The following is a 57,168-nucleotide window of genomic DNA, read 5'->3' as shown; positions in this document are numbered from 1 at the left end:
CAAGAGCAGTGGGTAGATCCACCATTGTGCTGCCGCGTCGATGATGAAGACGCTGAGCGCGTCCATGAAAGTCTGCACGAGGTGTTCCTGTCCGCTGGATGTCTAAGTCCAACGATGCCATGCCGCATTTGGTGCCGCTATCGGGTAAATCCCTGACCGGGCCCCCATCGGTCAACGCCGCAGACCCTGCAGTGCGCCGGAGCTTCCCCCAAGCTCCGGCCGCACACATCATCGTAGCCGGGCGCCGGTAGGACCGGGAAGAGGTTTATCCAGCGAATCTATAAAACACTATCCCCAGTTGTTTCCAGCTGGGGGCCGGGGCAGACCGGTCTCGCCCGTCCTCCTAGATGCGGATGTAGGCCGCGCCGTCGAACTGACAGGTGGCAAGGTAGGCCACAGCGGCAGGCACGACCTTCACGCCGGACGCCCGAGGTGCAGGACGAGATGGTTTGTGACGCGGCGCCTTAGGCAATCCGGTCAATGATCAGCCGGCGGTCCGGCCGGCTTCCCTCGGGAGCAATAACGACGGCGTCGCGCAGCGCCTCCTTGGCCCGGTCGAACCTTTCGGGGGTATCGGTCAGCAGCGTCATCAGCGGTTCGCCTGCGCGGACCGTGGCTCCGGGCTTGGCATGCATCCGCACGCCGGCGCCGGCCTGCACGGCGTCCTCCTTACGGGCACGTCCTGCCCCCAGCCGCCACGCGGCCACGCCCACCGCCAGGGCGTCCAACTGGACCAGCACGCCGTCTGCCGGCGCGTAGACAACCTCGGCTTCCCGGGCCACCGGCAAGGAGGCGTCGGGGTCCCCGCCCTGGGCACGGATCATGGACTTCCAGACATCCATCGCCCGGCCGTCCCGCAGCGCTGCCGCCGGGTCGGCGTCGGCCACGCCGGCTGCCTGCAGCATCTCTTCGGCCAGCTTTAGCGTCAGCTCCACCACGTCCTCGGGGCCGCCACCGGCGAGCACTTCCACCGATTCTTCGACTTCGATGGCATTGCCCGCGGTGAGCCCCAGCGGGGTGCTCATGTCCGTGAGCAGTGCCACCGTGTTCACACCGGCGTCCTTGCCCAGGGCCACCATGGTTTCGGCCAGTTCGCGGGCGTCGCACTCATCCTTCATAAAGGCACCGCTGCCGACCTTCACATCCAGCACCAGCGAGCCGGTGCCTTCGGCGATCTTCTTGCTCATGATCGAGGAGGCAATCAGCGGGATCGCTTCCACCGTGCCGGTCACGTCCCGCAGCGCATAGAGCTTCTTGTCCGCGGGGGCAAGGCCGGAGCCGGCCGCGCAGATCACCGCGCCGACGTCTGCCAGCTGTTTCATCATCTCCTCATTGGTGAGCAGCGCCCGCCAACCCGGGATCGATTCAAGCTTGTCCAGGGTGCCGCCGGTGTGGCCCAGCCCGCGCCCGGAGAGCTGCGGCACGGCGACGCCGAAAACGGCCACCAGGGGCGCCAGCGGAAGGGTGATCTTGTCCCCCACCCCACCGGTCGAGTGCTTATCCGCTGTCGCTTTGCCGAGGGAAGCGAAGTCCATTCGCTCGCCGGAGGCGATCATCGCCGTCGTCCAGTGCGCAATCTCTTCCCGGTCCATGCCGTTGAGAAGGATGGCCATATTCAGCGCGGACATTTGCTCGTCGGCGATGGCCCCGCGAGTGTAGGCATCGATAGTCCAGGCGATCTGCTCCGGGCTCAGCGTTCCCTTGTCGCGCTTGGTCCGGATGATGTCCACCGCATCGAAAGTTTGGGTCATACCCTGTTCCTCACTTGATCCGTTCCGGCTTATCAGGCCAGATGCTGCGGGCCGAAGGCGTCCGGCAGCACGTCGTCCATGGTCTTGACTCCGGCCGGCGTCATCAGCAGCATGCCGGGCGCCCGAAACTCGTACAACAGCTGCCGGCACCGGCCGCACGGCATCAGCGCTTTGCCGTCCCGGTCCACGCAGCTGAAGGCCACCAATTTTCCGCCGCCGGTCATGTTCAGCTGGCTGACCAGCGAACACTCGGCGCACAGGGTCAGCCCGTAGGAAGCGTTTTCCACGTTGCAGCCGGAGACTATCCGCCCGTCGTCGGTCAGCGCTGCCGCGCCGACCGGGAACCCCGAATACGGCACGTAGGCCCGCCGCATGGCGTCCGCCGCGGACCGCTGGAGTGCGTCCCAGTCAATGTCATTGGGGTGATCCGTCGTCGGTTCCATCGCTCAACCCTTGATATACGGCACGCCGCTGGCGGCCGGCGGTCGGGCACGGCCCACCAGCCCGGCGACCGCGAAGATGGTCACCACGTAGGGCAGCATGGCCAGGAACTGGTTCGGCACCGTGGACCCGAGAGCACTGAGCACGTACTGCAGATTGGTGGCGAACCCGAACAGCAGGGCGGCGAAGAACGCCCAGATCGGGTTCCAGCGTCCGAAGATCAACGCCGCGAGTGCGATGTAGCCCTGCCCGGCTGTCATGTCCCGGCCGAAACTGGATACAAGGACCAGGGTAAAGAAGGCACCGCCGAATCCGGCCACGACGCCGGCCAGCAAGACGTTCATGAACCGCATCCGGTTGACCTTCACGCCCAGCGTGTCTGCGGCCTTGGGGTGCTCGCCGACGGCGCGCGTCCGCAGGCCCCACTTGGTGTGGAACAGTCCGACGTAGATGACGGCCACCGCGATGTACATCAGGTAGCCGACCACCGACTGCTCGAACAGGATGGGGCCGATAACCGGAATGTCGGATAAGACCGGGATGCTGATGACCTGCAGGCGCGGCGGCGAGTTCCAAGCGGCCGGATCGGCGGACAGCACAGTCGAGAACAGGAACCCGGTCAGGCCGGAGACCAGCACGTTCAGCACCACGCCGACAATCACCTGGTTGACGATGTACTTGATGCTGAACAGCGCCAGCACCGCCGAAACCATGACGCCGCCAACGGCCGCTGCAGCCAGTCCGACGTAGGCGTTACCGGACAGCGAGCCGGCAACCGCGGCGGAGAAGGCACCGAAGAGCAGCTGCCCTTCAATGGCAATGTTGACCACGCCGGATCGTTCGCACAGCACTCCGGAGAGGGATCCGAAGATCAGGGGCACGGCCAACGTGACGGAACCGGCCAGCAGCCCGTAAAGGGCCACGTTCGGTGTGCGGGCGCTGCCCACCACCCAGGTCAGGAAACCGACAATGAAGAGTACGGCAAACACGGCCACCAGCCAGCCGGGAACCCTCCGGCCGGCCCGGACCAGGCGGAACGACCAGATGGCGGCGGCCAGCATCAGGACGGCGGTGGCCCAGCCGGTGACAACCGCCGAGAGGACAATATTGGGCAACACCACGGCGTCGCTGGGATCCGAGAGCCGGAAGGTGACGGAGTTGTCCGGCGCGCCGATGGCGAAGACCAGGAGTGCCATGACGGCCAGCACGGCCAGGATGACCGGGGTCTTCCAGTTCCGCACGGTATCCGCGGTGGCTGATCCTTGTTGCGGTTCGGTGGCAGTAGCCGTGCTCATGCTGCACCTCCGGTGCTTGCGGTCTTTCGGGGTTTTGCCGTCAGCTGGCCCGGCTCCGGCAACCGGAAGATGGCCCGGACCAGCGGCGGAGCTGCGATGAACAGAACGATCAGGGACTGGACCACCAGCACAATGTCGATCGCGGTGCCGGTGTCTGTCTGCATGGTGACGCCGCCGGCGCGGAAGGCGCCGAACAGCACGCCGGCCGCAAACGTTCCCCACGGCGTCGAACGCCCCAGCAATGCCACGGTGATGGCATCGAAACCGAAGCTGGCCGCCACGCCCGCGGTCAACACCTGTTCGGTGCCCGCCACCTGTGCGGTGCCGGCCAGCCCGGCAAGGGCACCGGCGAGCACCATGACCACGACGTAGCCCTTGGTGACGCTGATGCCGGCCGTCCGGGCGGCGTGCGGATTAGAGCCCACGGCCCGCAACTCGAAGCCGACGGTCGAGCGGTTGAGCAGCCACCAAGCAAAGAACGTAGCGAGGAGGGCGACGATGAAGCCCCAGTGCAGCCGGAAGGTGTCGCCGAAGAGCGGCGGATACATGGCTGTCTCGTCCAGCTGGGGGCTGATCGGATTAGTGGAGCCCGGCCGCTGGAATGCCGGAATGGTCAGCAGGTAGAGCACCAAGTTGATGGCCACATAGTTGAGCATGATCGACACGATCACCTCATGGGCACCCGTCTTGGCCTTCAACAAGCCAACGAGGCCGCCCCAGAGTGCGCCGCCCACGATGCCGGCCAGAATGACCAACAGCAAATGCACGCCCACCGGCAGGTGCCAGCTGAATCCGACCCAAGCGGCCAGGGTAGCGCCGATGATGATCTGGCCCTGCGCGCCAATGTTGAACAGTCCCGCGCGGAAGGCCAGCGCTACGCCCAGGCCGGCGCAGATCAGCGGTGTGGCCACGGTCAGCGTCTGCGTCAGCGGATAGATCATCCGGGAAAAGGTGGAGCCGTCGGCGTTGAAGACCGACCCTTGGAAGAGGGCGATGTAGGCCTCCGATGCGGCCGTCCAGGCCGCGCCCAGCATGTCCTGCGGCCTGGCAAAGAAGTAGCTGGAAGTCCTGGCCACTTCTTCGTTGGTTAGCGCGATCAGGATGCCGCCGGCAATCAGGGCCAGCACGACGGCGAGGACCGACACCAGGGCATTGCCCGTGACGATCCGCTGCATCACGCTCTGCTGCTCGCGCAACGCCGGCTGCAGGCTCTCCCCCGTGACCGGAACCGCAGGCGGCGCCTGAGTGCCATCGCCGAGCTCAGCGGCTGCTACGAGCCGCTGCTCGTCGCCGTCGACCGCTGCCTTGCCACCGCGCTCGTGCCGCTTCCTGGTCTGCCTGCCGGTCTCGTCCGCGCTCATTTCTCGCCTCCTTCGACGTCTGTCTGCTGTGCTTCGGCCTGCGGCTGCCGGGCTTGCTGTGCCTGCGCTTCTTCTGCCTTCATCCCGGCCATCATCAGGCCCAGTTCGCCGCGCGAAGTGCCCGCCGGGACGATCCCCATCAGCCGTCCCTGGTAGAGCACGGCGATCCTGTCGGCCAACTCCAGCACTTCGTCCAACTCGGTGGACACGATCAGCACCGGCGTGCCGACGTCGCGCTCGGCGACGATCCGCTTGTGCAGGAACTCAATCGAGCCAACATCGACACCACGGGTTGGTTGCGAGGCGATGAAGAGCTTCAAGGGCCTCGACAGTTCCCGTGCCATCACCACCTTCTGCTGGTTTCCGCCGGACAGCGTGCCCGCTGCGGCTTCCGCTGACTGTGTGCGGACGTCGAACTCGGCGATGTATTGGTCGGCGTTTTTGGCAATCAAGGCCGGCTTCATGGCCAGGCCGCGGGCAAAGGGCGGCCGGTCATAACGGTTAAGAATGAGGTTTTCCGCGACGGAGAAGGTACCGACCAGGCCTTCGACGCTGCGGTCCTCCGGCACGAAGCCAACCCCGGCTCCGATGATGTCCTTGACCCGTTTCCCGACGAGTTCGCGGCCCTCAAGCCGGATGGAGCCCGACACGTGGTCTTGCAGGCCCAGGATGGCCTCGGTCAGTTCGGTCTGCCCGTTGCCCTGAACACCGGCCACCGCCATGATCTCGCCGCGGGCAATACCAAAGCTGATGCCGTCCACCACGCGCTGGCCGGTGGGCGAAAGCACCGTGAGGTCGGAGACCGTGAACGTTTCTTCTCCCGGCTGCGCCGCTTCCTTGTTCAGCGTCAGGCTGACTGCACGGCCCACCATCATCTCCGCCAATTCCGTGGTGGAGGCCGACGCCGGGGCGTCGCCGACCACCTTGCCGCGGCGGATCACCGTAATGATGTCGGAAACAGCTTTGACCTCGCGCAGCTTATGCGAGATGAAGACGATCGCTTTGCCGTCTGCCTTGAGCTGGCCCATGATGCCCAGCAGTTCATCGGTTTCCTTGGGCGTAAGGACAGCGGTCGGCTCATCCAGGATCAGCACTTCGGCGTCACGGAGCAAGGCCTTGATGATTTCCACACGCTGCTGCACGCCGACGGGCAGGTCCTCGATCACGGCGTCTGGGTCCACTTGGAAACCGTACTGATCCGAAATTTCCCTGATGCGGGCCCGGGTGTCGTCGAGATTGAGCATTCCGCCGGCCTTCGTGGCCTCGTTGCCCAGTGCCACGTTTTCGGCGACCGTGAAGACCGGGACCAGCATGAAGTGCTGGTGCACCATGCCGATGCCGGCCGCCATGGCATCGCCGGGGCCCGCGAAGGTCACCGGCTTGTCGTCCACCAGGATCTGGCCTTCGGTCGGCTCGTAGAGTCCGTAGAGGACGTTCATCAGCGTCGACTTCCCGGCGCCGTTTTCGCCTAGCAGGCTGTGGACCTGTCCCGGCTGGACCACAAGGTCAATGTGGTCGTTGGCGACCAGGGAACCGAATCGTTTGGTGATTCCTTTGAGCTCGAGCTTCAAACCCCAACCCACCTGTTCTTTGTCCGTAGGTACGACGGTCCTCATCCGGCATGGTTTCGAGCGCTGGCCGCCCTTAAGCTGTGCCTAGCCTAAACCGATTGGGCCGCTGACAGCACGAACCGCCGCTCTCGGCACCGATGTCTGGTACGGAGAGCGGCGGTCCGCTTCATGCTTACTGCTGCGGGCTGGCCTTCGATTCGACCTTGATCTCGCCGGAGATGATCGACTCCTTGATGGTCTCCAGTTCCGACTTGGTTTCATCGGAAACAGCAGCGTCAAGATCGTGGAACGGAGCCAATGCCACGCCGCCGTTCTCCAACGTGCCAACGTACGGGGTGCTGTCGAAGTTGCCCTCGGTGTCGGTCTTGATGACGTCCTCGACGGCGTTGCCCATCAGCTTCATCACGGACGTGAGGATGAATTCCTCTGCCTTGCCGGCGGTCTCGTAGCCGTCCGAGTCGACCCAGACCACTTTGGCATCTTTGCCATCCGCGTTGGCCTCGATCACGGCGTCCAGGGTGCCGAGGCCAACCGGCCCGGCCACCGGCATGATGATGTCGGCGCCCTCGTTGATGAAGTTCAGGGTGTTGGTCTTGCCCTTGCCCTGATCCTCAAAGTTGCCCACGAAGGTACCGTTCTGGGACTTCTTGTCCCAGCCCAGCAGTTCTACGTTGGCGTCCTTCTGCTTGTTGTAGTAGTCCACGCCGTCGGCGAACCCGTCCATGAAGATGGTGACGGTGGGAATGTTCATACCGCCGTAGGTGGCCACCTTGCCGGTTTCGCTGGTTGCCGCCGCAGCGTAGCCCGCCAGGAAGGCGGCCTGTGCCGTGTCGTAGATGATCGGCTTGACGTTGTCGGTAAACTCCGGGTCGCTGTAGTCGACGATGGCGAAGTTGGTCTCCGGGTTAGCCTTCGCAGCTTCCTTGGTCACGTCGCCCAGCAGGAAGCCGACCGTGAGGACGAGGTTGCAGTCGGCCTGCACCATGGCATCCACGTTCGGGCCGAAGTCGGTCTCAGCCTGGGATTCCGCCTCACTGATTTTGATGCCCAGGTCTTCCTCAGCCATCTTCAGGCCTTCATAGCTGGACTGGTTGAACGAACGGTCGTCGAATCCACCCGAGTCGGAGACGATGCAGCCCCGATAGTCGGTGGCTTCGGCTGCGGGGCTGCCGCCGCCGCCCTGCTCGGCCGGCGGAGCGCCGCAGCCGGTCAGGACCAGGGCGGATGCGCCGAGCACTGCGGCGGAGAGGCCGGTGCCGCGCTTAATCTTGCGCAGTGAAGTCTTCAATTATCCTCCATAAAAGAATGTCTGCCCACGCCAACAGTTCAATGGTCGCTTCACAAGAAGTGCGGCGCATGCCTTGTACTCCGCGTGGCACAGCACCTGGCCTGCAGGTGCACAGTTGATGAACCTACAGTAGTGGGCCGGCGGGCTACGGGCGACGAAATAGGGACGGGCTCGCCGTGATTGTTCAAAAGTTGTTACTTTTGGGTAGCTCCCGCGATGAGATCCCGGTGGCGGCGTGCAGCCAGAGTTGCCGCCTTAGCCATCACCCGGACGCCTACGCCGATGGCATGCTCGTCCGGACGGTAGTCGCCGCGGTGCAGATCAAAGGTTTCGCCCCCGGGTGTCCGGGTGCCAAGCCGCATCATGGCGCCGGGCACTTCCTGCGTCATCCAGGCAAAGTCCTCGCCGCCCATCGACTGCGGAGTCAGGGTCACCGCGTCCTCACCCAGCTCGCTCCGGGCCGCGGCTTCGATCAGCGTTGTCTCCCGCTCGGTGTTGATGACCGGAGGCACCCCACGGATGTGCTCCAGCTTGACGTCCACGCCGAACGGGGCCGCCACCTGGTTCACCACCTCGTCCACCAGCTCACCGGCGGCTTGCCATGCTTCGCCGTCGAGGCAGCGCATGGTTCCGGCCATGTAGCCCACCGACGGAATGGCGTTCGGGGCCGCCCCTGCCTGGATCTGGCCCCAGACCAGGGAGACCGCGCTGCGAACGTCGATCCGCCGGTTGATGACGGCCGGAACGCTGACAGCAATCTCGGCCAGCGCGAACACCAAGTCCTCGGTCAAGTGGGGGCGCGAGGTATGCCCACCTCGGCCGTTGAGCTGAATCCGGATGGTGTCGGAAGCGGAGGTAATGGCGCCAATCCGAGTGCCGACCAGTCCGACGTCGATCCGGGGGTCGCAGTGCAGCGCCAGAATGCGGGGCAGCCCGTTCAGGACGCCCTGCTCAATCACGGCCAGCGCCCCGCCGGGCATCGTTTCCTCGGCAGGCTGGAAAATCACCCGGACGCGGGCCGGCAGCTCGCCTTCCATGTCAAGTTTGCGCAGGACCAGCGCCACACCCAGCATCACCGTGGTGTGGATATCGTGTCCGCAGGCATGGCTGATGCCGGTATGGACCGAGGCGTAGTCCAGGCCCGTTTCCTCCAGGATCGGCAGCGCATCAATGTCCGCGCGCAGGCCGATGGCCAGCGGGCCTTCGCCTACATCCACAAAGAGCCCGGTGCCGTCCAGCAGTTGCGGTTCCAGCCCTGCGGCCGTCAATCGCGCCGCGAGCTTCTCCGTGGTGAGGAATTCCTTGTGCGACAGCTCAGGATGCTGGTGCAGGTCTCGCCGGAAGTGCCTCAGTTCATCCAGCAGTGGCGATGCCCAGACGCCGATATTGAGATTGGCCGTCGGAGTTTCTGAAATCTTCTGCACACATGCACTCTAGCGACTTGCGCGCCCGCCCACTGAGGCCGCGCACCGGACACTGACGTTTCCGCGTAACTTTCGCCGGCTGCCGCGCCCCGTTCCGCTACAGGACGTCCGTGTCGCCGCTGGCTCTGAGGTGTTCCACAGCTGACTTCACCTTCTGCGCGTGTTCCTTGGTAGTGACCAGCAGCGCATCCGGGGTATCGACCACCACGACGTCGTCGATACCGATCAACGCAATCACCCGCTTGGTATCGGAAACCACGACGCCGGTGGCGGACTCCGCGAAGACCCTCGCCCCATCGCCGAGCACCGTCAGCCCGGACGTTTCACTGGCGGTGTTCAGCCGCCCGATGGCGGCGAAGTCGCCCACATCGTCCCAGGAGAAAGATCCGGGGATCATCGCCACATCACCCGCGGCCGCCGCAGGCTCGGCCACCGCGTAGTCGATGGCCGTCTTGGGCAGGCCGGGCCAGACCCGGCGCATGACCGCGCCGCGCTCCGGGGTGTCCCAGGCCTCGGCGATCTCCGTCAACCCGGCAAAGAGTTCAGGTTCGTTGGTTTCCAGATGCTTGAGCAGCAGGTCCACCGGGGCCACGAACATGCCCGCGTTCCACGAATACTCCCCCGTTGCCAGGTAGCCGAGTGCCACCTGCTCGTCGGGCTTCTCCACGAACTCGGCCACTGCATGCGCGTTCGGAGCCCCGGGCACGTGCAGTGCCCCGGCGGAACGAATGTAACCGAACCCGGTGGCCGGGTGGGTCGGGGTGATCCCGATCGTGACGATGTAGCCTTCGGCCGCGGTATGCACTGCCTCGCGCACCGCCTGCTGGAAATCTTCCACGGGAGTGATCACCTGGTCGGCGGCGAACGAGCCCATGATAATCCGCGGATCGCGGCGGTGCAGGATCGCCGCGGCCAGGCCGATGGCAGCCGCCGAGTCCTTCGGATCCGGCTCCAGCACCAGGTTGGCATCTTCCAGCTCCGGCAACTGCGCACAGACCGCCTGACGGTGCAGCTTGCCGGTGACCACCAGCGTCCGCCCTTGGCACAAAGGCTCCAAGCGTGCATAGGTAGCGCGGATCAGGGTGGACCCGGAACCGGTCAGATCATGCAGGAATTTCGGAGCGGCCGCCCGCGACAGCGGCCACAAACGCGTCCCGGTACCGCCCGCCGGGATCACCGCATAGAAACGATCCAGCACGGCATCATCGGCCGCGCCCCGGCCTGCTAATTGAGTCTTCACCCTCTCCACGGTAATCCCCCGGAATGGTAGACGCCTCCATCCCGGGGCTGATTTTGGGCACCGTGGGCAGTTGAGGGGGCACCGGCCAGACCAGAAAAACCTAATTAGGGCATGGTTAAGTTGCGTATACCGCCGCAAATCCGCGGAAAACCGCGATGACGCCACTATTTGGCCGCCTGGTGTTAAAAAGGTCACACCGGTCGGTTCCTAAATTGAATAAGCCATCAGCGAAGCCTAGATTAGTCTTGAGCTAAGAGCGCTCTCGCACCGGCGTCAACTCTTGCGTGGAAGCCACGCTGCGCCTCTGCGATGCAGGGAGGGTAATTCAGTGTCGAAGACACCAGCAGGGACCTTATACCGCGGCCGTGAAGGCATGTGGTCTTGGGTAGGACACCGCATCACGGGCGTCTCAATCTTTTTCTTTCTCTTGGTACACGTACTCGACACCGCGTTGGTCCGGGTTTCGCCCGGCGCCTATGACGCTGTCATGGCCACGTACAAGAACCCGATCATGGCCGTCTTGGAAGCCGGGCTCGTGGCAGCCATCGTCTTCCATGCCTTCAACGGGCTCCGGATCATCCTCATTGACTTCTGGAAGAAGGGCCCGAAGAACCAGGCCAAGCTTCTGTGGGGCGTCGTCGGCCTCGCGGTCATCGTCATGATCCCGTTCCTCATCCGCCACCTCACGCTCGCTTTCACGTTCGCCTTCAACGGGGGTCAGTAACTCATGTCGGTCAACTCTGAAATTCAGACCCCCCGCAGCGCCCGCATTGCTCCCGAGTACTCCCGCAACAAGGGGCGCAAGGGCAACTTTGAGATGTACGCCTGGCTGTTCATGCGGCTCTCCGGCCTCATCTTGGTCGTGCTCGTCTTCGGCCACTTGTTCGTCAACTTGATGCTCGGCGACGGCGTCCACGCCATTAACTTCGGCTTCGTCGCCGGCAAATGGGCCGACCCGTTCTGGCAGGTCTGGGACCTGGCCATGCTGTGGCTGGCAATGCTGCACGGCACCAATGGCGTCCGCACCATCATCGAGGACTACGCGGAGAAGGACAGCACCCGCTTCTGGTTCAAGATGGTCCTGTACGTGGCCTCTGCCGTCATCATCGTGCTCGGCACCCTGGTGATCTTCACCTTTGATCCGTGCCCGGCCAACGCCAGCGCCGAGCTGCTGCCGTCCTTCTGCCCGGCACCGTAACCGGGCCCGCGTAGAACGCGGTTCCGCTGCCTCGCCGCGGGTTTGAAGCGGCGACAAACTTCAGTTCAACAGAAAGAGCATCCAGTATGCAGGTCCATAAGTACGACGTCGTCATTGTCGGTGCAGGTGGCGCCGGAATGCGCGCGGCCATCGAATCAGGCCAGCGCGCGCACACGGCAGTACTGACCAAGCTGTACCCCACGCGTTCCCACACCGGCGCGGCCCAGGGCGGCATGTGTGCCGCACTGGCCAACGTCGAAGAGGACAACTGGGAGTGGCACACCTTTGACACCGTCAAGGGCGGCGACTATTTGGTGGACCAGGACGCAGCCGAAGTCATGGCGAAGGAAGCCATCGACGCCGTGCTGGACCTGGAAAAGATGGGCCTGCCGTTCAACCGCACGCCCGAAGGCAAGATCGACCAGCGCCGCTTCGGCGGGCACACCCGCGACCACGGCAAGGCGCCCGTGCGCCGCGCCTGCTACGCCGCGGACCGTACCGGCCACATGATCCTGCAGACCTTGTACCAAAACTGCGTCAAGCACAACGTCGAGTTCTACAACGAGTACTACGTGCTGGACCTGCTGATGGTGGAGGAAGACGCCGTCCGCGAAGACGGCACGCCGTACAAGCAGAAGCGCGCCGCCGGCGTCGTCAGCTACGATCTGGCCTCCGGCGAGATCCACGTCTTCCAGGCAAAGTCGATCATCTTCGCCTCCGGTGGCGTGGGCAAGGTCTTCAAGACCACGTCCAACGCGCACACCCTCACCGGTGACGGCATGGGCATCGCCTTCCGCCGCGGCCTGCCGCTGGAGGACATGGAGTTCGTCCAGTTCCACCCGACCGGCTTGGCCGGTCTGGGCATCCTGCTCTCAGAGGCCGCACGCGGCGAAGGCGGGATCCTCCGCAACGCGGATGGCGAACGCTTCATGGAGCGCTACGCCCCCACCATCAAGGACCTGGCACCCCGCGACATCGTGGCCCGTTCCATGGCCCTTGAGGTCCGCGAAGGCCGCGGCTGCGGTCCGAACAAGGACTACGTGCTGCTGGACCTGACCCACCTGGAGCCGGCACACATCGACGCCAAGCTGCCGGACATCACCGAGTTTGCCCGCACCTACCTCGGCGTCGAGCCCTACACCGAGCCGGTACCGGTATTCCCCACGGCGCACTACGCCATGGGCGGCATTCCGACCAATATCAAGGGCGAGGTCCTCCAGGACAACGACACCGTGGTGCCCGGCCTGTACGCCGCCGGCGAGGTTGCCTGCGTCTCCGTGCACGGCTCCAACCGCTTGGGCACCAACTCGCTGCTGGACATCAACGTCTTTGGCAAGCGCTCCGGCATCAACGCCGCCGAGTACGCCAAGACCGCAGACTTCGTCGAGCTGCCGGAGAACGCCGAAGCGTACACGGTCAACATGCTCGAGACGGTTCGCACCGCCAACGGCACGGAGCGGGTGGCCCAGATCCGCAAGGAACTGCAGGACACCATGGACGCCAACGTCCAGGTGTTCCGCGACGAGAGGTCGCTGACCGAGGCGCTGAACGTGATCGCCTCGCTGCGGGAGCGCTACAAGAACATCAGCGTCCAGGACAAGGGCAAGCGCTTCAACCTGGACCTGCTGGAGGCCGTGGAACTCGGCTTCCTGCTGGATATGGCTCAGGTGATGGCCGTGGCGGCACTGCATCGCACGGAGTCCCGCGGGGGCCACTTCCGCGAGGACTTCCCGGAGCGCGACGACGAGAACTTCATGTTGCACTCCATGTCCTACCTGGATCCCGAAGCCGTCACCGATCAGACGGCCGGCATCCGCATGGATACCAAACCCGTGGTATTCACGCGCTACGAACCGATGGTGAGGAAGTACTAATGACCACCCCGACCGAAATTCCTGAAGGACCGTCAAAGGTCGAGCTGGCTCCCGGTGTCGGCGGCGGCGGCGAAATTCCCAGCTTCGACATCACCCTGAAGGTTCGCCGCTACGATCCCGAGGTTTCCGAGGAAGCCCGCTGGGACGAATTCAAGCTCACCATGTACGGCACTGACCGCGTCCTCGATGCCCTGCACAAGGTCAAGTGGGAGCATGACGGTTCGGTTTCCTTCCGTCGCTCCTGCGCGCACGGCGTCTGCGGTTCCGATGCGATGCGTATCAACGGCCGTAACCGCCTGGCCTGCAAGACCCTGCTGAAGGACCTGGATACGTCCAAGCCGATCTTGGTGGAGCCGATCAAGGGCCTGCCGGTGGAGAAGGACCTGATCGTGGACATGGAGCCGTTCTTCCAGTCCTACCGCGAGATCATGCCCTTCCTGATCAACGGCGGCCATGAGCCGACCCGCGAGCGGCTGCAGTCGCAGGAGGACCGCGAGCGGTTCGACGACACCACCAAGTGCATCCTCTGCGCGGCCTGCACCTCCTCCTGCCCGGTGTTCTGGACCGACGGCCAGTACTTCGGTCCGGCCGCGATCGTAAACGCACACCGTTTCATCTTCGACTCGCGCGATGATGCCGGTGACATGCGCTTGGAGATCCTCAACGACAAGGAAGGCGTGTGGCGCTGCCGCACCACCTTCAACTGCACCGAGGCATGCCCCCGCGGCATCCAGGTGACCAAGGCCATCGCCGAGGTCAAGCAGGCCGTTCTGAGCCGCTCCATCTAGCGTCCTACAGCAGTCCGACCGGGGTTCCCCGGGACTGCCGCCAGGTGGCGCCGACTCCGCCAAGGAGTCGGCGCCACCTGCGTTTAAGGCTCCGTGAGTCTAAGCCCGGAGCCGTCGGCGCAGGCCTTCTGAGTGGACCGCTGTCAGACGACTGCGGCGCTGTCGTTTCGACGGGTCCCTTTCCCGGGCTTCCGCCGGCGAAGGCGCCACGCCCGCCGCCGCAACGACCGGTTGCCCCGGCCGCCTGACAGCGCATGCCTGGCCACCGCGTCCGCCTTACCGATGGCGCCCCAGGCAGTGGCTACCATGTAGACCTGGCTGAGCAGGTAAAACCACACGAACAGGCCAAGGATGACGGCGGAAGAGGCCAGCAGCGGGTTGTTGCCTACATGACCCAAGAGGGTCGAGGAGAAGTACCTGAGCACGGTGCTACCTGCGCCGGCGATCAACGCGCACTGCAACATGATGAGGCGCGGCATCCGGATGCCTGACGCAACGCGGAACAGGACCACTGCCACCGCCATGTCCAGCAGCAGCATGATCACGATGCCGACGATGCGTGTCAGCGGCACTACGGCACCGCCGTCGAATTGAAGCCAGTCCAGGATCAGGTCCAGGGCCGTATTGGCAATGGCGGCGATGGCCGTCGTCATGATCAAGGCCACAGCCAGGATCAACAGCGTCCCTATGTCCTTGAGCTTGACCAAGAGGATGTTTCTCTTCAGCGGCGGCAGATCGAAGATGCCGCGCATTCCGGTGCGCAGCCCGGCGATCCAACCCAGCGAGGTCCAGATCAACACCGCCGTGGAAATGACCAAGCTGACGCCGAATGACCCGCCCTGCGAGAACAGCTGCTCCGGTGTGACCAGGCCCTCGCCCGGGTTGCCGGTGGTGTTGATCAGTCCCGGCGTGGTTTCGTTCACCACCCGAATAATCGCCAGCTGCAAATCTCGGTTTCCGGAGACCACGAGGCCCAGAATGGAGAACCCTGCAACCAGCATCGCCGCCACGGAGAAGAACAATCTGTAGGCGCAGCCAGCCGCCAACAACGGCCCATGCCTCAGCGCATAGAGATTGAAGACCCGCATCAGGCGCCAGGAGTTGAGCTGCGCCAGCCGGTACTGGGCGCTGGCCAGCAGGCCCTTCCAGCTGCCGCCTTCGCGCTTGGCCCGGCCCGCGTCCCGCCGCAGCCTTAACGCGGCAAGGACCATTTGCTGCCGCTGCAGCGGATCCGGCCTTACTTCAGCCTTCTCCTCCGGATTCGGCGCCAAAGGTCAACTCTTCCCGTAGTTTCCACACGCCCGTCGCATCGTGCTCGTAGAGGCCCATGCTACTGACGAGGAAGGCCGCGTCATAACCGGCGAGCTTGCTCTCGGCCGAATCCATGCTCGCTTCGCTGACATCGTGGGCCACCGTCACATGCGGGTGGAAGTCGAACTCGAGGTCGTGTTCCAGCGGCCCCGACTGCAGTTTCCGGTGCAGTTCGACGCAGTCCTCGAATCCGTCTCGGATGCCCAGGTAGACCACGGGCGAGACTGGACGGAAGCTGCCCGTTCCGCACAGGGCCAGTGTGAAGGGAGCCTGCTTGCGGGCAACCGAGCGGACGTGGTCGGTGGCCTCGTCCCAGTCGTGCACCGGGGTGGTGGTGATCAGCGTGATGTGCGGCGGTATCACGGCGGCCAGCGGGTCCCCGAAGGACGCGCGCCAGCCGCGCAGCTCGCTGGCCATGGGCTCGGGGATCCCGATGACCACTCCGACGCAACCGACCGCAGGCCGGGCACCCGGGTCAGTACCGCCGTCGTGGTCCACGCGGGCGATGCTGTCCTGGTCCTGCTGGCTCATAGCTAGCGTCCGCCTCCGGCGGGCAGGAAACCTACTTTGCTGTACACATCAGCGAGTGTAGCCGACGCAATTGAACGGGCTTTCTGGGCCCCGCGGGCCAGCAGCCGGTCAAGTTCGGCCGGGTCGTCCAGCAGCTCCTGTGCCCGGGTCTGCACCGGGGCAAGCGTCTCGACGACGACGTCGGCCAGATCCACCTTCAGGTGCCCGTACATCTTGCCCTGGTACTCCTGTTCCAGCTGCGCTATGCTCTTGCCGGTAAGCGTGGAGTAGATGGTCAGCAGGTTGGAGATGCCCGGCTTGGCCTCGCGGTCGAAGCGGATCTCGGTGCCGTCGTCCGTGACGGCCGACTTGATCTTCTTGGCAGCCTGCTTGGGGTTGTCCAGGATGTTGATCAAGCCTGCGGGCGATTCCGCCGACTTGGACATCTTTGCGGTGGGGTGCTGCAGATCGTAGATCTTCGCTCCCTCCTTGGGGATGACAGCTTCCGGCACCACGAACGTCTCGCCGAAACGGTGGTTGAACCGCTGGGCCAGGTTTCGCGCCAGTTCCAGGTGCTGGCGCTGGTCCTCCCCCACCGGCACACCGTAGGGGCGGTAGAGCAGGATGTCCGCGGCCATCAGCACCGGGTAGGCGAACAGGCCCACGGTGGCGGCGTCGGTACCGTTCTTCTGGGTCTTGTCCTTGAACTGCGTCATCCGGGATGCCTCGCCGAAACCGGTCACACAGTTGAGCACCCAGGCCAGCTCGGCGTGCTCGGGAACATGCGACTGCACGAACAGCGCCGTCCGCTCAATGTCGATGCCGCCGGCGATGTACTGCGCGCAGGTGACCCGGGTGCGCTGGGCCAGGTCCTTCGGATCGTAGTCCACCGTGATGGCGTGCAGGTCGGGGATGAAGAAGAAGGTTTCGTACTCGTCCTGCAGCTTGACCCAGTTGACCAGGGCGCCCAGGTAGTTGCCCAGATGCAGCGAGTCGGCCGACGGTTGCATGCCGGAGAGCAGCCTGGGGCGCGTAGCCTGCGGCGGCATCGCCTGCCCCTTGTCCGCCATGGCGGTGTGGGTCGGTTCTGTGGTTCCTGTGCTCATCGGGATGCTTTCTAGAACTGGTAGTCAACGACCAGCGGTGCATGGTCGCTGAAGCGGGCGTCGTAGGTGGCGGCACGGTCGACCACGGCCGCGGTTGCCAGGTTGGCCAGCGAAGGGGTGGCTACCTGGTAGTCGATCCGCCAGCCGGAATCGTTGTCGAAGGCCTGGCCGCGCCAGGACCACCAGGTGTAGGGACCGCTGACGGGGCCGGCCAGCGAGCGGTGCACGTCGCGCCAGCCGATCTCCTCACCGAAGAACCGGTCAAAGTAAGCCCGTTCCTCGGGTAGGAATCCGGCCCGTTTGACGTTGCCCTTCCAGTTCTTGATGTCCAGTTCGGTGTGTCCCACGTTCAGGTCGCCGACCACCAGGGCGTAGTCCCGCTCGGCCTTCAGTTGCGGCAGCCGGTGGGTCATGGTGTCCAGGAAGCGGTACTTGTCCACCTGCTTGGGGGTATCCACCTCGCCCGAATGGACGTAGGCGCTGACCACGGTCAGGGTCTTGTCGCCGTCGATGCCCTCGACGGCGAAGTCGGCCTCCACCCAGCGGCCGGAGGACAGGAAGTATTCGTCGCCAATATGGCTGCGGGTAGCCGTCGGCGCAACGCGGGAGGCGATGGCGACGCCGGCGCGGCCCTTGGCCTCCGCTTCGGCATGCAAGATGTGCCAGTCGCTGCCCAGCAATTCATGCACGACGGCGTCAGGCGCCCGCACTTCCTGCAGGCACAGGATGTCCACGTCCCGGGCGGCCAGCCAATCGGCCATGCCGCGCTTGTAGGCGGCGCGGATGCCGTTGACGTTGACGCTGGCGATCCGCAGCGTCTTGCCTGCTTGAATCAGTCCGGCCGCTGCGTCGCGGGAGGTGGTCGGTGCGGTGGAAACGGTTGCCAAAGTCACCCGACTACCTTACCCATCCCTTCCGTTCAGCTGACAACCGTGCCGCTGACCGTGCCGCCGTCCTCTTCCTTGTGGATCATGCCGCGGCCGTTGTGGGCGGTGATCTCCACCGTTTCCAGCGCGCGGTCCACCATGCCTTCGTCCTTGCCGCGGTAGTCTCGGATTACTTTGGCCTGGACCTGGATGATCTTGAAGCTGTGGTCCAGCTTTTCGTCCCGCACAGCGTTGGCGCGCGAAATTTGTTCATCGATGACGGCGGTTCCCCCACCGGGAGCGGGGTTCACGCGCCCGGCGTAGTCGGCCTGCACGCTGGCCAGTTTCTCCTTGGCCTTGCGGGTGGCGCCGCGGACGCTGAAGACGACGAAAGCGGCCAGGACCAGCCAGGCCAGCGAGACGGCCACGACGATCCAGCCGATGACGTCGTTTTCGTTGGCGGCGAAGACGACTGCCACCAGGAAGACCAGCACCAGCACGGCCAGGCTGATGTTGCCGGCTTTGAGCGGCATCTGCCGGGCGGCGGACGAAACGGAAGAAGACTCGGGGCCAAGAGATCGCATGGGCCTATTCTCTCAAATCCGCGCGCCCGCGTGCGCCGACTCCGCCCACAGCTTGACGCGCCGTCCGGCACGTGCCGGACGGGGGCCCGCTCCCGCGTCCATCTCAGTTCAGGAAGAGCTTGCGCAGCCGGCCGGTGCTCAGGATCAGCCCCAGCACAATCATGACCAGGAAGTACAGCAGATGGACCAGGAGGGCGGCGGTGAAAACGCCGGCACTGAGCTGGCGCAGCATTTCCACTCCGTGCCAGAGCGGCAGGGCCTGGATCAGCCACTGGATCGGCTCGGGGTAGACGCTCAACGGGTAAAAAGTCGCGGAGAACAGGAACATCGGCAGCATGATGAAGTTGATCCAGTCCATTTGCTGGAAGGTCTTCATATAGCTGGTGATCGCCATGCCGAAGGACGCGAAGCCGAAGGCCACCACCACGGCGGCGGGAATCATCAACGGCGCCCACGGGGAGGTGATCAGGCCCATCGCGCCCATCACCGCGGTGAACCCCGTGGCGTAGAGCGCACCGCGCATCAGCGCCAGCAGGATCTCGCCCAGCGCCACATCCAGCGGCCCCAGCGACGTGTACAGCATGCCCTCATAAAGCTTGGCGAAATGCAGCTTGAAGAAGACGTTCCAGGTGGAGTCGTACACCGCGCCGTTCATCGCCGAGACAGCCAGCAGCGCCGGGGCGATGTAGTTCGCGTAGCCGATTTCCGTCCCGCCGGGGCCGGTGACGGTGCCGATCAGCGAGCCCAGGCCAATACCCATGGCCACCAGGTAGAGGACCGGCTCCACGAATCCGCTGACCATGATTGCCCAGTTAGTGCCCCAGGTGGCCTTCACGCCGCGGGAGAAGACGGCGCGAACATTGCCGGCGTAGAGCGAACCGAGCGGACGGCGGGACGGTTCCAGCCGCAGCTGCTGCGAAGCGATGTGCTGGCTCATTTGCCCAACCTCCTGATGTAGACGCGGCGCGCGAAGATCCAGCCCACCACGCAGAGGACGGCCAGGTAGGCCACGTGCAGAACCGTCAGCCAGACGGGTTCCGTGTAGCCGTAGCTGAGCACCCGGCCCAGCTCGGTGGAATGCCACAACGGGGAGATCCAGCCGATCCATCGGACCAGCAGCGGCATAGCCTCCAGCGGAAAGAAGGTGCCGGAGAACAGGAACAGCGGCATCACGATGAACCGCTGCACCAGGGCGAACTGGCCGCGGTCCTCTTCGATGCTGGCCGAGTATGCCATCAGCGGGAGCCCGAAGGACATGCCAGCCAGCGCCGCGGTAAAGATCATCACCCAGCCGGTCGGTTCAACCACCGCGCCGAACAAGATCAGGCACAGAAAGTAGAGCCCGGTGGTCAGCAGCAACCGGGCCAGCACGCCCATGGAGTGCCCGTTGACCAGTTGCTGGCTCTGCAGCGGAGAGGCGTTCGGGCCGTAGTAGGTCTTGCGCCATTTGAAGCCGGACATGACCGAGTAGGTGTTCTCTTCGCTGGCCACCATGATCGCGGCGGTGGCCAGCAGCGCCGGAGCCACGAACACCAAATAGGGCACCGTCTGGCCATTGCCGGCGTCCAGCGACACGTTGGTGTTGGCGTCCACGAGCGTGGCCAGCCCCACGCCCATCGCGAAGAGGTAGACCAGCGGCGTGCCGACGGCGGTCATCAGCACCGTCCAGCCGTAGCCGCGCAGCTGCCGCAGCCAGTGCTCCATGTAGTAGAACGACCCGAAGTTGCGGGCCCGTTCAGCCGACTGCAGCGGGGACAGCGGCGAGCGCAGGCCGGTCACGGGTCGCGTGAGCGCGTCGACCTCGCGCAGGGTCAGCTGCGCCGGGACCCGGGCTTCCACGGAACCAGCGGCGGCAGCGGCATCGGGTTCGGGCGCCTGGGTTTTGCCGGCAGCAGCAGACTCGGCCGAGGCCTGCGAGGCGGCTTCCGGCTCCTGCCCGCCGGGTACGTGCGAAGGCTGTTGCTCAGTCAATGAGGCTCCTGCCGGTCAGCCGGAGGAAAACATCCTCCAGGCTGGAGCGCCGCACCAGCGAGGTGATCGGGCGAAGCCCGCGGTTCGACACCTGCTCAAGCGCCGCCTCGCCGTCGTCGGCATAGATGAGGACCCGGTCGGGCAGCGTTTCAAGCCGCTCCCCGATGCCTCCCAGCTCCGGCGCCACGGTGGTATTCCGATCGGAACCGAACCGTAGTTCCAGGACCTCGCGGGTGGAATGCTCGCGGATCAGCGACGACGGCGAACCTTCCGCCATGATCTTGCCCTTGTCCACCACGATCAGGCGGTCGCACAGCTGTTCCGCCTCATCCATGTAGTGGGTGGTCAGGATCAGCGTGACCCCCGCTTCCTTCAGCCGGAAGAGCCGGTCCCAGAGAATGTGGCGGGCCTGCGGATCGAGGCCCGTAGTGGGCTCGTCGAGCAGCAGCACCTTCGGATCGTTCATCAGCGAACGGGCGATGGTCAGGCGCCGCTTCATGCCGCCGGAGAGTGCGTCCACCTTTGCCTTGGCTTTGTCCGTCAGCTGCGCGAATTCCAGCAGCTCGTCGGCCTTGGGCCGCAAGTAGGAATAGGGCAGCCCGAAGTAGCGGCCGTAGACGATCAGGTTGTCGCGGACCTTCAGTTCCTCGTCCAGGTTGTCCTGCTGCGGGACCACGCCCAGATGTGCCCGCACTTCCGGCCCGTGCTGGTCCGGATCGAGGCCCATGATGCTCAGCTCGCCGGAGGTCCGCTGTGACACGCCGCCGATCATCCGCATGGTGGTGGACTTGCCCGCACCGTTCGGACCGAGCAGCCCGAAGGACTCCCCCGCCTGGACGTCGAATGAGATTCCGTCGACGGCGTTGAAATCGCCGTAGGTCTTCACCACATTACGGGCGGTAATGACGGCGGCGGGCGCCTGCTGCGGCAGCCGGTGTGAAAGGGATGTTTGAGGCACTGCTATAGCCTAGATCACATCACCGATTGAGGAAAGCCAATCGGGGTCATGTCTGCTCAGCTCCACAGGGCGACATGCACCTTGGAGCCGCGCCGGGCCAGAGCGCGGCCACGGCGGCTGAGACCGCCGGCTCGCTGACCTTCAATTCCTCGTCAGCGGCCCGCAGCGAACCCAGCCGGGCCACCGAGGCAAAGGCCTTGAGTTGGTTCGAAGTCATGGACATCGCAGGTCAAAATCTTTCGCTTACGAGGATCTTGACACCCCCCGGGGCAAGGAGCAACATGTGCCTCAAGGGGGCCCCTCAACAGTGAGGGTGACGCGTCTTCGAGGGGTAACCCATGCAGATTCCTGCTCCATTCGACTATGTGCGCGCCAGCGACGTGGATCATGCGCTGGCCCTGCTGGAACGCCACGGGCCGGAGTCCCGGCTGGTGGCCGGCGGGCACAGCCTGCTGCCGATGATGAAACTCCGGCTGGCGCGGCCGGAGTGGCTGATCGACATCAATGGCCTGGCCGAACTCGACTTCATGGTGCGCGAAGGGAACGTGTTCAGGGTAGGCGCCCTGACCCGCCACACCACGCTCCTGGAGTCGCCCGAGGTCGCGCGCTTCTTCCCGATCGTGACCGATGCCGAGCACGTGATTGCCGATCCGGTGGTGCGCAACCGCGGCACGATCGGCGGCTCGCTCTGTCAGGCGGACCCGGCCGAAGATCTCTCCACCGTCTGCGATGTACTCGGCGCCGAGGCCGTGATCCGAGGTCCGGCCGGCGAGCGCGTCGTTTCCATGGATGAGTTCCACCGCGGCCCGTATGAGACCGCCGTCGGGCAGAACGAAATCCTTACCGAGCTGCGTTTCCCCGTCCGCGCCAGGTCAAGCAGCGCCTACGAAAAGGTCGAGCGCCGGGTCGGCGACTGGGCTACCGCATCGGCCGGCGCCGCCGTATCGCTGGCAGCCGACGGCACCATCGAAGCGTCATCGGTGGGGCTCACCGCGGTGGGTTTGGACGGCACGGTTGCCGGGATCGGCGATCTGTTGAGCGGTCGACGGCCGGATGAAGACCTCTTCGCCGAGGCAGGCCGGATTGCCGCCGCCGCGTGCGAGCCGGTCGGCGACCAGCGCGGCGGGGTCGATTACAAACGGCATCTGGCTGACGAACTGACGCGCCGGGTGCTTCGCCGCGCCTGCGCACGCGCATCGGAAGAACAGGAAGGCTGAACCATGCAGATCAGCATGAGCGTCAACGGCGACGAAGTGACCCGCGACATCGAACCGCGCGTTCTTCTGGTCCATTTCATCCGCGAAGAACTCGGCCTGACCGGAACCCATTGGGGCTGCGACACCAGCAACTGCGGCACCTGCGTGGTGTTGATGGACGGGCAGCCGGTGAAGTCCTGCACCGTGCTGGCGGCGATGGCGGACGGGCATGAGATCCGTACCGTCGAAGGACTGGCCGGCGACGGCGGTCTGGATCCCGTCCAGCAAGGATTCATGGAGGAACACGGGCTGCAGTGCGGTTTCTGCACCCCCGGAATGATGCTCACCGCCCGGGCCCTGCTGGATAAGAACCCCCATCCGGACGACGGCGAAATCCGGCAGGCGATCTCCGGCCAGATCTGCCGCTGCACCGGCTACGCCACCATCGTCCGCTCGGTCCAATGGGCCGCGAACCACCCGGGCGGCAAAACCACCCCGGTGGACGCTGCTGAATCAAGCCAAACGGAAGAGGTGACGGCATGACCACCATTCAGGAGCGGCTGGCGTCGCCGGGCCCGTCAGACGGCGCCCGCCCGGGAAATCCGGCCGCGGGAGACCAAGACCGGCCGATCGGATTCGGCCGGATCCAGCGGAAGGAAGACCCGCGGTTCGTCCGCGGCAAGGGCCGCTACGTTGACGACATTGTGCTGCCGGGCATGCTGCACGGCGCGATCCTGCGCGCCCCGGTGGCGCACGCCCGGCTGGTCTCGATGGACACGTCCGAGGCGCTTGCACACCCGAAGGTCAAGGCGGTCATTACCGGCAAGGACCTGGCTGCCTTGAACCTCGCCTGGGCGCCGACATTGTCCGCGGATGTGCAGGCCGTGCTGGTGACGGACAAGGTCCGGTTCCAAGGCCAGGAAGTCGCGTTCGTCGTCGCCGAGGACCGCTACGCCGCCCGTGACGCGCTGGAACTGATCGACGTCGAGTATGACATTCTGCCGCCGGTCATCGACGCGCGGAAAGCTCTCGACGCCGATGCCCCGGTCATCCGCGACGATCTCGAGGGCCGCACCGACAACCACATTTTCGATTGGGAAGTCGGCGATGCGGACGAAACCGAGGCAGCGTTCGCCGCGGCCGACGTCGTCGTCGCGCAGGACATGGTTTACCCGCGGGTACATCCGGCGCCGATGGAAACCTGCGGCGCGGTGGCGGATTACGATCCGATCGACGGCGCGTTGACCCTGTACGAGACCACCCAGGCGCCGCATGCGCACCGCACCCTGTATGCGATGGTGGCCGGCATTCCCGAGCACAAGATCCGCGTGGTCTCGCCGGATATCGGCGGCGGGTTCGGCAACAAGGTGGGCATCTATCCGGGTTACGTCCTCGCCGTCGTCGGGTCCATCGTCACCGGCAAACCGGTCAAGTGGGTCGAGGACCGCTCGGAGAACCTGATGTCCACCTCCTTCGCACGGGATTATCTGATGCGCGGTGAAATTGCCGCCACCAAGGACGGCAAGATCCTGGCGCTGCGGACCAATGTGCTGGCCGACCACGGGGCGTTCAACGCCACCGCCCAGCCCACCAAGACCCCGGCCGGCTTCTTCAGCATCTTCACCGGCAGCTACGACCTGCAGGCGGCGTACTGCAAGGTCACCGGCGTCTATACCAACAAGGCCCCGGGCGGCGTCGCCTACGCCTGTTCCTTCCGGGTCACCGAGGCCGCGTACCTGGTGGAACGCATGGTGGACGTGCTGGCGCGCAAACTGGAGATGGATCCGGCCGAACTGCGGCTGAAGAACTTCATCCGGCCGGAGCAGTTCCCCTACGCCAACAAGACCGGCTGGGAGTACGACTCGGGCAATTACGAACCGGCCATGCGGCTGTCGATGAAGATGGCCGGTTACGAGGACCTGCGCCGCGAGCAGGCCGAGAAGCGCGAGCGCGGCGAGCTGATGGGCATCGGGGTCTCCTTCTTCACCGAGACGGTCGGCGCCGGCCCGCGCAAGCACTTCGACATCGTGGGCCTGGGCATGGCCGACGGCGCCGAACTGCGAGTCCACCCCACCGGCAAGGCGGTGGTCCGGCTGTCGGTGCAATCGCAGGGGCAAGGCCACGAGACCACATTTGCGCAGATCGTGGCCGAGGAGCTGGGCATCCCGCCGGAGGACATCGATGTGGTGCACGGCGACACCGACCAGACGCCCTTTGGCCTGGGCACCTACGGCAGCCGCTCCACGCCCGTGAGCGGCGGCGCGGTGGCCTTGGTGGCCCGCAAGGTCCGGGACAAGGCGAAGTTCATCGCAGCCGCGATGCTCGAGACCCGTCCCGAGGACCTGGAATGGGAGAAAGGCCGCTGGTACGTGAAGGGCGACCCCGGCGCGGGCAAGACGATGGCGGAAATCGCCTTGGGTGCCCACGGCACGGTCGCATTGCCCGAAGGGATCGACGGCAACCTTGACGCGGTGGTCACCTATGATCCGCCGAACCTGACTTTTCCGTTCGGCGCCTACATCTGCGTGGTCGACGTGGACCCCGGCACCGGCCATGTGAAAGTCCGCCGGTTCATTGCTGTGGACGACTGCGGGACCCGGATCAACCCGATGATCATTGAGGGCCAGGTCCACGGTGGCCTGACCGACGGCGTCGGGATGGCGCTGATGGAGATCATCGAATTCGACGAGGACGGCAACTGCCTGGGCGGCTCCTTCATGGACTACCTGATCCCCACGGCGATGGAGGTTCCGGATTGGGAGACCGGTTTCACTGTCACACCGTCGCCGCACCATCCGATCGGCGCGAAGGGCATCGGTGAATCCGCCACGGTAGGGTCTCCGCCCGCCATCGTTAACGCCGTCGTCGACGCACTGGCGCCGTTTGGGATCACGCATATGGACATGCCGTGCACCCCCGCCCGCGTCTGGGAGGCCATGCAGGGCCGGCCGAGACCACCGGTATGACATGCCGCCGCGCGATATGGCCCTGGCCGCCAGGGCGGATGAACTGAGCAGGCGGCGGGAACCTTACGTCCGGGCCACCGTGGTCCGCGCCCAGCATCCGACCAGCGCCCGCGCGGGCGACACCGCGCTGGTGTTGGCCGGCGGCACCATCGAAGGGTTCGTGGGCGGGAACTGCGTGGAAGCTTCCGTGCGCGACTATGCCCTGCGGACCTTGGCCTCCGGCGAGCCGCTGCTGCTGCGGGTGATGCCGGACGAGCCGGTCCGGGACCAGGAGGAGGGTGCGGTCACCGTGGCGAATCCCTGCCTCAGCGGCGGCTCGGTGGAAATCTTCCTGCAGCCGCAACTGCCGGCGCCACGGATAGTGGTGGTGGGCGCGGGTCCGATAGCGCAGGCACTGTCCGCACTGGGATCGGTGCTGGGATTCGAGCCGGAACTGGTGGCCGGCAGCGCGGCGGAACCCCGGCCGGATGATGCGGCGCTCATCGTCGCCTCGCACGGCCGGGAGGAGGAAGCGGCCCTCACCGCGGCGCTGCGGGCCTCGGTCCCCTACGTGGCACTGGTGGCCAGCGAACGCCGCGGCAATGAGGTGCTCGCCTCGCTGGACGTGGACGAGGAACTCCGGTCCCGGGTGCACTGCCCGGCCGGACTGGCGCTGGGCGCCCGCACCCCGGAAGAAACGGCCCTGGCCATCCTCGCGGAGCTGGTCTCTGAACGCTCCGCAGCAGCCGCCGCTCCGACGGCGATGGCAGGCGCGGCCCGTCCGGAGGCTGGGGCGGACGGCGTCCGGCCGACTGGCGCGGCGGACGGCGTCGGGCCCGCGGCTGAATCAGGCGCGGCGGAGCCCGCCACCGCCCTGGACCCGGTCTGCGGCATGACGGTTCCGGCCATACACGCCACCCTGCATGTGGAACACGCCGGCAGCACCGTGTACTTCTGCTCCGCCGGCTGCCGCGCCGCGTTCCTCAAGGATCCGGAGCACTATGCCGTCGTCTCCTGAACACCGGATCGCCGGCCTGGTGCTCGCCGCCGGAGGATCCCGCAGGCTCGGCAGGCCCAAGCAGCTGCTGCCATACGGCCACGGCGTGCTCCTCGATGCTGTGCTCGGCACCGCCCGCGAGGCCGGCTTTGACCAGATCGTCCTGGCCCTGGGCGGAGCCGGCGATGCGGTGCGACGCTCCGTGGATACCAGCGGCTGCGATGTGGTGGACAACCCGGCCTACGCAGACGGCTGCTCCTCCTCGATTGCGGCGGCCATTCCGGCGCTGCACCCGCAGACCGAAACAGTGGTGCTGTTGCTCGGCGACCAGCCCGGAGTCACACCGGCCACGGTGCACACGCTGCTCGCCGCGCGGGGCGACGCGCCGCTGGCGGTGTGCCGTTACGACGACGGCGTGGGCCATCCGTTCGTGTTCCACCGCTCGATGTTCCCGCTGCTGGCCCAGCTGCACGGCGACAAGGCGGTGTGGAAGCTGCTGGAGCAACGCGCCGCCGACGTCGTCGAGGTCGCCATCCCGGGTCCGGTCCCGTTGGACGTGGACACCGAGGACGACTACCGGCAGGCCCTGGCAGCACTGCGGAGCACGCCATGACCTCGGCGGCGCGGACGGACGCGCAGGACGGCAGCCAGGCGGACGTCCGGAACCGCATTCCCGACGTGGAATCGCTGATCACGTCGCTGGACGCGGTGGACTACGTAGCCGACACCGGCCTGGCCACCGCACTGTTCCTGGCCCTGCGGCTCCCGCAGCCGATCCTGCTCGAAGGCGAAGCCGGGGTGGGCAAGACCGAAGCCGCCAAGGCGCTGGCCCAGGTGCTGGACACTCCCCTGTACCGGCTGCAGTGCTACGAGGGTATCGACGCCGGCGAGGCCTTGTACGAGTGGAACCACCAGCGCCAACTGCTGGGCATCCGGCTGGCCGAAGTGCAGCACAGCGAACTGGCCGAAACAGACCTCTTCGCCGAGAAATACCTGCTCCGCCGCCCGCTGCTGCAGGCCATCGAGCACCCGGGACCGCGGCCGGCCGTGCTGCTACTGGACGAAATCGACCGCGCGGACGCCGAGTTCGAAGCGTTCACCTTCGAACTGCTCGCCGAAGCGGCCGTCAGCGTCCCCGAGCTAGGGACCATCCGCGCCGTGCATCCGCCGATCATTGTCCTGACCTCCAACCGGACCCGCGACCTGCACGACGCGCTCACCCGCCGCTGCCTCTACCACTGGATCGACTATCCGAACCCTGGGCGGATCGCGGAGATCGTGCGGCGCCGGGTCCCGTCCAGCACCGAATCCATCGCGCTGCAGGCGGCGGCCGCCATCGCCCGGCTGCGGAGCTTGGACATGGTCAAGCCCCCTGGCATCGCCGAGGCCATCGACTGGGTGTCCGCGCTCAGCCTTCTGGGGGCGGACCGGCTGGACGCGGCGAGCGCCGAACGGACCTGGGGTGCGGTGCTCAAGAACCGGGATGACCTTGAGCTCATCGCCGCCCGCGGCGGCGCGTGGTTGGTCGGCAGCCATGACTGAGCGCGGCATGGTCGGCGTGGTGCCGTCTGCGGACACGGCGGCTTTTTGTGCCGGCATAACGACGGCGCTGCGCCGCGCCGGGGTGCCTACCTCGCCGGACCGCGCCGGCCGGCTGGCCGAAGCGCTGCGCCTGCTGCCGCCGGCCGACCGGACCACGCTGTACTGGGCCTGCCGGGTGGTGCTGGTTTCCGACCGCGAGCAGCTGCCGGTTTTCGACGCCGTGTTCGCCGCGGCCTTCGGCGGCGCCGCCGGCGGTCTGGTACCCGATCCGGCTGAACAACGCGGCGATCCGAACCACCCGCCGTGGTCGGGCCAAGGAGCCACCGAGCGGCCCACCGGCGCCAGCAGCCCCTCCGACCACCGCCCGGCGCCCGAGGCTGCCCTGCCGCCGGGCATGTTCCCGGGCCGGGACGGAGCCGGCTCCGGCGAGGGACCGCCGCGCGAGTCGGTGCTGTTGATGTCTTCGGGCCAGGAGCGGCTGCACCACACGTCCTTCGCGGAACTGACCGAGGAGGAGACCGCCGTCGTACGGCAACTGGTCCGCCGGATCGTGTTCTCCACTCCTGTCCGGGACAGCCGGCGGACCCGCCGCTCGGCCCGCAGCAGCTCCCGGCTGGATATCCGCCGCACCGCCCGGACCGCCCGCCGCAACGGCCCCGACGCCACCCGCCTGGTCTTTGCGCAGCGGCGGCCCAAGCCCCGCCGGCTGGTGCTGCTGTGCGATGTCTCCGGCTCCATGGAGTCCTACACGCGGGTCTTCCTCTCGCTGCTGCAGGGCGCGGCGGCCGGAGCCCGGGCGGAAGCCTTCGTCTTTTCCACCCGCCTGACCCGGCTCACCCGGCAGCTGGCCGTCCGCGACCCGGACACCGCGCTGGCCCGTGCCGCCGCCGAGGTCCGGGACTGGGCCGGCGGCACACGCCTAGCCGAAAGCCTGCACCGATTCATCGACGACTACGGCCGCCAGGGCATGGCCCGCGGCGCCGTGGTGGTAGTCATGTCGGACGGCTGGGCCCAAGACGATCCCGCCCAGGTCGCCGCGCAGATGCAGCGGCTGCGGCGGCTGGCGTATCGGATCATCTGGATCAATCCCCGTAAGGTGGCGGTAGATTACCAACCGCTGGCGGGCGGCATGGCGGCCGCCCTGCCTTACTGTGACGCGTTCGTCAGCGGCCACAGCTACACCGCTTTGTCGGAGGTGGCCGCGGCCATCCGCTCCGACCGCCACCAGGGCCCCGGCCCGCGGACCACCAACCAGTTCACCAGGCAAAGGACACGGTAATGCAGCTTGAACGCACGTTCTCCGTCACCGCACCGATCGGGACGGTCTGGGAAACCCTGATGGACTTCGACCGGGTGGCCGGGTGCATTCCGGGAGCGAAGATCCTGGAAAAGACCTCCGAGGACGAGTACCAGGTGGCCATGGTGGTGAAGCTCGGGCCGGTAACCATGCAGTACAAGGGCACGTTGTATGTGGTGGAGCGCGACGCCGCAGGCCGGCGGGCAACACTGCAGGGTAAGGCGCGCGAAACCCGGGGGCAGGGCGCCGCAGAGGCGACGGTGAGCATGCAGCTGTCCGAAGCCGGAGCTGCCACCGAGGCCAGCGTCAACGCCGATCTGACGCTGTCCGGCAAGGCGGCGGCCATGGGCAAAAGCGTGATCGGCAGCGTCACCGACCAGATGCTGGCCGTGTTCACCAAGAACCTGCAGGAGATGATCCTGGAACGGGAGGCCCCGACGCCCGACGCCGGTCCCGGCGCCGCGCCGCCGTCGTCCGCTGCCGGGGCTAAGCCCGGGTCCGCGGTCGAGACGGAGCCGGCCGCACCGCCGTCGTCCTCCTCCCCCGCACCTGCTTCGACGCAGGCGGGACAGCAGGGCGACAGCAGCCTGGACGGGCTCGCCGTGGCCAGGCAAGTGCTCGCCGACCAGCTGCGCAGTCCGGGCAAGGTGCTGGGCCTGGTGCTGGTTGCGGCCGCGCTGGCGCATCTGGCCGGCCGCCGCGCGGGGCGCCGGCAAGCGGTGGCCTTACTGCGCTCCGGAGGCGTGTAACCGTGCGGGACGTCTTGTCAAAGCTGCTGCCCGGCTGGGAGGCAGGAGAAACGGCGGGCCTGGCCACGGTGGTCCGCACCTTCAAGTCCGCGCCGCGTCCGCCGGGCGCGTCCATGGCGGTCACCGCCGGCGGGGAGGCCATCGGCTCGGTGTCGGGCGGCTGTGTGGAAGGCGCGGTGTACGAACTGGCCACCGAGGTGACCGCGAGCGGCCGGCCCGCGCTGGTGCGGTACGGCATTAGCGACGACGAGGCGTTCTCGGTGGGACTGACCTGCGGCGGAATCCTCGACGTCTTCGTGGAGCCGCTCTCCCGTGGCACCTTTCCTGGACTCGACTATGTGGCCGCCGATATCGCCGCTTCCCGTCCGGTGGGCATCGCCACGGTGATCGAGCACCCGGATCCGGCCTGGCTGGGGCGGCATTTGATCGTCCGTCCGGACGGCTTCGACGGCGACCTGGGAACCGAGCGCGTCAACCACGCCGTCGCGGACGACACCTTGGGGCTGCTGGCCGCAGGCCGGAATTCCACGCTGACCTATGGGCCCGACGGGCACCGGCGCGGCGAGGGGATGCGGATCTTTTTCGGCAGCTTCGCGCCACGGCCCCGGATGCTGGTCTTCGGCGCCATCGACTTCGCCGCGGCCCTGGCCCGGATGGGAACCTTCCTGGGGTACCAGGTCACTGTCTGTGATGCCCGGCCGGTCTTCGCCACCCGTGCGCGCTTCCCGGAGGCGGACGAGGTTGTGGTGCAGTGGCCGCACCAGTACCTGACCGAGCAGCTGCAGCAGGACCTGCTGGATGAGCGGACGGTCATTTGCGTGCTGACCCACGACCCAAAGTTCGACGTCCCGCTGCTGGAGGTTGCCCTGCGCGGGAGCAAGACCGCCTATGTGGGGGCGATGGGTTCACGGCGCACACACGACGACCGTCTGCAGCGGCTGCGCGAAGCGGGCCTCACCAGCGAGGAACTGTCCCGCCTGCACAGCCCGGTGGGGCTGGACCTGGGCGCACGTACCCCGGAGGAAACCGCGGTGTCCATCGCGGCCGAAATCATCGCCCGGCAATGGGGCGGCAGCGGCCAACCGCTGGGCGGACTCAGCGACCGGATCCACCACGACGAGGCGCATGAGCCTCAACCGCAAACCGGACCATCTCTGCAGCCCGGTCGGTCAGCCTGATCCCCTCGGGCCAGACGATCTTCACGTCCACCGGGCGGACCGCGGGCTCGATCGGCAGGGCCGTGAAGGGCCTGCCCTCATACGTGGCGTCACCGGCCGGGCGCTGCACCAGCACGGAATAGCCGATGCCGCGCCCCACCAGCGACCGGGTCAGTTCGAAGTCCGTGGTCCGGTACCGGATCTTGGGCACCACGGAAGCGTCCCGGAACACCGCCATGGTGTGATGGCTGCTGGGCGGGGCGTCCAGCAGGATCATCGGCTCGTCGGCAAGCTCCGCTAAGGCCACCGCTTCCTTGCCGGCCAACCGGTGGCCAGCGGGCAACAGGGCGTAGGCCTGCATGGTGTCCAGCTGCACCGATTCGAGCCCGGGCCGCAGGTCCATGTCATACACGATGGCCAGGTCCAGCTCACCGGCCACCAGCTTGTTTTGGACGGCGTCCTGGGTGCCTTCGACGAAATCCAGCTGCACCTTCGGGTGTTCGGCGGCGAAGAATTCAAGCAGCCCGGGCAGAATGGTCGGCGCCAACGTCAGGTAGCAGCCCACCACCAGCGGACCCGCCAGCTCTCCCCCGCCGCTGCTGGTGCTGAGCTCCAGTTCCTCGGCTTCGCGCAGGAAGGCGGCCGCCCGCGCATGCAGCTGCCGGCCCGCCGGGGTCAGGCTGACTCCGTGCGCCTTGCGGCGGACGGTCAACTGCGTGCCGAAGATCCGCTCGAGCTCTTTCACCGCCGCGGCCACCGCGGTCTGCGAGACATGCAGTTCGTCCGCAGCGGCGGCAATAGTGCCGGCGTCGGCCACCGCGAGGAAGTACGCCAGCTGCCGCAGGGTGTACCGAACCATGCAAAAGCTCCCGTCGCTTGTCGCACTACCAAAGATTTTCGGTGGATATTTCCATAAAATATGAACTTTACCGGCGGATATGTCTGCTGTCACACTCAGTCGAGACACACCTCACGCCGCCACGGTGAGAGGTAAGCCGGAATCCGGGATGCAGGTCCCGGCCGCTACACGCCAGGAGACCCAGCATGACCACCGCAGCTACCGAAGCCCACCCGGTTCCCACCGCGGATTGGGTCACCATCCCGGACCTCTACCGGAACCCGTATCCGATCTACCAGAAGATGCGCGCCGAGTCCCCGGTGCATTGGGTGCCCGCCGTCAACCGGTACATGGTCACCAGCTACCAAGCCTGCCATGTGATCGAACAGGACCAGGAGCGCTTTTCCGCCGACGAGACCAACTCGCTGATGAAGCGGGCCATGGGGCACTCGATGCTTCGGAAGGACGATCCGGAACACGACGTGGACCGGAAGTCCTACGGCAACGTGCTGCGGCCCAAGGCGATCAAAGAACATTGGAACGCCATCTTCCAGGCCAATAGCGACAAGTACCTGGCGCAGTTGAAGGCAGCCGGACCTGGCGCCGACTTCATCTGGGACTACGCCGCTCCCTACGCCGCGGAAAACCTGCGCCTGATCATGGGCTTCCACAACGCCAGCCAGGAAGACATGCAGCGCTGGTCGCAGACTATGATCGACGGCACCGGTAACTACGCCGACGACCCCGAGGTCTGGGCCAAGTCGGAACAGTCCTACAACGAAGTCGACGATGCGATCGACGAGATCCTGCCCTACCTGCGCAAGAACCCGGACTCCAGCCTGCTCTCCGGCATGACGTCGATGCCGATCCCGCTCGAAGCCATCCGGGCGAACATGAAGATGACCATCGGCGGCGGGCTGAACGAACCGCGCGACGTCCTGGGCACCACGGTGTGGGCGTTGCTGGACAACCCGGATCAGCTGGCCCAGGTGCTGGCCGACGAGACACTATACGCGCGGGCGTTTGAGGAGTCCGTGCGCTGGGTGGCCCCCATAGGCATGTACCCGCGGGAGGTGCGGCGCGACACCGTACTGGAAGGCGTGCAGCTGCCGGCCGGCGCCCGGCTTGGCATCGTGGTGGGCGCCGCAAACCGCGACCCGGCGGTCTTCGAGGATCCCGAGTCGTTCAACATCAACCGAGAGAAGAAGCCGCATCTGGCCTTCGGTGGCGGCAACCACTTCTGCGCCGGCGCCTGGGTGGCCCGGGCATCGGTGGCGCAGATCGCCATGCCGCAGGTCTTCCGCGAACTGCCGAACCTCCGCCTGGACCCGGACAACGCGCCGGTTGACGCCGGCTGGGTCTTCCGGGGCATGACCAAAATGCCGGTGCTCTGGGGCTGAGCCCTAGGCCTTCCTCCACCACCTCCCCCACTTCCCCGCCTACAGCAAGGACAATTCCCCCATGGCAAAGATCAGCTTCCACCACTCCGACGGCAATGTTGACGTCTTGGACGTCGACCCCGGCACTTCTCTGATGCGGGCCGCCGTCACGAACGGCGTCGACGGCATCGTCGGCGAATGCGGCGGCCAGGCCATGTGCGCCACCTGCCACGTTTACGTCCGGCCCGAATACCTCGACGGGCTGCCGGAAATCGGCGACGACGAAGAAGAAATGCTCGAGTGCACCGCCGGCCCCCGGGACGAGACCCGCAGCCGGCTCGGCTGCCAGATCACGGTTGGCGATGAAATCGAACAGATTGAGGTGGACGTCCCCGACGACCAGATTTGAGCCTTCCGCGACCGTCCTGGCTGCCAACTCGCGGCCCGGACACCACTTCGACGACATCGAAGTCGACCTCCCGACGAACAGAGCTGACCCGGCCGCCGCGGCCGGCTGGCCCGCCCCTTACCGAAAGGCCCTCCATGAACGCGATGACTGATCCTGAAAACGTGGTTGTTGTTGGCAACGGCCAGGCCGGCATCCAGTTGGTGGATTCGCTGCGCAAGGAAGGCTACACCGGCGCGATCACCTTGCTCGGCGAGGAACCGCACCACCCGTACCAGCGCCCGCCGCTGTCCAAGGACTACCTCGCCGCCGGCAAGGACCCGGTCCCGCTCCCCTTGCGCCCGGAAAAGTTCTTCACCACCAACGACGTCGATGCCCGCCTCGGCGTGCACGTCACCTCCATCGACCGGACCGCCAAGACCGTCACCCTCGACGACGGCACCACCGTGGCCTATTCCACACTGGTGCTGGCCACCGGCGCCGCCAACCGCGAACTTACCGTCCCCGGAGCCGGACTGGCCGGCATCCACGGCCTGCGCACCCTCACCGACGCCCAGGCCCTGCACGCCCGCCTCGACACGGTGCGCTCCGTCGTCGTCATCGGTGCCGGGTTCATCGGGCTGGAGTTCGCCGCCGCCGCCCGCGCCCGGGGCCTGGACGTCACCGTGCTCGAGTACGCCGACCGGCCGATGGGCCGCGCCCTGACCCCGGTCATGAGCGGCTTCTTCGCCGACGCCCACCAGCGCCTCGGCGTGACCCTCCGGCTGGGCGAAGGCATCGCTTCCTTCGACGGCGACAACACCGGGCACGTCACCGCCGCGGTGTCCACCACCGGGCTCCGCTACCCCGCTGACCTGGTGCTGGTCGGCGTCGGCGTCACCCCGCGCACCGAACTCGCGGCAGCCGCGGGCCTCGAGGTCGAGAACGGCATCGTGGTCGACGGGTCCCTGCGCACCTCCGACCCTGACATCTACGCCCTCGGCGACTGCGCGTCCTTCCCAACGTCCACGCCGGCACCCGAGCCCGGCTCGAATCCGTGCAGAACGCCACCGATCAGGCCCGCCACGCCGCCCACGCCATCCTCGGCGCAGAACCCGGCGGCGCGCCCGACTCCAAGCCCGGCACCGACTCCAAGCCCGGCGCCGGGTCCGGGGGCGCGTCCGGCGGCTACGCGGACCTGCCCTGGTTCTGGTCCAATCAGGGCCATCTGCGTCTGCAGATCGCCGGCCTGGTAGCCCCCGGCGACCAGACCGTGCTCCGCGGAAACCCGGCGGAGGAGAAGTTCTCCGTGTTCTGCTTCCGCAACGGGGTCTTGGCCGCGGTCGAATCAGTCAACCAGCCTGCCGACCACATGGCCGCCCGCCGCCTGCTCTCCGCCGGCCGCACCCTCACCCCCGTACAAGCGGCCGACCCGGACTTCGACCTCAAGGCCTACTCCAAACAACAACCCGCCACGGTGTAACGCGGAGACGGGCACAGCACGGCTTACCCGGGCCGCGGGAGCGGCACGGCCTAACGCGGACACGGGAGCCCCGCGCGGAAGTGCGTCACTCGGCTGCGCTGCCGCTGAGCGCCCGCACCGCATGGCCCAGCACTGCCTCCGCCCGCGGGCTGAGGACCATGGTGTCGGGCCAAATGGCGCACATCGTGGTTTGGGATACCGGTGGCGACAGCGGGCGGACCGCCACGTTCCTACCTTCAACGGTCACGGCCGGAGCTTCTGGCCGTGACATCAGCAGCGCGTAGCCCAATCCCCGGCCGACCAGCGCCTGCACCAGCACCACCTGCGGCATGGACGACACGATGCGCGGGCGAAGACCTCGATCGGCGAAGACCCGGTAGGTATTGGCGGTGCTGGGGCTCGACTCGTACATGATCAGTGGTTCGTCGGCCAGATCCACCAGATCCACCGTTGGCTTGGCGGCCAGCGGGTGGTCCGTGGGCAGCACCGCCTGCAACTCAGTCCGGTAGATCGTGCGTTGGTGATATCCGGCCGGGAGCTCCATGTCGTAGACCATGGCCAGATCCAGCTGGCCGGCGTCCAGCGCCGGGAGCAGGTTGTCATGGGAACCGACCGTGACGTCCACGCTGATGCCCGGATATTGTTCCGGCAGCTGGTCAAGCACCGAGGGCAGGACCGTGCTGGCAAAGCTCGCGAAACAGCCCAGCCGCACGGGACCCTTGAGCTCGCCGGCGGCGCCGGTCAGGTCATTGATGAGCGCGTCAGCATCGCGCAGCAGCAGCCGGGCACGCTGCGCAAAGAACTGCCCGGAAGGGGTCAGCTGCAGGCCTCGCGCCTTCCGTCGCACGCAGAGCTGTTCGCCGGCAGCCCGCTCCAGCGCCGTGATGGCTTGGGAGAGCGCGGATTCGGAGATGCGCAAGCTCGCTGCCGCGGAGCTCAGCGTCGAATGATCGGGCAGGGCCGCAAAGAGCTCGAGTTGCCGCAGCGTGAAATCCACCATGGTTCTTCAGTCCGATCAAAGATGTTTATCTGTTTTCTGAAGTTTACCTATGGAAGTAAGGCGTGTCACAATGAGTGATAAGTTCAATAGTTGCGCTCGTCACAGATGGCGAATCCCTTCTGCGCCGGCGAAACCTGAAACCGTTCACGGTCGGTTCCGGACACGGAACTGATCGGCGGCGACTGCCACCGGCGTCGTCGTCTCCCCTTCGCACTACCAGCACCATGCCGAGCTCCTCGGTGTGACCGTTCCTGAAGGAAATTATGAGCACTGCAGTATCAGGGCGCTCGACTGCCGCGAACCAGCGTCGCGTCGCCTTTGCCACCATCGTCGGCACCACCATTGAGTGGTACGACTTCTTCATCTACGCCACCGCGGCTGGCCTCGTGTTCGCGGAACTTTTCTTCAAGCCCGCAGGTGACTCCATCGGCCTCCTGCTGGCCTTCGCGTCCGTGGGAATCAGCTTCCTCTTCCGCCCGCTGGGCGCCTTCCTGGCTGGCCACTACGGCGACAAGATTGGCCGCCGCGCCATGCTGGTGCTCACGCTGATCCTGATGGGCGGCGCCACCACCCTGATCGGTTTCCTGCCCACCTACGCGACGGCGGGTGTGCTCGCCCCGATCCTGCTGCTGCTGCTCCGCATCCTGCAGGGTATGTCCGCGGGCGGCGAGTGGGGCGGCGCTGTGCTGATGGCTGTTGAGCATGCACCCCGTAACAAGCGCGGCCTTGCCGGTTCCTACCCGCAGATCGGCGTGCCGCTGGGCATGCTGCTGGCCTCGGGCGTCATGGCCCTGATGACCGGCGTGATCTCCCCCGGCCAGGCGTTCATCGAGTGGGGCTGGCGCGTACCGTTCCTGCTGAGCGTCGTGCTGATCGTTGTCGGCTACGTGGTTCGCAGGACCGTCGAGGAAAGCCCGGTCTTCCAGGAGATTGCCGAGGCCAAGCAGCAGCGTAGCGTTCCCGTGGTCGAGCTCTTCAAGAAGCACTGGCTGCTGGTCATCCTGGCCGCCATGGTCTTCGCGGGTAATAACGCGGCAGGCTACATGACCACCGGCGGCTACATCACCAACTACGCCACCAACCCGAACGGCCCCATCGGGCTGGACCGCACCCCGGTGCTGCTGGCTATCACGGCCGCAGCCGCCGTGTGGCTGGTCTTCACGCTCGTGGGTGGAATTGTCTCCGACGCGATCGGGCGAAAGAAGACCTACCTGATCGGTTACGGCGCGCTGGCGCTGACGGTGTTCCCGCTGTTCTGGCTGGTCAATACCGGCAGCATCTGGATGCTGCTGCTGGGCTTGGTCCTCTTCAGCGTCGGCCTCGGCCTGACGTACGGCCCGCAGTCGTCCTGGTACAGCGAGATCTTCCCCGCCTCCATCCGGTTCTCCGGGGTGTCCATCTCCTACGCGCTCGGCGCTATCATCGGCGGCGCCTTTGCCCCCACCATCGCCGCCGCGCTGGTGCAGGCCACCGGCACCACCACCTCGGTCTCGGTCTACCTGCTGGTCATGATCGTGATCTCCGTGACCGGCGTGGCGCTCCTCCGCGACCGCAAGGGCATCGACCTGAGCATCAAGAACCAGGCCGAACAGGAAGTCGGAGCCACCATCATGGACAAGCGGCGCGGCGTATCCACCGACGACGCCGTCAAGGCCAGCGTCTAAGCAGACAGACCGCGCTGACCCAGCGCTGCTAGTCAACGAATGAAGCGGGTGCCCTGCCGAAAGCAATTCCGGCAGGGCACCCGCTCTTTTGTCCGCTCTGCTATCCGCGTCTGCAGGACAGGGCGCTGATGTCTCCACGCGCGTAACGCCCGCGCAGCACGCCCTCGGCACCCTGACCGGCGTCGTACTGGTGCTTCCGACACCAGGGCTGAAGGTTAGGCGGCGTCCTCCTGGCGCCAGCCGCGTGCACAAAGCGCCACCGCGATCTTCTCGACAGCCCGTCTGGCGCCGTTGGCCATATGCCGCTTGGAGATCCGCACTTCATCCCAGCCCGCGGCCCGGGCGCGCTCTTCCCGTGCAATGTCGCGGGCGATTTGGTCTGCGTTGCCATGGCTTTCGCCCTCGTACTCAATCGCGATACGGTACGCAGGCAGCGACAGGTCAGGGGAATGCAGAATGTCGCCGTCGTGGTTCCTGATGGGCTTGTTCACCGCTGGTTCCGGCAAGCCGGCCCGGATCATCGCCAAACGCAGCCTTGTCTCCGGCGGCGAATCAGCTCCCACACGCGAGAGTGCCAGCGCCTCGAGGGCATTTCGCAGACCGCTCTTCCCCTTGTGCAGGGACAACAAGGCGTGAAGTTCTTCCTTGGTAGCGAAAGGATCGAGCCGGCCTTCGAATTCAGGCCGAGGTGGGCGGATCAGGTGATCGATGATAACCACCAAATCATCGAGGCCGAGCCTCCCAGCCAGATCCAGCCAGGTGCGGGCCCGGGTGGTAAGGAAAACCCCGTCCACGACGGTGACCTCTCCGGACAGGATGCGCGAACGGTGGCCAATTACCCCGGCCCGCTGCATGCGTCCGCCGCCGCTAGGGCGCGAGATGTGCAGACGCCGGTCAAACGGACGGCGTTCCGGTTCCGGGAAGTTCCATAGAAGGGCCGCAGTGTCATGGGAAGCAGCGCAGCTGCCACTCATCCGGGTCAAGGGCCTGACACGCGCCGCTAAATCGGGGTCTGCCTCCCGGTGCATTCGTACACCACGGCTGACGCGGACCAGCGTCGTGCTGTTGAGCTGCGTCCTGGTCAGCCCCGCTCTGAAAGCGTCCTCGAAGGTGAAGGCTGATTTCTGCAGGTGTGCTGGCAGCCGAGGAGGCCGACCGCGCAGTTTCCCGGCTGACCCACCAGCTCTCCGGCTCTGACCTGCTCCGCTAGCTATCGGTGCCTCTTCTTGGCCATTGCCGTTGGATTCGTAGGACATACCGCATTATCTGAAAAAGATGTCGGAGGCGCAGGAGTTCTCCACAGGTGGCATCCGGTGGAGAGAACATGGGATAACGGGCAGCCTTTTATCCACGTTTCTCTCCACCGGACGGTGAACGGCCCAAAGCGCTGGCTCTGGACGCACCGTGCAGTCATGCAGGAGGGCCGCACCCGCGATTTAAGGCGGGTACGGCCCTCCTCGGCGCTAAGCCTTGCCGGGGGCTTAGCGCGCCTGGCGTTCGGCGGCTTCCACCACGTTGGCCAGCAGCATGGCGCGGGTCATCGGGCCGACGCCGCCGGGATTGGGCGAGAGCCAGCTGGCCACGTTGCGGGCTTCGGGCTCCACATCGCCGGTCACCCGGGCCTTGCCGTCTTCGTCCTCGACCCGGCTCACTCCCACGTCCAGCACCACGGCACCGGGTTTGAGGTCGACCGCCTTGATCATGTGCGGCATCCCTGCGGCGGCAATGACGACGTCGGCCTCCCGCAGTTCCGCGGCCAGATCCAGGGTTCCGGTGTGGGCCAGGACCACCGTTGCGTTGATCGTCTTGCGGGTCAGCAGCAGCCCCAGCGGACGGCCCACGGTGACGCCGCGGCCCACCACCAGCACGCGCTTGCCGGCCAGTTCGATGTCATGGCGCAGCAGCAACTCCACGCAGCCGTGCGGGGTGCAAGGCAGCGGCGAGTCCAGCGGCCCGCCCACGTTAAGCACCAGCCGGCCCAGGTTCGTCGGGTGCAGCCCGTCGGCGTCCTTGGCCGGATCGATCTTCTCCAGGATGCGGTTGGTGTCGATGTGCTTGGGCAGCGGCAACTGCACAATGTAGCCGGTGCAGGCCGGATCCGCGTTCAGCTCGTCGAGGACCGCTTCCAGTTCCTCCTGCGAGATGGTGTCCGGCAGGTCGCGGCGGATGGACTCGATGCCCACCTCGGCGCAGTCCTTGTGCTTGCCGCCCACATACCACTTGCTGCCCGGGTCGTCCCCGACCAGCACGGTGCCCAGGCCGGGCACGACGCCCTTGGCCTTCAGCGCCGAGACCCGCTCGGTGAGTTCGCTCTTGATCTGCGCGGCGGTCGCCTTGCCGTCCAGCACGCGCGACGTCGGCGGGGTTGAGTACAGGTTCATATCACCACTCCTCGTGGCCCGGGTAGAGCGGGAAGTCGTCGGCCAGTTTCTTCACGCGGGCGCGCAGCGCGGCAACGTCTGCCCCGCCCTTGAGCGCGGTGGCGATGATGTCCGCGACCTCGGTGAATTCGGTGGAGCCGAAGCCGCGGGTGGCCAGCGCCGGGGTACCGATGCGCAGGCCGGAGGTGACCATCGGCGGACGAGGATCGAACGGCACGGCATTGCGGTTGACCGTGATGCCGGCCTCGTGCAGCAGGTCTTCGGCCTGTTTGCCGTCCAGGTCGGAGTTGCGCAGGTCCACCAGGACCAGGTGCACGTCGGTGCCGCCGGTCAGCACCGAAACGCCGGCCTCGGCCACATCGGCGGCGGTCAGGCGTTCGGCCAGGATCCGGGCGCCTTCCAGCACGCGTTCCTGGCGCAGCTTGAATTCCTCGCCGGCGGCAATCTTGAAGGCCACGGCCTTGGCCGCCACCACATGCATCAGCGGGCCGCCCTGCTGGCCTGGGAACACCGCGGAGTTGACCTTCTTGGCAAAGGCTTGCTTGCCCAGGATCACGCCGGAACGCGGCCCGGCCAGGGTCTTGTGAACGGTGGAGGTGACGAGGTCCGAATGCGGCACCGGGTTCGGATGCAGCCCGGCCGCGACCAGCCCGGCGAAGTGCGCCATGTCGGTCCAGAAATAGGCTCCGACCTCATCGGCGATGGAGCGGAAGGCTTCGAAGTCCAACTGCCGCGGGTAGGCGGACCAGCCGGCCACGATCACGTTCGGGCGCTCGGCCAGGGCCTGCTCGCGGACCTTGTCCATGTCCACCCGGAAGGTCTGCGGGTCCACCTCGTAGGCGGCCACCTGGTAGAGCTTGCCGGAGAAGTTCAGCTTCATGCCGTGCGTCAGGTGTCCGCCGTGCGCCAGCGACAGGCCCATCATCTTGTCGCCCGGCTGGATGAGGGCGGAGAGGGCGGCAGCGTTGGCCTGGGCGCCGGCGTGCGGCTGGACGTTGGCGAACTCCGCGCCGAAGAGCGACTTGGCCCGCTCAATCGCCAGGTTTTCCGCGACGTCTACGTGCTCACAGCCGCCGTAATAGCGGCGTCCCGGGTAACCCTCGGCGTACTTGTTGGTCAGGACCGAGCCCTGGACTTCCAGCACCGAACGCGGCGCGAAGTTTTCGGAGGCGATCATTTCAAGGGTGTCGCGCTGGCGGCTGAGTTCGGCACCGATCACAGCGGCGATTTCAGGATCAACCTGGGACAACGGCAGATCGGTCACAGAGGGCGTGGAAGTCACGGGGAGAATCTCCTGGGTGGTGGGCTTATCTCACTGCTACAGGCCAGATTACCGGGTGCAGATACCGCACGCATGACGCGTTACCAGCTCCGGACACACTCCGGCCCAAACGTGACCTTACGTCCCAGGCGTGCGATCCGTGGTCTGCATCTGCAGGAGCGGTGATCGATGATCTCCGCGCCTGCTGCCGCTTCCTGGTGGTGTCCCACCTAACGCCAGTTGCGGCGAGCCAATCCTAACAGCCAGTCACCCCGTCGGCCGGTCCGAAAGCGTGACCTTCACCGTGCTGGTGTCGCTGCCGCGGCGGATTTCCACGGTGACCACATCGCCCGGATCGTGCTTCCGCAGGACGGCCAGCAGGTCCTCGGCCGTTTCCAGGTCCTCTCCGTCCACGCTCACGAGCACGTCTCCAGGCCGGATTCCCGCCTTGTCGGCCGGGCCGCCGTTGGTAACATTGAGCGCCACGACGCCGCCGGCCTGCGGCATCCCCAGCTGCTGTGCGATCTCGGGGGTGATGGTGGCAGGGGCCAGCCCCATGAAAGCGTGCTTGGCGACACCGTTTTTGAGCAGCTCCCCCGCAACTTCCTTGGCGGTTGCAGCAGGAATGGCGAAGCCCAGCGACACCGCGCCTGCCTCCGGCGGAATATAGGCCTCGCTGATGCCCACCAACTGGCCCTGCGAATTGACGGCGGCGCCGCCCGAGTTGCCGGGGCTGATCGCGGCGTCGGTCTGGATCAAGTCCACCAGCGCCAGACTGGACGAGGACGAGCCCGGAATGGAACGGTGCAGGCCGGAGATGATGCCGCCGTCGCAGTATTCTCGAAGCCCAGCGGCGAACCGATCACCACGGCCAGTTCGCCGATCCTCGGCAGCGCCGGCGCAAACGTGACGGCCGGGAGCCCGTCGCGCCCGGTCCGCACCAATGCCAGATCGGACACCGTGTCCGTCGCCAGCACCTGCCCGGAGCTGCGCTGTCCATCGGCAAAGGCCACCTCCACCTTGGTGCTGTCGCCGACCACGTGTTCGTTGGTCAGGATCAGGCCGTCTTTGGAATAGACCACGCCGCTGCCCAAGCCACCCTTGGTGAAAATCGTGACCACGGACGGCTGCACGCTCTCCACAATGCCGGGAATGCCACCGGCCGGCTGCGCTCCCCCGGTTTGCCCGGCCGCGCCGCCCTGCGTTTGGGTGGCCCCGCCGCTCGCGGTCGGCCCCGAACTGCCGCCGCCGGTGCAGCCGGCCAAGGCAATGATGACTGCGGCGGCCAGCAGGACCCGCCGGGGGCTGCTGCGCAGCGGGTTGTGACGTTCCAGATGCGTCATGGCACGGCCTTCCGTCATCGCTGCTGCCACCCTAGCGCCAACGGGGTCAGGAGAAAACGGCGCCGCGGTAACAGCCAGCGCCGGAGACAGCCCGACTCCAGCCTCGGCCAGGACGCGCTACGCCCCGGCTCGGCTCGTTGTGCCGCCCGCCCCGCACCCGTCACCTCGGCCAGGACGCGCTACGCCCGGCTCGGCTCGCCGTATTGCTCGCCCGGCGCCCCGGCCCGCCCGGCCCGCGCCGGAATACCCTGCTGCCCGCCGCCGTTGCAGTCCATAGAAGTTGAAGTGTCAACAAAATAAAGGAGCATCGTGGCGGACCAGGCGACAGGCAGCGGTCATCAGCTGCAGACCGTGGTGATCGGCGCCGGCCAGGCTGGCTTGAGCGCCGCCTACCAGTTGGCCCGCCGCGGGCTGGATCCCGAACGCGATTTCGTGGTGCTCGACGCCAATGACGGCCCGGGCGGCGCTTGGCGCCACCGCTGGCCTTCGCTGACCTTCGACGCCGCGCACGGCCTGCACGATCTCCCCGGTCTGCCGCTAGGGGTTCCGGACCCGCATGAGCCGTCCTCCGCCGTCGTCCGCCGTTACTACGGTGCCTACGAGCAGCAGTTCCAGCTGCCCGTGCACCGCCCCGTCCGCGTCACCTCCATTGACGACGACGGTGACCTCCTGCGGGTGCGCAGCGACACCGGCGAGTGGCTGGCACGCACGGTGATCAGCGGCACCGGAACCTGGGACAAGCCGTACTGGCCGCACTACCCCGGGCAGGAAACCTTCCGCGGCCGCCAGCTGCATACCCGGGACTTCTGGTCGGCCGGCGAGTTCCGCGGGCAGCGCGTGCTGGTGGTCGGCGGCGGCACCTCCGCGCTGCAGTTCCTGCTGCAACTGGATGCCGCCGGGGCCGACACCCTCTGGTCCACCCGCCGCGCACCCGACTTCACCGCCACCCCGTTCGACAAGGAGTGGGGCGTTGACGTGGAACGCCGAGTCAACGAACGCACCCGTGCCGGGCTGCCCACCCTCAGCGTGGTTGCCGCCACCGGCCTGCCGCTGACCGAGACCTACCAGCAGGGCATTGAAGCCGGCGTCCTCGTCTCGCGGGGCAAGCTGGCCCGGATCACGGAGCATGGCGTCGAATTCGCCGACGGGTCCACCGAAGACGTCGATGTGATCCTCTGGGCCACCGGTTTCCGGCCGTCGCTGGACCATCTGGTGCCGCTGCGGCTGCGCGAACCCGGCGGCGGCATCATGATGGCCGAGGACGGCGTCTCCGTGGTGAAGGAACCGCGCCTTTTCCTGGTCGGATACGGCGCCTCCGCGTCCACGGTCGGTGCCACCCGCGCCGGCCGCGCCGCCGCCATCTCGGCCACCAAGCGTCTTGCCGCCGAAGCGGAACGACAGCCGGTAGCCTAGGACTCGTGACTGACGCCGCCTCTCCCACCGCCTACACCCTCACGCTTTCCTGCCCGGACCGCCCCGGCATAGTGCATGCCGTTGCCGGCGCCCTGGTACAGGCCGGCGGGAACATCACGGAATCGCAGCAGTATGAGAGCCCGCAGTCGGGGCGCTTCTTCATGCGGGTGGCGGTGGGCACCGACCAGTCCTACACAGAGCTCCACGACCGGCTGCAGCCGGTGGCGCAGGAGTTCGGCATGACCTGGAAGCTGCGCCGCGAGGGCGTCAAGATGCGCACGCTGCTGATGGCATCGAAGTCGGGACACTGCCTGAACCACCTGTTGTTCCTGCAGCGCTCCGGCACACTGCCGATCGAGATCCCCGCCATCGTCTCCAACCACACGGATCTGTCCGATCTGGCTTCGTTCTACGGCATCCCCTTCCACCACATTCCCGTCACGCCGGACACCAAGCCGCAGGCCGAGCAGGCGCTGTTGGACCTGGCCACAGAACACGACGTGGAACTGGTGGTCCTGGCCCGCTATATGCAGGTGCTCAGCAACGAACTCTGCACCGAACTGGCCGGCAAGGCGATTAACATCCACCACTCGTTCCTGCCCAGCTTCAAGGGCGCCAAGCCCTACCATCAGGCCCATGCCCGCGGCGTGAAGCTCATTGGCGCCACCGCGCACTATGTCACCGCGGACCTGGACGAGGGCCCCATCATCGACCAGGAAGTCATCCCGGTCCGCCACTCTCATACCGCCGAGCAGTTCGTGGCGCTGGGCCGCGACGTCGAAGCCCGGGCGCTGGCCCGCGCGGTGCAGTGGCATGCCGAACACCGCGTGCTGCTGGACGGAAACCGCACCGTCGTCTTCAATTAGCCCGTCCCGGGCACCGCTGATCACGACGGCGGTGCTCGGCCCTGTGCCGCGGCCCACCCAGGGCGTACTCTCGACGGATGGGCAACCATGAGCCGGAGCTGAAGGCGTTCTATGACCGCCAGGCTCCCGCCCGCGACCGGCGTGCTCGGGATCCGAAGAGGGACGAGGCCAGGCAGGCGTTCATCGCGTCCCTCGTCGCGGCGCACCGGCACAGCGTGTTGGAGATCGGCTGCGGCACGGGTGCGGACGGGCTGGCGTTCAAGGCCGCGGGCATCCGCTACACCGGCGTCGACCTGTCCGAGGAAAACGTCCGGATTGCCCGTGCCAAGAATTTGGAGGCGGTGGTCGGCTCGGTGCGCGAGTTGCCGTTCGCCAGCGGCACGTTTTCGGCCGGTTGGACCATGAGCACGCTGCTGCATGTTCCCGATCGGGACCTCCCGGATGTCCTGGCCGAGACGATGCGCGTCCTGGCCGCGGGCGCTCCGCTGGCGGTCGGACTCTGGTCCGGCGACGACGAGGAGGTCACCGTTGCGGACGACGAGATCCAGCAGAACCGCTTCTTCAGCCGCCGCCGCGACGAAACCGTGCGTCGGCTCTTCGGCGAGCACGGGCTGGTCTCCGGCTTCACCACCTGGGACCGGCCGGGAACTGGCCGGCACTACCAGTTCTTCATCGTGACCAAGCCCTGACCGGGCAGATACCGGCACGGCGACGGGCCAGATACCAGCACGGCACGTCTGTCACGCACCCGCTGAAGCGCCGCCGACTGGCTAGGCTGGTGCCATGGCCCACATCATCACCATTGCCGGCATGCTGCCGGCCGTCGACCTGTCTGCCTTTGTTGCGCCCACGGCCACGCTCAGCGGGGACGTGGCCCTGGCCGCTGATTCCAGCGCGTTCTATGGCGTGAGCGTCCGCGGTGACACCGCTCCCATCCGGGTCGGCGAACGCAGCAACCTGCAGGACAACGTGGTCCTGCACGCCGACCCCGGTTTCCCCTGCACGGTCGGCGCCGGCGTCAGTGTCGGCCATGCCGCCGTGATCCATGGGTGCACCGTCGAGGACAACTGCCTGATCGGCATGAGCGCCACCATCATGAACGGTGCCGTAGTGGGCGAAGGTTCGCTGGTGGCAGCCGGCGCCGTCGTGCTGGAGGGTACGCAGATTCCGCCGCGCTCCCTCGTGGCCGGCGTCCCTGCCAAGGTCCGCCGCGAGCTGACCGAGGAAGAGTACCAATCCGTCCTCGACAACGCCTCCCGCTACGTGGAGCTCGCTGCCCTGCACCGCGACGCGATCGACGACGCCACCGAGCAGTAGGCGCCCCACGCCGTCCGGTGCCCCGCGGCGGCGCCGGCGTCGCCGGCGTCGCCAGCGTCGCAATCGAGACCACCTTGCGTTAACTTCTTGACTACAAGCTGCAGCTGGCGCACGCTTTTATGTATGTCAGCTGAACCGCCGTCCACTCTTGAGGCCTCGTCGCCCTCCGGTCCGCGAGGCGCCCAGCACCGGCCTGGCTCCCAGGGCGCCCTGCGCCGGCGGAACAGCCAACGAATCCTGCAGGCGTTGATGGCCCGCGGCCCGCTGACCCAGGCGGAGCTGTCCCGGCACACCGGCCTATCCACCGCCACCGTGTCCAACATCGTCAAGGCGATGGCCGAAGACGGCTTGGTCAGCACCGCACCGACCACCAGTTCGGGCCGTCGGGCACTGTCGGTCCGGATCGACGGCCGCGGCGCCGTCGCCGTCGGGGTGGATTTCGGCCGCCGGCACGTGCAGGTTGTGCTGGTGAGCCTGGACCACCGGGTGCTCGCCGCGGATGCCGTCGAATTGCCGCTCGGCCACGACGCCGAGCAGGGCATTGACGCCGCCGCCCGGCTGGTCCAGCGGCTGCTGGATGAAAACTCCGTCTCCCCCGGCGCGGTGCTTGGCGTCGGTGCCGGAATCCCTGGGCCGATCGATCGCCGGACCGGCACCGTGATCCACGGTGCCATCCTGCCTGAATGGGTGGGCATCAACCTACTCGCAAGGCTGCAGGAACGGTTCGGCGCCGACGTTTTCGTGGACAACGACGCCAATCTGGGCGCGCTCGCGCAGGTCAGCTGGGGCCCGTACCAGCACGCCCAGAATCTGCTCTTTCTGAAAATCGGATCGGGTATTGGTGCGGGCCTGGTCCTCAACGGCGAACTGTATTACGGCCACATCGGGGTCACGGGCGAGGTTGGCCACGCCACCGTGGCCGAACACGGCGTGATCTGCCGCTGCGGCAACCGCGGCTGCCTAGAGACTGTCGCGTCTACGTCCACCATGATCGATTTGCTCAGCCACGGCCGCGGCGCCCCGATCGGCACGGAGGATATAGTCCGCATCGCCCTGGACGGCGACCCGGCCGCCCTCCGCGTGATCGAGGATGCCGGTCTGGCGGTGGGGCGTGCACTGGCCAACGTCTGCAACTTGCTCAACCCCGAATTCATCGTGGTCGGTGGCCCGCTCACCGGCCTCGGCAGCATCTTGTTGGACCCGGTGCGGCGCGGGCTGCTGCGTCATGTGGTGCCGATCGTCGGCGAATCGACCGACCTGGCGATGTCCACCCTGGGCAGCCGCGCAGAGGCATTGGGGGCCGCTACGCTGGTGCTGCAGCAGGCCGAGCTGCCCTTCGCCTAAGCGCGCCGCCGACCGACAGTTGGGTAACGCTTTGCGTTCAACTCTTGACGACAAGGTGTGTGACGGAGTTAACTTCCTTCAAGCCACACATCCGTGTGCGGGTCATGCAGACCCCGTGGCCACAGACTGTTGATTGATGGAGGCGTTATGCGACGCATAGCTATGCTCGCCAGCGTTGCGGCTGCAGGTTTGCTCCTGTCCGCTTGCGGCGGTGGAAGCGCGGTTGAGGATGCCAACCCCTCAGAAGCGACGGGTTCGGTGGGAGTCTTCACCTGGTGGGCGGACGGTTCCGAGAAGGTCGGGCTGGATGCACTGGTGGACATCTTCTCCGAGCAGTACCCGGACCTGAAGTTCGACAACCTTGCCGTCGCCGGCGGCGCCGGCAGCCAGGCCAAGAGCGTCCTGGCCGCCAACCTGAAGTCGGGCAATCCGCCGGACTCGTTCCAGGCCCACGCAGGCGCCGAGCTGCAGGACTACATCGCCGCCGACCAGCTCGAAGACCTCACCTCGTTCTACGAGGAAGCCAAGCTGAACGAGGCCTTCCCGAAGGACCTGCTGGACCGCCTCACCGTTGACGGCAAGATCTACTCCGTTCCGTCGAACATCCACCGTGCCAACGTGGTGTGGGCCAACGTCGACGTGCTCAAGAAGGCCGGCCTTGACCCGGACAAGCCGGCGGCCGACCTTGACGCCTGGTTCGCGGACATGGACAAGATCAAGGAGTCCGGAACCACCCCGCTGGCCGTGGCCGGCACCTGGACCCAGGTACAGCTGTTCGAGAACATCCTGCTGGCCACCCTTGGCGCCGAAGGCTACAACGGACTCTGGGACGGCACCACCGATTGGGCCGGCGCAGACGTCACCAAGGCCATCGAGAACTACAAGAAGGCGCTCAGCTACACCAACTCCGACCGTGACACCCTCAGCGACTGGGGTCCGGCCACGCAACTGGTGGAGGACGGCGCAGCGGCCTACAACGTGATGGGCGACTGGGCCGAAGCCAAGTTCTCCCAGGACGGCAAGAAGCCCGGCGAGGATTATGTCTACTTCCCGACCCCCGGGACCGACGGCGTCTTCGACTTCCTGGCGGACTCGTTCACGCTGCCCAAGGGCGCCAAGAACCCCGACGGCTCCAAGGCGTGGCTGACCACCATCTCCAGTGTTGACGGCCAGCAGGCCTTCAACGCGGCGAAGGGCTCCATCCCGGCCCGCACGGACGTGCCGTCCGACAAGTTCGGCGAGTACCAGAAGAGCGCCATCGAGGACTTCTCATCTGACACGATCGTGTCCTCACTGGCCCACGGTGCCGCAGTCCCCGTGGCCTGGCTGAACGAACTGAGCACCGCGGTGAGCAAGTTCGGCGGTCCGCAGGATGTGGCGGCGCTGCAGGAATCCGCGGCGTCCATCGCCGAGAAGTTCCAGCAGTAACCAGGACACCCCCGGACGGGCGGGCGCGGCAGAACCCCCGCGCCCGCCCTTCCACGTCCCACCCGGTGTGCCGGCGGCGGCACAAGGAGAATTTCATGTTCAAGAAAGTCAAGACCTGGGGCCCGGCGCTGGCCCTGATCTCCCCCACCCTCGTCCTGCTGGCCGTCTTCGTCTATGCACTGATTGCGGAAAACGTCCGCATCTCGATGACCAATCAGCACACCGCCCGGCCGTCGTCGGACTTCGTCGGCCTGGAGAACTACTTCCGGCTGTTCGGGGACGCAGATTTCCAGCACGCGCTGCGCAACCTGCTCCTGCTCACCGTGGTGTTCCTGGCCGGCACGCTGATCTTCGGTTTCCTCTGGGCTTGGATCCTGGAGCGGCCCGCTTTTGGCGAGGGGTTCTTCCGTTCGGTCTACCTCTTCCCGATGGCCGTCTCCTTCATTGCTTCCGGCGTGGTGTGGCGCTGGCTGCTCTCCAGCCTGCAGACCGACCAGTCCGGCGGGGAGCGCACCACCGGCCTGAACCGGTTGCTGGACAGCGTGGGGCTCGGTTTCCTGCAGAACAGCTGGTGGTCGGACCCCAACTGGGGCATTGCTGCCATCGCCGTGCCGGCCATCTGGCAGCTCTCCGGCTACGTGATGGCCCTGTTCCTGGCCGGCTTCCGCGGCATCCCGGAAGAACTGCGCGAAGCGGCGCGGATCGACGGCTGCAGCGAATGGAAGCTCTACCGGCACGTGATCTTCCCGCAACTGAGCCCGGTGATGCTCTCGGCCGTCATCATCATCGGCCACATGTCGTTGAAGTTGTTCGACCTGATCCGCGCCATCGTTCCGGATGCCAACACGTACGACATACAGGTCCCGGCCACCATGATGTGGGTCAAGTACATCGGCAGCGACTACGCCGACTCGGCGGCCATCGGCACCATCATGCTGGTGCTCGTGGCGCTGGTGGTTGTGCCGTACCTCGTCTACACCTCGCGGCAGGAGAAACGCTGATGACCACCGCAACCGTCCCGCCGCCCGTCGAGGTCGCCAAGCCCCGTCCGCCGGCGCCGCGCACCGGCCGGCAGCGGATGAACCGGACGCTCAAATACGCCATCCTGCTGCTGTTCGTGTTCGTGGTGCTGATTCCGGCGTACGTCCTGTTCATCACCAGTTTCAAGGGCCCGTCCGACGCCGATCCCTCCACCGCCTGGCTCCTGCCCACCACATGGGAAACCGCGGGCTGGGCCAAGGCCTGGGACACCCTGGCCCCGGCGCTGGGCCGCACCTTCGCCATGGTCATTCCGGCATCGATCATCTCCGCTTTCCTCGGCTCGATGAACGGCTTCGTGCTCTCGCGCTGGCGCTTCCCGTACGCCAACGTCGTCTTCACGCTGATCCTGTTCGGCATGTTCATCCCCTACCAGGCCGTGATGATCCCGCTGACCCAGTTGATGCAGGGCCTCGGGGTGCCCAACGGCATCCCCTCGCTGCTGGTGCTGCACATCGTCTACGGCCTGCCCATTTGCACGCTGATCTTCCGCAACTACTACGAGTCCGTACCGTCGGAGCTGATCGAAGCCGCGCGGATGGACGGCGCCGGACTGCTGCGCACCTACGCCTCGGTGATCCTGCCGATCTCCACCCCGGGCTTCGTGGTGGTGCTGATTTGGCAGTTCACCTCGGCTTGGAACGACTACCTGTTCGCCGCGTTCTTCTCGTCCGGTTCCAACGGCCCGGTCACCATCGCGCTGAGTTTCCTGGCCGGCGGGCAGCTGACCGACTACGCCGCATCGATGGCCGGCGCGCTGATCGCCTCGCTGCCCACGCTGCTGGTCTACATCATCCTGGGCAAGTACTTCGTCGGCGGCCTGATGAGCGGGTCGGTCAAGGGATAACCACGGCGGTCCAGTGCGGCGCGTTGGCCGGGGCTAAACCGTCGGCGGCGGTTCTTGCTGAAGAATGGGGAGCGTGACTTCGAACCGGGTGTGCCAAACGGCTGTCTCTTCAGTGGTGCTGCTCCTGGGGCTTTCCGCCTGTTCCGTCGATCCTGCACCATCCGCCGCGGCCCCCTCTGTTGCCGACTGCCTTGCCCGCGACGGTGCAGCGCTGGCCCCGGCATCCGGTGTGCTCGCCGGCGTGAACCTAGACTGGGAGCAGGAGACGCTGCAGGAATACGGCAAGGCCCTGGGCCGCAGGCCGGCTGTGGTTGTCAGCTTCGCTTCCTTCCCGCTGAGCAGCGATGCTGCGGCGAACCTGGAGTCAGCGTTTGAACAGGTCAGGACGGAAGGCGGAATCCTGCTCCTGACCCTCGAGCCGCGGGCCGGACTGGCAGCGGTGACGTCGCAAGTCTCGGATGATCTCGCAACCACTCTTGACCGTTACAACCGGGCCGGCGTGCCCGTCATCGTACGCTTCGCCCATGAGATGAACGGCTCTTGGTACGAATGGGGCCAGCAGCCGGATGCGTACAAGGCAGCGTTCCGTCGGGTGGCGGAGTCGATCCACCGTATTGCCCCGGGCAGCGCCACCATGTGGGCCCCCAACTATGGTGGCGGCTATCCGTTTGCCGGCGGACAGCACCAGGCCGAGCCGCAGAGCCAGGACTTCCTGGACCTGGACACTAACAAGGACGGGACGATCACCGGCGATGACGATCCCTACGCGCCGTACTACCCGGGCGACGAGGCTGTCGACTGGGTGGGAATGTCGCTCTACCACTGGGGTAACACCTACCCCTGGGGTGCCAACGTTGTGCCGGAGGACGGAAAATTCCTGCAGCAGCTGACCGGGACGTACAACGGCGGTGGTGGCAATGACCTGCCCGTCCCTGATTTCTACGCCGAGTACGGCACGGAACGCGGCAAACCTGTAGCAGTTCCCGAAACAGCAGCGTTGAGCATCCCCGGCCGGGCCGGTGCCAAGGAACTGGCAATCAAGCAGGCCTGGTGGCGTCAGCTGTTCGATCCGCGCATCCCCGAGGTTTACCCGCAGCTGAAGATGGTCAATTGGTTCGAATGGAACAAGCACGAGGTAGAGGTCGACGCCGTGGTGGACTGGCGCTCCACCGGCACTTCCGCCCTTGCCGGGGCTTTCACCGCGGACCTACCGGAGTGGTTCCGGTTCGCCGAACAGCCGCAACCCTGCGTGCCCGAATCCTGAGTCCGTCAACGTTCCACTGGCCGCACGTCATTGCTAAAGAAACCTTGCTCCGGCTGCTCGCAGCAACCCCGTGGCCTTGTTCCTGATGGCTGTGGCCCTCGTGGGCTGCGGAGTGATGTGGGCCATCATTGCCTATGTGACCCTGCGGCAAACCGAAAGTCCGGCCCGCTTGCAGGGCCGGACCGGCGCGGCCGGCTGCCTGCTGATTTCTGCCGACGCTCAGCAGGGCCAGCCGTCGGGCGCCGGAGCGGTCGGCTTCCGCCTAGATGCTGTGGCTGCCGCTTTCGCCGCGGCGGGGGTCGTCGTTATACCGCGGGTCGTCGATGGGGCGGCCGGCCGCGTCGCCCTGTGCGGCAGAAGCATCGCCCCCGCGGGTGGTGTCCATACCCGGGTCCGTGCCACGGGTCGTATCGGTGTCTGCCCCACGATCGGTACCGTTGTCGCCGCGCTGGGCGTCGTCGTTGCGGTGGCGGTCCGACCGGCGATCACGGTCCTTGGTGTTGATGTCCGGGTCCAGGTCATCGGCCTTGCGCAGCGTCTCCTCGCTCTCGCGCCGGATTCCCTGCGCGTCCTGCTGCCGCAGTTCGGCGTCCTGGCGCAGGCGGTCGGCTTCAATTTTGGCCCGTTCTGCCTCGGCGTCCGCGCGCTGCGCTTCGGCCTGCGCCTGCATGGCGTCTGCCTCGCGCTCCCGCGCCTCCACCGACGACACCTGCGCGCCCTGCCGCATCTCCGCCGCCTGCTGGCGGTGCTCTTCCTGCTCTTCGAGCTTCCGCTTTTTGCTGCGCTTCTGCGCAAAGAAGACAATGACTCCGATGATGATCAGGATGACGACTACCGCGACGACGATTCCAATGATCATGCCTGTATCCATGGTGCGGGCTCCTTCTCGTTGGGGAATTACTGAGCCTGCTTACTTTGTACCATCGATAGGTCGGCACCGGTAGGCCGCCCGTGCCGCACGGAGGGAAGGGACACAGGTTGACCGTCCCCATGGACGTCCCAACCGGTAGGCGGCCAAGATGGAGCCATGACACCACTGCCCCGCATCGCGCCGCCGCCCTGTCTCGCGCCCGGCTCGCCCGGCCCGCTCCAGGCCACCGGCCGGCCGCTGCGCTGGGGCGTGGTGTCCACCGGGGCCATCGCCACCCTGGTCAGCGAGGACCTCGCCCGGCTGGCCGATGCCGTGCTGCAGGCCGTCAGCTCGCGCAACCATGCCAACGCCGTGGCCTTCCAGCGGCGCTTCGGCTTCGCCACTGCCTATTTCGACGGCGATGCCGGTGCCGGCTACGACCAGCTCTTCGCGGACCCGGAGGTGGACGTGGTCTACGTGGCCACGCCGCACGGCCAGCATTACGGGATCGCCCGCCGCGCCCTGGAGGCCGGCAAGCACGTGCTGTGTGAAAAGTCGCTGACCATCAATGCGCGGGAAGCTCTGGAGCTCACGGAACTGGCCGCCGACCGCGGGCTGTTCCTGATGGAAGCCGTCTGGACGCGCTTCCTGCCCATCATCAACCGCGCGTGGGAGATCCTGGCCTCCGGCGAGCTCGGCGAGGTCCGCTGGGTGCAGGCCGACCTCGGGTTTCCCGCCGTCTACGACCCGGCAGCCCGGCTCTGGAACCCCGCCGCCGGCGGCGGTGCGCTGCTGGATCTGGGCGTCTATCCGCTGACTTGGGCGCTGGGAACGCTGGGCTTCCCGCAGACGGTCTCCGCCACCGGCCTGGTCAACGACGACGGCGTGGACGCCCAGAACGCCATGACGCTCAGCTATGGCTCCGGCGCGCAGGCGCAGCTGGCCTGTTCGCTGCAGGCGGCCTCGCCGCGCACGGCCACGGTGGCCTGCACCGGCGGCTGGCTGAGGAGCAATGCGCCGCTGCACCACCCCACCGAGCTGACCATCGAGCCGCATTTGGGCGAGGCGCGGGTGGAAACCTTCACAACCGTAGGCCACGGCTACGTTTTTGAACTGCGGGAGGTCACCCGCTGCATCCAGGCCGGCCTGCAACAGAGCCCCACCATGCCGTGGGCGGACACCGTGGACACCATGCGGCTCTTCGACGGCGTGCGCGCCCAGCTGGGCGTGAGCTATGCCAACGACCGTGCGGTCCCGGTAGCGGACTGAGCCCCCACAGCACGACGGCGGCCGGCGCACCTTCACGCGGAAGGTGCGCCGGCCGCCGTCGTTCTTCAGGGCCTGGCGCCGGGCTGTGCCGCCCGGCTCCGGTTAGACCGCTTCGGCCAGCGCGGCCACAATGCGGTTCAGCGTGGCGGACGGGCGCATGACCTCGGCGGCCTTTGCCGCGTCCGGCCGGTAATAGCCGGCCAGGTCCACCGGGGAACCCTGCACGGCGTTGAGTTCGCCGACGATGGCCTCTTCGTTCTGGGCCATCTCGGCGGCAATGCCTGCGAAGGCCGCCGCCAGCTCAGTGTCGGCGGTCTGCTTGGCCAGCTCCTGTGCCCAGTACAGGGCCAGGTAGAAGTGGCTGCCGCGGTTGTCCAGCTCGCCGGCCTTGCGCTTGGGCGACTTGTTCTCCAGCAGGAACGTCCCGGTGGCTGCGTCCAGCGTGTCGGCCAGGATCTGGGCGCGGGGATTGTCCGTGCTGGTGGCCAGGTGCTCGAAGGACACTGCCAGGGCCAGGAACTCGCCCAGCGAATCCCAGCGCAGGTGGTTCTCGGCGAGCAGCTGCTGGACGTGCTTCGGAGCGGAGCCGCCGGCACCGGTCTCGAACAGGCCGCCGCCGTTGATCAGCGGCACGATGGAGAGCATCTTGGCGCTGGTGCCCAGTTCCAGGATCGGGAACAGGTCGGTCAGGTAGTCGCGGAGCACGTTGCCGGACACCGAGATGGTGTCCTCGCCCTTGCGGATGCGCTCCACGGTGAAGGCGGTGGCGTCCACCGGGGACATGATCTCGATCTGCAGGCCCTCGGTGTCGTGCTCCTTGAGGTACTCGGTCACCTTAGCGATCAGGTTGGCGTCGTGCGCACGGGTCTCGTCCAGCCAGAACACGGCCGGAGTCTGGCTGGCGCGGGCGCGGGTCACGGCCAGCTTCACCCAGTCGCGGATGGGCAGGTCCTTGGTCTGGCAGGCGCGCCAGATATCGCCCGGGAACACGTGGTGCTCGATCAGCACGGTTCCTTCCCCGTCCACAATCTGCACGGTGCCGGCGGTCTGGATCTCGAAAGTCTTGTCATGGCTGCCGTACTCTTCGGCGGCCTGGGCCATCAGGCCCACGTTGGGAACGGTGCCCATGGTGGTGGGATCGTAGGCGCCGTTGGCGCGGCAGTCGTCGATCACCACTTGGTAGATTCCGGCGTAGGAGCTGTCCGGCAGCACGGCCAGCGTGTCGGCTTCCTGGCCGTCCGGTCCCCACATGTGGCCGGAGGTGCGGATCATGGCCGGCATCGACGCATCCACAATCACGTCGGAGGGGACGTGCAGGTTGGTGATGCCCTTGTCCGAGTCCACCATCGCGATGGCCGGGCCCTGGTCCAGGCCCTTGTTGATCAGCTCCTGGACACCCTTGCGGTCCTCGGGCTCCAGCGCATCCAGCCCGTTCAGGATGGAAGCCAGGCCGTTGTTCGGGCTCAGGCCGGCTGCCGCCAGCTTGCTGCCGTAGGTCTCGAACAGCTCGGAGAAGTAGGCCTTGACCACGTGGCCGAAGATGATCGGGTCGGAGACCTTCATCATGGTGGCCTTCAGGTGCGCGGAGAAGAGCACGCCTTCTTCCTTGGCACGGGCAACCTGGGCGGCCAGGAACTCGTCCAGGGCGGCGGCGCGCATCACGGTGCCGTCGATGACCTCGCCGGCCAGCACCGGGAAGGAGTCCTTCAGCACCGTGACGGTGCCGTCCTCGGCCACCAGCTGGATCTTGATCTTGCCGTCGGCCGGCATCACCACGGACTTCTCGTTGGAGCGGAAGTCGTCGGCGTCCATGGTGGCCACGTTGGTCTTGGAGTCCGCGGTCCAGGCACCCATGCTGTGCGGGTTCTTGCGGGCGTAGTTCTTGACGGACAGCGGCGCGCGGCGGTCCGAGTTGCCCTCGCGCAGCACGGGGTTGACCGCCGAGCCCTTGATCTTGTCGTAGCGGGCGCGGATGTCCTTCTCCTCGTCGGAGGAGGGATCGTCCGGGTAGTCCGGCAGGGCATAGCCGTGCTCCTGCAGCTCCTTGATGGCCGCCTTCAGCTGCGGTACGGAAGCGCTGATGTTCGGCAGCTTGATGATGTTGGCTTCCGGCTGCTTGGCCAATTCGCCCAGTTCGGCCAAGGCATCGCCGATCCGCTGCTCGGCGGTGAGGTAGTCGCCGAAAACGGCGATGATCCGGCCGGCGAGCGAGATGTCGCGGGTCTCCACTTCCACACCCGCCGTGGAGGCGTAGGCCTCAACGATCGGCAAGAACGAATACGTGGCCAGCATCGGCGCTTCGTCGGTGTGGGTATAGATAATCTTGGCCATGGGTGAGGCGTCTCCCTGCAAAAAGTGGGTCTTCAGTGTTTACTCAA

Annotated in this window: 54 protein-coding genes and 1 pseudogene (1 of these 55 only partly in view); 28 read left to right on the top strand and 27 right to left on the bottom strand. The window is 66.5% G+C overall.

What is annotated here, in order from left to right; all coding sequences use genetic code 11:
- The 9 genes from AC5RWT_RS12390 to AC5RWT_RS12350 all read right to left on the bottom strand — a co-directional run.
- Positions 1–78, bottom strand: partial view of a DedA family protein gene (locus AC5RWT_RS12390; protein ID WP_494080457.1) — the 5' portion only. The gene continues 765 nt to the left of window position 1, outside the view; the window shows 78 of its 843 coding nt (coding positions 1–78); it begins with the start codon at positions 76–78; its stop codon lies off the left edge, out of view.
- Positions 79–464: 386 nt separating this feature from the next.
- Positions 465–1,751 carry a thymidine phosphorylase gene (locus tag AC5RWT_RS12385; RefSeq protein WP_494080456.1) on the bottom strand — a complete coding sequence of 429 codons (1,287 nt, stop codon included), beginning with the start codon at positions 1,749–1,751 and terminating at the stop codon, positions 465–467.
- Between the two features lie 32 nt (positions 1,752–1,783).
- A complete protein-coding gene (locus tag AC5RWT_RS12380; protein ID WP_494080455.1) occupies positions 1,784–2,194 on the bottom strand; it encodes a cytidine deaminase in 411 nt (136 codons plus the stop codon).
- 3 nt (positions 2,195–2,197) lie between these two features.
- Positions 2,198–3,487 (bottom strand): ABC transporter permease, encoded by a 1,290-nt coding sequence (locus tag AC5RWT_RS12375; protein WP_494044582.1) that lies wholly within the window; start codon positions 3,485–3,487, stop codon positions 2,198–2,200.
- Entirely contained in the window at positions 3,484–4,848 is a 1,365-nt protein-coding gene (locus AC5RWT_RS12370) for an ABC transporter permease (RefSeq protein WP_494080454.1), read from the bottom strand. The genes AC5RWT_RS12375 and AC5RWT_RS12370 overlap by 4 nt, the downstream gene beginning before the upstream one ends.
- Positions 4,845–6,419 carry an ABC transporter ATP-binding protein gene (locus AC5RWT_RS12365; protein WP_494080471.1) on the bottom strand — a complete coding sequence of 525 codons (1,575 nt, stop codon included), beginning with the start codon at positions 6,417–6,419 and terminating at the stop codon, positions 4,845–4,847. Before AC5RWT_RS12365 ends, AC5RWT_RS12370 begins: the two co-directional genes overlap by 4 nt.
- Positions 6,420–6,591: 172 nt before the next feature.
- A complete protein-coding gene (locus AC5RWT_RS12360; RefSeq protein WP_494080453.1) occupies positions 6,592–7,707 on the bottom strand; it encodes a BMP family lipoprotein in 1,116 nt (371 codons plus the stop codon).
- Between the two features lie 194 nt (positions 7,708–7,901).
- Positions 7,902–9,131 carry an amidohydrolase gene (locus AC5RWT_RS12355; RefSeq protein WP_494080452.1) on the bottom strand — a complete coding sequence of 410 codons (1,230 nt, stop codon included), beginning with the start codon at positions 9,129–9,131 and terminating at the stop codon, positions 7,902–7,904.
- Between the two features lie 97 nt (positions 9,132–9,228).
- Positions 9,229–10,371: a mannose-1-phosphate guanylyltransferase gene (locus AC5RWT_RS12350; RefSeq protein ID WP_494044578.1), complete on the bottom strand. Its 1,143-nt coding sequence runs from the start codon at positions 10,369–10,371 to the stop codon at positions 9,229–9,231.
- Positions 10,372–10,699: 328 nt separating this feature from the next.
- On the opposite strand from AC5RWT_RS12350, the gene sdhC reads away from it, so the two are divergent.
- From sdhC to AC5RWT_RS12330, 4 genes are all read left to right on the top strand, one after another.
- Entirely contained in the window at positions 10,700–11,095 is a 396-nt protein-coding gene (gene sdhC / locus AC5RWT_RS12345) for a succinate dehydrogenase, cytochrome b556 subunit (RefSeq protein WP_127511990.1), read from the top strand.
- 3 nt (positions 11,096–11,098) lie between these two features.
- Positions 11,099–11,569: a succinate dehydrogenase hydrophobic membrane anchor subunit gene (locus AC5RWT_RS12340; RefSeq protein WP_494080451.1), complete on the top strand. Its 471-nt coding sequence runs from the start codon at positions 11,099–11,101 to the stop codon at positions 11,567–11,569.
- Positions 11,570–11,655: 86 nt separating this feature from the next.
- On the top strand, positions 11,656–13,443 hold the full coding sequence (gene sdhA / locus AC5RWT_RS12335) for a succinate dehydrogenase flavoprotein subunit (protein ID WP_494044577.1): 1,788 nt from the start codon (positions 11,656–11,658) through the stop codon (positions 13,441–13,443).
- On the top strand, positions 13,443–14,231 hold the full coding sequence (locus AC5RWT_RS12330) for a succinate dehydrogenase iron-sulfur subunit (RefSeq protein WP_364646838.1): 789 nt from the start codon (positions 13,443–13,445) through the stop codon (positions 14,229–14,231). Before sdhA ends, AC5RWT_RS12330 begins: the two co-directional genes overlap by 1 nt.
- A gap of 143 nt (positions 14,232–14,374) precedes the next feature.
- On the opposite strand, the gene AC5RWT_RS12325 is transcribed toward AC5RWT_RS12330, so the two are convergent.
- The 9 genes from AC5RWT_RS12325 to AC5RWT_RS12285 form a co-directional block, all read right to left on the bottom strand.
- Positions 14,375–15,502 carry a YihY/virulence factor BrkB family protein gene (locus AC5RWT_RS12325; protein WP_494080450.1) on the bottom strand — a complete coding sequence of 376 codons (1,128 nt, stop codon included), beginning with the start codon at positions 15,500–15,502 and terminating at the stop codon, positions 14,375–14,377.
- Positions 15,474–16,073 carry a 2'-5' RNA ligase family protein gene (locus AC5RWT_RS12320; RefSeq protein WP_494044575.1) on the bottom strand — a complete coding sequence of 200 codons (600 nt, stop codon included), beginning with the start codon at positions 16,071–16,073 and terminating at the stop codon, positions 15,474–15,476. The genes AC5RWT_RS12325 and AC5RWT_RS12320 overlap by 29 nt, the downstream gene beginning before the upstream one ends.
- Positions 16,074–16,075: 2 nt before the next feature.
- Positions 16,076–17,122: a tryptophan--tRNA ligase gene (gene trpS / locus AC5RWT_RS12315; RefSeq protein WP_494080470.1), complete on the bottom strand. Its 1,047-nt coding sequence runs from the start codon at positions 17,120–17,122 to the stop codon at positions 16,076–16,078.
- A 47-nt stretch (positions 17,123–17,169) separates the two neighbouring features.
- On the bottom strand, positions 17,170–17,994 hold the full coding sequence (locus AC5RWT_RS12310) for an exodeoxyribonuclease III (RefSeq protein WP_494080469.1): 825 nt from the start codon (positions 17,992–17,994) through the stop codon (positions 17,170–17,172).
- A gap of 83 nt (positions 17,995–18,077) precedes the next feature.
- Positions 18,078–18,608, bottom strand: a complete 531-nt coding sequence (locus AC5RWT_RS12305; RefSeq protein ID WP_494044574.1) for a hypothetical protein — start codon at positions 18,606–18,608, stop codon at positions 18,078–18,080.
- Positions 18,609–18,711: 103 nt separating this feature from the next.
- On the bottom strand, positions 18,712–19,545 hold the full coding sequence (locus AC5RWT_RS12300; RefSeq protein ID WP_494080449.1) for an ABC transporter permease: 834 nt from the start codon (positions 19,543–19,545) through the stop codon (positions 18,712–18,714).
- Positions 19,542–20,423, bottom strand: a complete 882-nt coding sequence (locus AC5RWT_RS12295) for an ABC transporter permease (protein ID WP_494080468.1) — start codon at positions 20,421–20,423, stop codon at positions 19,542–19,544. Before AC5RWT_RS12295 ends, AC5RWT_RS12300 begins: the two co-directional genes overlap by 4 nt.
- Before the next feature lie 148 nt (positions 20,424–20,571).
- Positions 20,572–21,537, bottom strand: a complete 966-nt coding sequence (locus tag AC5RWT_RS12290; protein WP_494044572.1) for an ABC transporter ATP-binding protein — start codon at positions 21,535–21,537, stop codon at positions 20,572–20,574.
- A 46-nt stretch (positions 21,538–21,583) separates the two neighbouring features.
- Complete coding sequence (locus AC5RWT_RS12285) at positions 21,584–21,760, bottom strand: helix-turn-helix domain-containing protein (RefSeq protein WP_494080448.1); 177 nt, start codon at positions 21,758–21,760, stop codon at positions 21,584–21,586.
- A 115-nt stretch (positions 21,761–21,875) separates the two neighbouring features.
- Here AC5RWT_RS12285 and AC5RWT_RS12280 point away from each other — a divergent pair, with 115 nt between their 5' ends.
- The 9 genes from AC5RWT_RS12280 to AC5RWT_RS12240 are packed head-to-tail and all read left to right on the top strand — an operon-like array spanning position 21,876 to position 31,441.
- Positions 21,876–22,754, top strand: coding sequence for an FAD binding domain-containing protein (locus AC5RWT_RS12280; RefSeq protein WP_494080447.1), 879 nt, complete (start codon positions 21,876–21,878; stop codon positions 22,752–22,754).
- A 3-nt stretch (positions 22,755–22,757) separates the two neighbouring features.
- Positions 22,758–23,276 (top strand): (2Fe-2S)-binding protein, encoded by a 519-nt coding sequence (locus AC5RWT_RS12275; protein WP_494044569.1) that lies wholly within the window; start codon positions 22,758–22,760, stop codon positions 23,274–23,276.
- On the top strand, positions 23,273–25,699 hold the full coding sequence (locus AC5RWT_RS12270; protein WP_494080446.1) for an aerobic carbon-monoxide dehydrogenase large subunit: 2,427 nt from the start codon (positions 23,273–23,275) through the stop codon (positions 25,697–25,699). Before AC5RWT_RS12275 ends, AC5RWT_RS12270 begins: the two co-directional genes overlap by 4 nt.
- 1 nt (position 25,700) lies before the next feature.
- Positions 25,701–26,696: an XdhC family protein gene (locus AC5RWT_RS12265; RefSeq protein WP_494080445.1), complete on the top strand. Its 996-nt coding sequence runs from the start codon at positions 25,701–25,703 to the stop codon at positions 26,694–26,696.
- Entirely contained in the window at positions 26,680–27,288 is a 609-nt protein-coding gene (locus AC5RWT_RS12260; protein WP_494080444.1) for a nucleotidyltransferase family protein, read from the top strand. The genes AC5RWT_RS12265 and AC5RWT_RS12260 overlap by 17 nt, the downstream gene beginning before the upstream one ends.
- Complete coding sequence (locus tag AC5RWT_RS12255; RefSeq protein WP_494080443.1) at positions 27,285–28,217, top strand: AAA family ATPase; 933 nt, start codon at positions 27,285–27,287, stop codon at positions 28,215–28,217. The genes AC5RWT_RS12260 and AC5RWT_RS12255 overlap by 4 nt, the downstream gene beginning before the upstream one ends.
- The gene (locus AC5RWT_RS12250) at positions 28,210–29,496 is read left to right on the top strand and encodes a vWA domain-containing protein (protein WP_494080442.1); all 1,287 of its coding nucleotides are present in this window, start codon (positions 28,210–28,212) and stop codon (positions 29,494–29,496) included. The genes AC5RWT_RS12255 and AC5RWT_RS12250 overlap by 8 nt, the downstream gene beginning before the upstream one ends.
- Positions 29,496–30,263 carry an SRPBCC family protein gene (locus tag AC5RWT_RS12245; protein WP_494080441.1) on the top strand — a complete coding sequence of 256 codons (768 nt, stop codon included), beginning with the start codon at positions 29,496–29,498 and terminating at the stop codon, positions 30,261–30,263. The genes AC5RWT_RS12250 and AC5RWT_RS12245 overlap by 1 nt, the downstream gene beginning before the upstream one ends.
- Positions 30,264–30,265: 2 nt before the next feature.
- The gene (locus AC5RWT_RS12240; RefSeq protein WP_494080440.1) at positions 30,266–31,441 is read left to right on the top strand and encodes an XdhC family protein; all 1,176 of its coding nucleotides are present in this window, start codon (positions 30,266–30,268) and stop codon (positions 31,439–31,441) included.
- Here AC5RWT_RS12240 and AC5RWT_RS12235 read toward each other — a convergent pair.
- Complete coding sequence (locus AC5RWT_RS12235; RefSeq protein WP_494080439.1) at positions 31,359–32,279, bottom strand: LysR substrate-binding domain-containing protein; 921 nt, start codon at positions 32,277–32,279, stop codon at positions 31,359–31,361. The two genes, AC5RWT_RS12240 and AC5RWT_RS12235, sit on opposite strands and share 83 nt — an antisense overlap.
- 185 nt (positions 32,280–32,464) lie before the next feature.
- On the opposite strand from AC5RWT_RS12235, the gene AC5RWT_RS12230 reads away from it, so the two are divergent.
- From AC5RWT_RS12230 to AC5RWT_RS12215, 4 genes are all read left to right on the top strand, one after another.
- Entirely contained in the window at positions 32,465–33,658 is a 1,194-nt protein-coding gene (locus AC5RWT_RS12230; RefSeq protein WP_494080438.1) for a cytochrome P450, read from the top strand.
- Positions 33,659–33,719: 61 nt separating this feature from the next.
- Positions 33,720–34,046: a 2Fe-2S iron-sulfur cluster-binding protein gene (locus tag AC5RWT_RS12225; RefSeq protein ID WP_494080437.1), complete on the top strand. Its 327-nt coding sequence runs from the start codon at positions 33,720–33,722 to the stop codon at positions 34,044–34,046.
- A 143-nt stretch (positions 34,047–34,189) separates the two neighbouring features.
- Positions 34,190–35,278, top strand: coding sequence for an NAD(P)/FAD-dependent oxidoreductase (locus AC5RWT_RS12220; RefSeq protein WP_494080436.1), 1,089 nt, complete (start codon positions 34,190–34,192; stop codon positions 35,276–35,278).
- The gene (locus AC5RWT_RS12215) at positions 35,221–35,505 is read left to right on the top strand and encodes an oxidoreductase C-terminal domain-containing protein (protein ID WP_494080467.1); all 285 of its coding nucleotides are present in this window, start codon (positions 35,221–35,223) and stop codon (positions 35,503–35,505) included. Before AC5RWT_RS12220 ends, AC5RWT_RS12215 begins: the two co-directional genes overlap by 58 nt.
- An 85-nt stretch (positions 35,506–35,590) precedes the next feature.
- Here AC5RWT_RS12215 and AC5RWT_RS12210 read toward each other — a convergent pair whose 3' ends face one another.
- Complete coding sequence (locus AC5RWT_RS12210) at positions 35,591–36,505, bottom strand: LysR substrate-binding domain-containing protein (RefSeq protein WP_494044557.1); 915 nt, start codon at positions 36,503–36,505, stop codon at positions 35,591–35,593.
- Between the two features lie 263 nt (positions 36,506–36,768).
- On the opposite strand from AC5RWT_RS12210, the gene AC5RWT_RS12205 reads away from it, so the two are divergent.
- On the top strand, positions 36,769–38,169 hold the full coding sequence (locus tag AC5RWT_RS12205; RefSeq protein WP_494080435.1) for an MFS transporter: 1,401 nt from the start codon (positions 36,769–36,771) through the stop codon (positions 38,167–38,169).
- 215 nt (positions 38,170–38,384) lie between these two features.
- Here AC5RWT_RS12205 and AC5RWT_RS12200 read toward each other — a convergent pair whose 3' ends face one another.
- The 5 genes and pseudogenes from AC5RWT_RS12200 to AC5RWT_RS12180 form a co-directional block, all read right to left on the bottom strand.
- Positions 38,385–39,023: an endonuclease domain-containing protein gene (locus AC5RWT_RS12200; RefSeq protein WP_494080434.1), complete on the bottom strand. Its 639-nt coding sequence runs from the start codon at positions 39,021–39,023 to the stop codon at positions 38,385–38,387.
- Positions 39,024–39,650: 627 nt separating this feature from the next.
- On the bottom strand, positions 39,651–40,550 hold the full coding sequence (locus tag AC5RWT_RS12195) for a bifunctional methylenetetrahydrofolate dehydrogenase/methenyltetrahydrofolate cyclohydrolase (protein WP_494080433.1): 900 nt from the start codon (positions 40,548–40,550) through the stop codon (positions 39,651–39,653).
- 1 nt (position 40,551) lies between these two features.
- Positions 40,552–41,832: a serine hydroxymethyltransferase gene (gene glyA / locus AC5RWT_RS12190; protein WP_494044553.1), complete on the bottom strand. Its 1,281-nt coding sequence runs from the start codon at positions 41,830–41,832 to the stop codon at positions 40,552–40,554.
- A gap of 246 nt (positions 41,833–42,078) precedes the next feature.
- Positions 42,079–42,456, bottom strand: a complete 378-nt coding sequence (locus tag AC5RWT_RS12185) for a S1C family serine protease (protein WP_494080466.1) — start codon at positions 42,454–42,456, stop codon at positions 42,079–42,081.
- A 21-nt stretch (positions 42,457–42,477) separates the two neighbouring features.
- Positions 42,478–43,154, bottom strand: a pseudogene (locus AC5RWT_RS12180) (S1C family serine protease); the annotation flags it as partial.
- A 309-nt stretch (positions 43,155–43,463) separates the two neighbouring features.
- On the opposite strand from AC5RWT_RS12180, the gene AC5RWT_RS12175 reads away from it, so the two are divergent.
- The 9 genes from AC5RWT_RS12175 to AC5RWT_RS12135 all read left to right on the top strand — a co-directional run bounded on the left by AC5RWT_RS12175 (position 43,464) and on the right by AC5RWT_RS12135 (position 52,671).
- Positions 43,464–44,567, top strand: a complete 1,104-nt coding sequence (locus AC5RWT_RS12175) for an FAD-dependent oxidoreductase (protein ID WP_494080432.1) — start codon at positions 43,464–43,466, stop codon at positions 44,565–44,567.
- 5 nt (positions 44,568–44,572) lie between these two features.
- Positions 44,573–45,433, top strand: a complete 861-nt coding sequence (purU, locus tag AC5RWT_RS12170; RefSeq protein WP_494044550.1) for a formyltetrahydrofolate deformylase — start codon at positions 44,573–44,575, stop codon at positions 45,431–45,433.
- Between the two features lie 77 nt (positions 45,434–45,510).
- Positions 45,511–46,122 (top strand): class I SAM-dependent methyltransferase, encoded by a 612-nt coding sequence (locus tag AC5RWT_RS12165; RefSeq protein WP_494080431.1) that lies wholly within the window; start codon positions 45,511–45,513, stop codon positions 46,120–46,122.
- Positions 46,123–46,216: 94 nt separating this feature from the next.
- Positions 46,217–46,750: a gamma carbonic anhydrase family protein gene (locus tag AC5RWT_RS12160; protein ID WP_494080430.1), complete on the top strand. Its 534-nt coding sequence runs from the start codon at positions 46,217–46,219 to the stop codon at positions 46,748–46,750.
- A 123-nt stretch (positions 46,751–46,873) separates the two neighbouring features.
- A complete protein-coding gene (locus AC5RWT_RS12155) occupies positions 46,874–48,094 on the top strand; it encodes an ROK family transcriptional regulator (RefSeq protein WP_494080429.1) in 1,221 nt (406 codons plus the stop codon).
- A 147-nt stretch (positions 48,095–48,241) separates the two neighbouring features.
- Positions 48,242–49,522: an ABC transporter substrate-binding protein gene (locus AC5RWT_RS12150; protein WP_494080428.1), complete on the top strand. Its 1,281-nt coding sequence runs from the start codon at positions 48,242–48,244 to the stop codon at positions 49,520–49,522.
- Between the two features lie 95 nt (positions 49,523–49,617).
- Positions 49,618–50,523, top strand: a complete 906-nt coding sequence (locus tag AC5RWT_RS12145) for a carbohydrate ABC transporter permease (RefSeq protein ID WP_364646745.1) — start codon at positions 49,618–49,620, stop codon at positions 50,521–50,523.
- Positions 50,523–51,407, top strand: a complete 885-nt coding sequence (locus tag AC5RWT_RS12140) for a carbohydrate ABC transporter permease (RefSeq protein WP_494044544.1) — start codon at positions 50,523–50,525, stop codon at positions 51,405–51,407. The genes AC5RWT_RS12145 and AC5RWT_RS12140 overlap by 1 nt, the downstream gene beginning before the upstream one ends.
- 73 nt (positions 51,408–51,480) lie before the next feature.
- Positions 51,481–52,671 (top strand): glycoside hydrolase family 26 protein, encoded by a 1,191-nt coding sequence (locus AC5RWT_RS12135; RefSeq protein WP_494080427.1) that lies wholly within the window; start codon positions 51,481–51,483, stop codon positions 52,669–52,671.
- 262 nt (positions 52,672–52,933) lie between these two features.
- Here AC5RWT_RS12135 and AC5RWT_RS12130 read toward each other — a convergent pair whose 3' ends face one another.
- A complete protein-coding gene (locus tag AC5RWT_RS12130) occupies positions 52,934–53,542 on the bottom strand; it encodes a hypothetical protein (protein ID WP_494080426.1) in 609 nt (202 codons plus the stop codon).
- Positions 53,543–53,698: 156 nt separating this feature from the next.
- On the opposite strand from AC5RWT_RS12130, the gene AC5RWT_RS12125 reads away from it, so the two are divergent.
- Positions 53,699–54,790 carry a Gfo/Idh/MocA family protein gene (locus AC5RWT_RS12125; RefSeq protein WP_494080425.1) on the top strand — a complete coding sequence of 364 codons (1,092 nt, stop codon included), beginning with the start codon at positions 53,699–53,701 and terminating at the stop codon, positions 54,788–54,790.
- 102 nt (positions 54,791–54,892) lie between these two features.
- Here the strand turns inward: AC5RWT_RS12125 and AC5RWT_RS12120 are convergent, their stop codons facing one another.
- Complete coding sequence (locus AC5RWT_RS12120; RefSeq protein WP_494080424.1) at positions 54,893–57,121, bottom strand: NADP-dependent isocitrate dehydrogenase; 2,229 nt, start codon at positions 57,119–57,121, stop codon at positions 54,893–54,895.
- Positions 57,122–57,168 lie beyond the last annotated feature (47 nt).

The organism is Arthrobacter sp. Dra40 (genome assembly GCF_059091905.1).
The sequence above is the reverse complement of the archived record's forward strand: the minus strand, read 5'-3'. Positions and strand labels throughout refer to the sequence as shown.

Coding starts and splice junctions, on each gene's coding strand:
- AC5RWT_RS12330 (WP_364646838.1), top strand. CDS start 13,443: ATGACCACCCCGACCGAAATTCCTGAAGGACCGTCAAAGGTCGAGCTG.
- AC5RWT_RS12230 (WP_494080438.1), top strand. CDS start 32,465: ATGACCACCGCAGCTACCGAAGCCCACCCGGTTCCCACCGCGGATTGG.
- AC5RWT_RS12140 (WP_494044544.1), top strand. CDS start 50,523: ATGACCACCGCAACCGTCCCGCCGCCCGTCGAGGTCGCCAAGCCCCGT.
- AC5RWT_RS12255 (WP_494080443.1), top strand. CDS start 27,285: ATGACCTCGGCGGCGCGGACGGACGCGCAGGACGGCAGCCAGGCGGAC.
- AC5RWT_RS12205 (WP_494080435.1), top strand. CDS start 36,769: ATGAGCACTGCAGTATCAGGGCGCTCGACTGCCGCGAACCAGCGTCGC.
- trpS (WP_494080470.1), bottom strand. CDS start 17,122: ATGGCGGACAAGGGGCAGGCGATGCCGCCGCAGGCTACGCGCCCCAGG.
- AC5RWT_RS12265 (WP_494080445.1), top strand. CDS start 25,701: ATGCCGCCGCGCGATATGGCCCTGGCCGCCAGGGCGGATGAACTGAGC.
- AC5RWT_RS12145 (WP_364646745.1), top strand. CDS start 49,618: ATGTTCAAGAAAGTCAAGACCTGGGGCCCGGCGCTGGCCCTGATCTCC.
- AC5RWT_RS12225 (WP_494080437.1), top strand. CDS start 33,720: ATGGCAAAGATCAGCTTCCACCACTCCGACGGCAATGTTGACGTCTTG.
- AC5RWT_RS12340 (WP_494080451.1), top strand. CDS start 11,099: ATGTCGGTCAACTCTGAAATTCAGACCCCCCGCAGCGCCCGCATTGCT.
- AC5RWT_RS12210 (WP_494044557.1), bottom strand. CDS start 36,505: ATGGTGGATTTCACGCTGCGGCAACTCGAGCTCTTTGCGGCCCTGCCC.
- AC5RWT_RS12260 (WP_494080444.1), top strand. CDS start 26,680: ATGCCGTCGTCTCCTGAACACCGGATCGCCGGCCTGGTGCTCGCCGCC.
- AC5RWT_RS12220 (WP_494080436.1), top strand. CDS start 34,190: ATGACTGATCCTGAAAACGTGGTTGTTGTTGGCAACGGCCAGGCCGGC.
- AC5RWT_RS12150 (WP_494080428.1), top strand. CDS start 48,242: ATGCGACGCATAGCTATGCTCGCCAGCGTTGCGGCTGCAGGTTTGCTC.
- AC5RWT_RS12300 (WP_494080449.1), bottom strand. CDS start 19,545: ATGAGCCAGCACATCGCTTCGCAGCAGCTGCGGCTGGAACCGTCCCGC.
- AC5RWT_RS12195 (WP_494080433.1), bottom strand. CDS start 40,550: ATGAACCTGTACTCAACCCCGCCGACGTCGCGCGTGCTGGACGGCAAG.
- AC5RWT_RS12375 (WP_494044582.1), bottom strand. CDS start 3,487: ATGAGCACGGCTACTGCCACCGAACCGCAACAAGGATCAGCCACCGCG.
- sdhA (WP_494044577.1), top strand. CDS start 11,656: ATGCAGGTCCATAAGTACGACGTCGTCATTGTCGGTGCAGGTGGCGCC.
- AC5RWT_RS12385 (WP_494080456.1), bottom strand. CDS start 1,751: ATGACCCAAACTTTCGATGCGGTGGACATCATCCGGACCAAGCGCGAC.
- AC5RWT_RS12380 (WP_494080455.1), bottom strand. CDS start 2,194: ATGGAACCGACGACGGATCACCCCAATGACATTGACTGGGACGCACTC.
- AC5RWT_RS12235 (WP_494080439.1), bottom strand. CDS start 32,279: ATGGTTCGGTACACCCTGCGGCAGCTGGCGTACTTCCTCGCGGTGGCC.
- AC5RWT_RS12320 (WP_494044575.1), bottom strand. CDS start 16,073: ATGAGCCAGCAGGACCAGGACAGCATCGCCCGCGTGGACCACGACGGC.
- AC5RWT_RS12130 (WP_494080426.1), bottom strand. CDS start 53,542: ATGGATACAGGCATGATCATTGGAATCGTCGTCGCGGTAGTCGTCATC.
- AC5RWT_RS12155 (WP_494080429.1), top strand. CDS start 46,874: ATGTCAGCTGAACCGCCGTCCACTCTTGAGGCCTCGTCGCCCTCCGGT.
- AC5RWT_RS12250 (WP_494080442.1), top strand. CDS start 28,210: ATGACTGAGCGCGGCATGGTCGGCGTGGTGCCGTCTGCGGACACGGCG.
- AC5RWT_RS12270 (WP_494080446.1), top strand. CDS start 23,273: ATGACCACCATTCAGGAGCGGCTGGCGTCGCCGGGCCCGTCAGACGGC.
- AC5RWT_RS12275 (WP_494044569.1), top strand. CDS start 22,758: ATGCAGATCAGCATGAGCGTCAACGGCGACGAAGTGACCCGCGACATC.
- AC5RWT_RS12285 (WP_494080448.1), bottom strand. CDS start 21,760: ATGTCCATGACTTCGAACCAACTCAAGGCCTTTGCCTCGGTGGCCCGG.
- AC5RWT_RS12120 (WP_494080424.1), bottom strand. CDS start 57,121: ATGGCCAAGATTATCTATACCCACACCGACGAAGCGCCGATGCTGGCC.
- AC5RWT_RS12370 (WP_494080454.1), bottom strand. CDS start 4,848: ATGAGCGCGGACGAGACCGGCAGGCAGACCAGGAAGCGGCACGAGCGC.
- AC5RWT_RS12280 (WP_494080447.1), top strand. CDS start 21,876: ATGCAGATTCCTGCTCCATTCGACTATGTGCGCGCCAGCGACGTGGAT.
- AC5RWT_RS12200 (WP_494080434.1), bottom strand. CDS start 39,023: ATGCAGCGGGCCGGGGTAATTGGCCACCGTTCGCGCATCCTGTCCGGA.
- AC5RWT_RS12125 (WP_494080425.1), top strand. CDS start 53,699: ATGACACCACTGCCCCGCATCGCGCCGCCGCCCTGTCTCGCGCCCGGC.
- AC5RWT_RS12160 (WP_494080430.1), top strand. CDS start 46,217: ATGGCCCACATCATCACCATTGCCGGCATGCTGCCGGCCGTCGACCTG.
- AC5RWT_RS12165 (WP_494080431.1), top strand. CDS start 45,511: ATGGGCAACCATGAGCCGGAGCTGAAGGCGTTCTATGACCGCCAGGCT.
- AC5RWT_RS12305 (WP_494044574.1), bottom strand. CDS start 18,608: ATGCGATCTCTTGGCCCCGAGTCTTCTTCCGTTTCGTCCGCCGCCCGG.
- AC5RWT_RS12245 (WP_494080441.1), top strand. CDS start 29,496: ATGCAGCTTGAACGCACGTTCTCCGTCACCGCACCGATCGGGACGGTC.